The sequence below is a fragment of the Streptomyces maremycinicus genome (assembly GCF_001184025.1).
Taxonomy (GTDB): domain Bacteria; phylum Actinomycetota; class Actinomycetes; order Streptomycetales; family Streptomycetaceae; genus Streptomyces; species Streptomyces maremycinicus.
Map to the genome: position 1 here is coordinate 509,208 of NZ_BBYG01000014.1, position 56,825 is coordinate 566,032.

48 protein-coding genes and 2 pseudogenes (1 of these 50 only partly in view) are annotated in these 56,825 nt (G+C 72.4%); 19 read left to right on the forward strand and 31 right to left on the reverse strand.

The genetic code is table 11. The annotated features are described in order from the left end of the window. Positions 1-276 carry the 3' portion of a C-glycoside deglycosidase beta subunit domain-containing protein gene (locus AOQ37_RS20495; protein ID WP_062646011.1) on the forward strand. 1,026 nt of this gene lie to the left of the window's left edge, so 276 of the gene's 1,302 nt are visible here — the last part of the coding sequence; its start codon lies off the left edge, out of view; it ends in the stop codon at positions 274-276. A gap of 69 nt (positions 277-345) precedes the next feature. On the opposite strand, the gene AOQ37_RS41420 is transcribed toward AOQ37_RS20495, so the two are convergent. The 3 genes from AOQ37_RS41420 to AOQ37_RS20510 all read right to left on the reverse strand — a co-directional run bounded on the left by AOQ37_RS41420 (position 346) and on the right by AOQ37_RS20510 (position 2,920). Beyond that, complete coding sequence (locus AOQ37_RS41420) at positions 346-786, reverse strand: DUF2071 domain-containing protein (protein WP_062646012.1); 441 nt, start codon at positions 784-786, stop codon at positions 346-348. Between the two features lie 100 nt (positions 787-886). Then, positions 887-1,588, reverse strand: coding sequence for an SDR family NAD(P)-dependent oxidoreductase (locus AOQ37_RS20505; protein ID WP_062646013.1), 702 nt, complete (start codon positions 1,586-1,588; stop codon positions 887-889). Positions 1,589-1,975: 387 nt separating this feature from the next. Beyond that, positions 1,976-2,920, reverse strand: a complete 945-nt coding sequence (locus tag AOQ37_RS20510) for a LysR substrate-binding domain-containing protein (RefSeq protein WP_063781170.1) — start codon at positions 2,918-2,920, stop codon at positions 1,976-1,978. Positions 2,921-3,030: 110 nt separating this feature from the next. Here AOQ37_RS20510 and AOQ37_RS20515 point away from each other — a divergent pair, with 110 nt between their 5' ends. The 3 genes from AOQ37_RS20515 (at position 3,031) to AOQ37_RS38890 (ending at position 6,494) form a co-directional block, all read left to right on the forward strand. Then, complete coding sequence (locus AOQ37_RS20515; protein WP_062646015.1) at positions 3,031-3,837, forward strand: cyclase family protein; 807 nt, start codon at positions 3,031-3,033, stop codon at positions 3,835-3,837. Next, positions 3,834-5,897 (forward strand): thiamine pyrophosphate-binding protein, encoded by a 2,064-nt coding sequence (locus AOQ37_RS20520; RefSeq protein WP_063781171.1) that lies wholly within the window; start codon positions 3,834-3,836, stop codon positions 5,895-5,897. Before AOQ37_RS20515 ends, AOQ37_RS20520 begins: the two co-directional genes overlap by 4 nt. A gap of 369 nt (positions 5,898-6,266) precedes the next feature. Further along, complete coding sequence (locus tag AOQ37_RS38890) at positions 6,267-6,494, forward strand: hypothetical protein (RefSeq protein ID WP_078890281.1); 228 nt, start codon at positions 6,267-6,269, stop codon at positions 6,492-6,494. A gap of 544 nt (positions 6,495-7,038) precedes the next feature. Here the strand turns inward: AOQ37_RS38890 and AOQ37_RS20530 are convergent. Beyond that, positions 7,039-7,794, reverse strand: a complete 756-nt coding sequence (locus AOQ37_RS20530; protein WP_062646016.1) for a nucleotidyltransferase domain-containing protein — start codon at positions 7,792-7,794, stop codon at positions 7,039-7,041. Positions 7,795-8,593: 799 nt separating this feature from the next. On the opposite strand from AOQ37_RS20530, the pseudogene AOQ37_RS41425 reads away from it, so the two are divergent. After that, positions 8,594-8,910, forward strand: a pseudogene (locus AOQ37_RS41425) (IS5/IS1182 family transposase); the annotation flags it as partial. Positions 8,911-8,917: 7 nt separating this feature from the next. Here the strand turns inward: AOQ37_RS41425 and AOQ37_RS20535 are convergent. Both AOQ37_RS20535 and AOQ37_RS38895 read right to left on the reverse strand, forming a co-directional pair. Continuing rightward, positions 8,918-9,496 (reverse strand): SMI1/KNR4 family protein, encoded by a 579-nt coding sequence (locus AOQ37_RS20535; protein ID WP_062646092.1) that lies wholly within the window; start codon positions 9,494-9,496, stop codon positions 8,918-8,920. After that, positions 9,432-9,731 (reverse strand): hypothetical protein, encoded by a 300-nt coding sequence (locus tag AOQ37_RS38895; RefSeq protein WP_510185330.1) that lies wholly within the window; start codon positions 9,729-9,731, stop codon positions 9,432-9,434. The genes AOQ37_RS20535 and AOQ37_RS38895 overlap by 65 nt, the downstream gene beginning before the upstream one ends. On the opposite strand from AOQ37_RS38895, the gene AOQ37_RS41430 reads away from it, so the two are divergent. Then, positions 9,654-9,818, forward strand: a complete 165-nt coding sequence (locus AOQ37_RS41430; RefSeq protein WP_234436967.1) for a hypothetical protein — start codon at positions 9,654-9,656, stop codon at positions 9,816-9,818. The genes AOQ37_RS38895 and AOQ37_RS41430 overlap by 78 nt on opposite strands. An 82-nt stretch (positions 9,819-9,900) precedes the next feature. Beyond that, complete coding sequence (locus tag AOQ37_RS20540; protein WP_062646017.1) at positions 9,901-10,482, forward strand: GNAT family N-acetyltransferase; 582 nt, start codon at positions 9,901-9,903, stop codon at positions 10,480-10,482. 473 nt (positions 10,483-10,955) lie between these two features. On the opposite strand, the gene AOQ37_RS20545 is transcribed toward AOQ37_RS20540, so the two are convergent. After that, positions 10,956-11,732: a GNAT family N-acetyltransferase gene (locus AOQ37_RS20545; protein WP_062646018.1), complete on the reverse strand. Its 777-nt coding sequence runs from the start codon at positions 11,730-11,732 to the stop codon at positions 10,956-10,958. 40 nt (positions 11,733-11,772) lie between these two features. Continuing rightward, positions 11,773-12,171, reverse strand: a complete 399-nt coding sequence (locus AOQ37_RS20550) for a MerR family transcriptional regulator (protein ID WP_062646093.1) — start codon at positions 12,169-12,171, stop codon at positions 11,773-11,775. A 186-nt stretch (positions 12,172-12,357) separates the two neighbouring features. Here AOQ37_RS20550 and AOQ37_RS20555 point away from each other — a divergent pair, with 186 nt between their 5' ends. Beyond that, entirely contained in the window at positions 12,358-13,590 is a 1,233-nt protein-coding gene (locus AOQ37_RS20555) for an MFS transporter (protein WP_062646019.1), read from the forward strand. 546 nt (positions 13,591-14,136) lie between these two features. On the opposite strand, the gene AOQ37_RS41945 is transcribed toward AOQ37_RS20555, so the two are convergent. Next, complete coding sequence (locus tag AOQ37_RS41945) at positions 14,137-14,838, reverse strand: chaplin (RefSeq protein WP_234436959.1); 702 nt, start codon at positions 14,836-14,838, stop codon at positions 14,137-14,139. Between the two features lie 302 nt (positions 14,839-15,140). Here AOQ37_RS41945 and AOQ37_RS20565 point away from each other — a divergent pair, with 302 nt between their 5' ends. Then, positions 15,141-16,760 carry an alpha/beta hydrolase gene (locus AOQ37_RS20565; RefSeq protein ID WP_062646094.1) on the forward strand — a complete coding sequence of 540 codons (1,620 nt, stop codon included), beginning with the start codon at positions 15,141-15,143 and terminating at the stop codon, positions 16,758-16,760. Then, complete coding sequence (locus AOQ37_RS20570; protein ID WP_062646021.1) at positions 16,761-18,251, forward strand: FMN-binding glutamate synthase family protein; 1,491 nt, start codon at positions 16,761-16,763, stop codon at positions 18,249-18,251. Positions 18,252-18,276: 25 nt separating this feature from the next. Here AOQ37_RS20570 and AOQ37_RS20575 read toward each other — a convergent pair whose 3' ends face one another. From AOQ37_RS20575 to AOQ37_RS20585, 3 genes and pseudogenes are all read right to left on the reverse strand, one after another. Further along, complete coding sequence (locus AOQ37_RS20575) at positions 18,277-19,059, reverse strand: alpha/beta fold hydrolase (RefSeq protein ID WP_062646022.1); 783 nt, start codon at positions 19,057-19,059, stop codon at positions 18,277-18,279. 101 nt (positions 19,060-19,160) lie between these two features. After that, a pseudogene (locus AOQ37_RS20580) lies at positions 19,161-20,418 on the reverse strand (arginine deiminase). A gap of 26 nt (positions 20,419-20,444) precedes the next feature. Beyond that, positions 20,445-21,860, reverse strand: a complete 1,416-nt coding sequence (locus AOQ37_RS20585; RefSeq protein WP_062646023.1) for a basic amino acid/polyamine antiporter — start codon at positions 21,858-21,860, stop codon at positions 20,445-20,447. Between the two features lie 150 nt (positions 21,861-22,010). Here AOQ37_RS20585 and AOQ37_RS20590 point away from each other — a divergent pair, with 150 nt between their 5' ends. Continuing rightward, complete coding sequence (locus AOQ37_RS20590) at positions 22,011-23,105, forward strand: baeRF3 domain-containing protein (protein WP_062646024.1); 1,095 nt, start codon at positions 22,011-22,013, stop codon at positions 23,103-23,105. Positions 23,106-23,254: 149 nt separating this feature from the next. Beyond that, positions 23,255-24,280 carry a Gfo/Idh/MocA family protein gene (locus AOQ37_RS20595; RefSeq protein WP_078890283.1) on the forward strand — a complete coding sequence of 342 codons (1,026 nt, stop codon included), beginning with the start codon at positions 23,255-23,257 and terminating at the stop codon, positions 24,278-24,280. Between the two features lie 13 nt (positions 24,281-24,293). On the opposite strand, the gene AOQ37_RS20600 is transcribed toward AOQ37_RS20595, so the two are convergent. Continuing rightward, complete coding sequence (locus tag AOQ37_RS20600) at positions 24,294-24,707, reverse strand: SsgA family sporulation/cell division regulator (protein WP_062646025.1); 414 nt, start codon at positions 24,705-24,707, stop codon at positions 24,294-24,296. Between the two features lie 349 nt (positions 24,708-25,056). Here AOQ37_RS20600 and AOQ37_RS20605 point away from each other — a divergent pair, with 349 nt between their 5' ends. Next, complete coding sequence (locus tag AOQ37_RS20605) at positions 25,057-26,454, forward strand: PP2C family protein-serine/threonine phosphatase (RefSeq protein WP_062646026.1); 1,398 nt, start codon at positions 25,057-25,059, stop codon at positions 26,452-26,454. Positions 26,455-26,478: 24 nt separating this feature from the next. Here the strand turns inward: AOQ37_RS20605 and AOQ37_RS20610 are convergent, their stop codons facing one another. Next, positions 26,479-27,996 (reverse strand): DNA-binding protein NsdB, encoded by a 1,518-nt coding sequence (locus tag AOQ37_RS20610; protein ID WP_062646027.1) that lies wholly within the window; start codon positions 27,994-27,996, stop codon positions 26,479-26,481. Between the two features lie 232 nt (positions 27,997-28,228). Between AOQ37_RS20610 and AOQ37_RS20615 the strand changes: the two genes are divergently transcribed. Beyond that, on the forward strand, positions 28,229-29,365 hold the full coding sequence (locus AOQ37_RS20615) for an aminoglycoside phosphotransferase family protein (RefSeq protein ID WP_062646028.1): 1,137 nt from the start codon (positions 28,229-28,231) through the stop codon (positions 29,363-29,365). Positions 29,366-29,548: 183 nt separating this feature from the next. Then, complete coding sequence (locus AOQ37_RS20620; RefSeq protein WP_062646029.1) at positions 29,549-31,528, forward strand: N-acetylmuramoyl-L-alanine amidase; 1,980 nt, start codon at positions 29,549-29,551, stop codon at positions 31,526-31,528. A 7-nt stretch (positions 31,529-31,535) separates the two neighbouring features. On the opposite strand, the gene AOQ37_RS20625 is transcribed toward AOQ37_RS20620, so the two are convergent. From AOQ37_RS20625 to AOQ37_RS20650, 6 genes are all read right to left on the reverse strand, one after another. Continuing rightward, positions 31,536-32,033: a hypothetical protein gene (locus AOQ37_RS20625; RefSeq protein ID WP_062646030.1), complete on the reverse strand. Its 498-nt coding sequence runs from the start codon at positions 32,031-32,033 to the stop codon at positions 31,536-31,538. Between the two features lie 177 nt (positions 32,034-32,210). Beyond that, positions 32,211-32,453: a DUF397 domain-containing protein gene (locus tag AOQ37_RS20630; protein ID WP_020126126.1), complete on the reverse strand. Its 243-nt coding sequence runs from the start codon at positions 32,451-32,453 to the stop codon at positions 32,211-32,213. Between the two features lie 83 nt (positions 32,454-32,536). Then, on the reverse strand, positions 32,537-33,703 hold the full coding sequence (locus AOQ37_RS20635; RefSeq protein WP_062646031.1) for a thiolase family protein: 1,167 nt from the start codon (positions 33,701-33,703) through the stop codon (positions 32,537-32,539). Next, the gene (locus AOQ37_RS20640; protein ID WP_062646032.1) at positions 33,700-34,749 is read right to left on the reverse strand and encodes a thiolase family protein; all 1,050 of its coding nucleotides are present in this window, start codon (positions 34,747-34,749) and stop codon (positions 33,700-33,702) included. Before AOQ37_RS20640 ends, AOQ37_RS20635 begins: the two co-directional genes overlap by 4 nt. Continuing rightward, a complete protein-coding gene (locus tag AOQ37_RS20645) occupies positions 34,746-35,687 on the reverse strand; it encodes a Zn-ribbon domain-containing OB-fold protein (RefSeq protein WP_062646033.1) in 942 nt (313 codons plus the stop codon). Before AOQ37_RS20645 ends, AOQ37_RS20640 begins: the two co-directional genes overlap by 4 nt. Before the next feature lie 132 nt (positions 35,688-35,819). Further along, positions 35,820-36,620, reverse strand: coding sequence for a crotonase/enoyl-CoA hydratase family protein (locus tag AOQ37_RS20650; protein ID WP_062646034.1), 801 nt, complete (start codon positions 36,618-36,620; stop codon positions 35,820-35,822). A 174-nt stretch (positions 36,621-36,794) separates the two neighbouring features. Between AOQ37_RS20650 and AOQ37_RS20655 the strand changes: the two genes are divergently transcribed. Next, positions 36,795-38,399, forward strand: coding sequence for an acyl-CoA synthetase (locus AOQ37_RS20655; RefSeq protein ID WP_062646035.1), 1,605 nt, complete (start codon positions 36,795-36,797; stop codon positions 38,397-38,399). A gap of 12 nt (positions 38,400-38,411) precedes the next feature. On the opposite strand, the gene AOQ37_RS20660 is transcribed toward AOQ37_RS20655, so the two are convergent. After that, positions 38,412-39,281 (reverse strand): alpha/beta fold hydrolase, encoded by an 870-nt coding sequence (locus tag AOQ37_RS20660; protein WP_062646036.1) that lies wholly within the window; start codon positions 39,279-39,281, stop codon positions 38,412-38,414. A 202-nt stretch (positions 39,282-39,483) separates the two neighbouring features. On the opposite strand from AOQ37_RS20660, the gene paaK reads away from it, so the two are divergent. Next, positions 39,484-40,779, forward strand: a complete 1,296-nt coding sequence (gene paaK, locus AOQ37_RS20665; protein WP_062646037.1) for a phenylacetate--CoA ligase PaaK — start codon at positions 39,484-39,486, stop codon at positions 40,777-40,779. Here paaK and AOQ37_RS20670 read toward each other — a convergent pair. The 4 genes from AOQ37_RS20670 to AOQ37_RS20685 form a co-directional block, all read right to left on the reverse strand. After that, positions 40,774-42,270 (reverse strand): acyl-CoA synthetase, encoded by a 1,497-nt coding sequence (locus AOQ37_RS20670; RefSeq protein ID WP_062646038.1) that lies wholly within the window; start codon positions 42,268-42,270, stop codon positions 40,774-40,776. The two genes, paaK and AOQ37_RS20670, sit on opposite strands and share 6 nt — an antisense overlap. Positions 42,271-42,391: 121 nt before the next feature. After that, positions 42,392-43,945 carry an acyl-CoA synthetase gene (locus tag AOQ37_RS20675; RefSeq protein ID WP_062646039.1) on the reverse strand — a complete coding sequence of 518 codons (1,554 nt, stop codon included), beginning with the start codon at positions 43,943-43,945 and terminating at the stop codon, positions 42,392-42,394. Further along, complete coding sequence (locus AOQ37_RS20680) at positions 43,942-45,051, reverse strand: NAD(P)H-dependent flavin oxidoreductase (protein ID WP_062646040.1); 1,110 nt, start codon at positions 45,049-45,051, stop codon at positions 43,942-43,944. The genes AOQ37_RS20675 and AOQ37_RS20680 overlap by 4 nt, the downstream gene beginning before the upstream one ends. Before the next feature lie 68 nt (positions 45,052-45,119). Beyond that, on the reverse strand, positions 45,120-45,971 hold the full coding sequence (locus tag AOQ37_RS20685; RefSeq protein ID WP_062646041.1) for a helix-turn-helix transcriptional regulator: 852 nt from the start codon (positions 45,969-45,971) through the stop codon (positions 45,120-45,122). Positions 45,972-46,058: 87 nt separating this feature from the next. Between AOQ37_RS20685 and AOQ37_RS20690 the strand changes: the two genes are divergently transcribed. Then, entirely contained in the window at positions 46,059-46,868 is an 810-nt protein-coding gene (locus tag AOQ37_RS20690; RefSeq protein WP_234436960.1) for an SDR family NAD(P)-dependent oxidoreductase, read from the forward strand. Between the two features lie 12 nt (positions 46,869-46,880). On the opposite strand, the gene AOQ37_RS20695 is transcribed toward AOQ37_RS20690, so the two are convergent. The 5 genes from AOQ37_RS20695 to AOQ37_RS20715 form a co-directional block, all read right to left on the reverse strand. Further along, positions 46,881-48,497, reverse strand: coding sequence for a phytoene desaturase family protein (locus tag AOQ37_RS20695; protein ID WP_062646042.1), 1,617 nt, complete (start codon positions 48,495-48,497; stop codon positions 46,881-46,883). A 46-nt stretch (positions 48,498-48,543) separates the two neighbouring features. Next, the gene (locus tag AOQ37_RS20700) at positions 48,544-50,775 is read right to left on the reverse strand and encodes a serine/threonine-protein kinase (RefSeq protein ID WP_062646043.1); all 2,232 of its coding nucleotides are present in this window, start codon (positions 50,773-50,775) and stop codon (positions 48,544-48,546) included. 55 nt (positions 50,776-50,830) lie between these two features. Beyond that, on the reverse strand, positions 50,831-51,676 hold the full coding sequence (locus tag AOQ37_RS20705) for an oxygenase MpaB family protein (RefSeq protein ID WP_062646044.1): 846 nt from the start codon (positions 51,674-51,676) through the stop codon (positions 50,831-50,833). Between the two features lie 9 nt (positions 51,677-51,685). After that, positions 51,686-52,864, reverse strand: coding sequence for an acyl-CoA dehydrogenase family protein (locus tag AOQ37_RS20710; protein WP_062646045.1), 1,179 nt, complete (start codon positions 52,862-52,864; stop codon positions 51,686-51,688). Positions 52,865-52,987: 123 nt separating this feature from the next. Continuing rightward, positions 52,988-53,380: a four-helix bundle copper-binding protein gene (locus AOQ37_RS20715; protein WP_062646046.1), complete on the reverse strand. Its 393-nt coding sequence runs from the start codon at positions 53,378-53,380 to the stop codon at positions 52,988-52,990. Positions 53,381-53,526: 146 nt separating this feature from the next. On the opposite strand from AOQ37_RS20715, the gene AOQ37_RS20720 reads away from it, so the two are divergent. After that, positions 53,527-53,892 carry a DUF6479 family protein gene (locus tag AOQ37_RS20720; protein ID WP_062646047.1) on the forward strand — a complete coding sequence of 122 codons (366 nt, stop codon included), beginning with the start codon at positions 53,527-53,529 and terminating at the stop codon, positions 53,890-53,892. 141 nt (positions 53,893-54,033) lie between these two features. Here the strand turns inward: AOQ37_RS20720 and AOQ37_RS20725 are convergent, their stop codons facing one another. Continuing rightward, positions 54,034-56,418: an ATP-binding cassette domain-containing protein gene (locus AOQ37_RS20725; RefSeq protein WP_062646048.1), complete on the reverse strand. Its 2,385-nt coding sequence runs from the start codon at positions 56,416-56,418 to the stop codon at positions 54,034-54,036. Positions 56,419-56,825: the final 407 nt, after the last annotated feature.

A 56,825-nucleotide genomic window follows, 5' to 3' on the forward strand; every position in this document is an offset into this window, starting at 1 on the left:
GCGTTCCTGGAACCACTGGCCGTCCCCATGTCCGACCTCGCCGACGTGCTGCCGCACGTGCACTTCATCCAGGCCAAGTTCTTCGAGATCGACGACCGGCTCACCGACCTGCACATCCCCTGGCACGACATCCTCGCCACCCTGCGCACAGCCGGCTGGCAGGGCTGGCTCTCCAGCGAGTACGAGGGCCGCCGCGAGCCCGGTCGAGGGCGAGACCAGGTCCGCCGCCAGCACGCCCTGCTCCGTTCCCTGAACGGCCCCACCGACCTGGCGTGACATTCGGGAAAGGGCCGGACCAGGGCCGCCCGTGGCCGTGCCCGCCAGGTCGCCCGCCCGCGAACGCCGTCACAGGCGCATGCGCGAGATCACCGAGACCTTCCGCGACGCCATGGCGGGCATAGCCGTCCACAGCCTCATCATCGCCGGCCTCGCCGCCTTCGGCATGACCCTGACGTTCTTCGCGGTCGGCAACGTCCCCGCCGGACTCACCCTGTGCACCGTCACTGCGGCAGCCTGGGGCCTCGCCGGCGCTCTGCGCCGGTAATCCCCCAGCGGGCAGTCACGGCTGTACAGGCGGACGTCGACCTCGCCGAAGCTCCCCAGGTACGGCAGGGCCGGCGTCCGGCCGAGGGCGAGGTCGTCCATGCGGAAGAAGACCAGGCCGACGTACGCCCGGCCCTGGTGGAGGTCGGGAACGGTGCCGGCCGGCAGCAGCCGGGCCACCTCGAACGGGTCGGCGGGCCAGTGCAGGAACACCAGGTCCCGCCGGCGCTGCCGGAACAGCACGCGCCGCACCGTACGCGGAGCCAGCGGGGTCAACGCCTCTACGGGCCGGGCGCGGTGGGACGAAGGGCTGTACGTGAGACGGCTCCTCGGCATGTCCGCCCTACCGCACCACTTCGAGCGCCGCACCGCTGCCGGGACGCACGAGTCTCGCCCCCTCACAGAGCGCCCGCACGATCACGTCCACCGCCTCCGGAACGGGCAATCCCCGCGGCAGCGGCGGCGCTTGGCCGACGACGGCGCGCCCGGCGAAGCCGGTCTCCATGTGGGGCAGGTTGATCTCCAGCACGGTCACGCCCCGGCGTCGCTGCTCGCGGCGGACCGCCGTCAGCCAGGTGGCCAGCGCGGCCTTGGCGGCGGCGTAGTCCGCCATCCGGGCAGGTGCCGCCTCGGCGACGATCCCGGTGACGGCCGCGAGGACGCCGCCCTCCGGCAACCGGTCCCCGGCAGCCCGCAGGAACGCCATGGGGGCCAGCGCGTTCACCGCCATCAGGTGTTCGGACACCGCGTCCTCCACCTCCCCGGCGAGCCCGAAGGCGGCGACTCCGACGCATACGACGACGCCGTCCAGGCCGCCCAGTTCCGCCGCCGCCCAGTCGGCGGTCTTCGCACAGGAGTCGGTGTCCCAGGCGTCGAAGGTGCGTGCGGGAGCGTGCTCGCACGCCGCCGAGACACGGGTGAGTGCCTCACGGTCACGTCCGGCCAGTGCCGTGCGGGCACCGAGGGCGTGCAGCCGTACGGCGAGCGCCGCCCCGATCTCCCCGGTGGCACCCGGCACCAGGATCCGTGCACCTCGTAGATCCATGCCCCGCCTCGCGTTCCGTGCCGACGACCTGGCACTACATGTCTGGTTCGTTGGTCGGCCGTCGGCCGGATGCAGACGCGGGCACACCGGGAGCGGCACGTCGGCCTGTCGGCGGCTTACCAGGGAGGCCCGCCCCGTCTGCCGGCTCACCACGGCAGGCCATACGGCTGCCTATGGTCGTCCCCGACCGCCCGCGACCGACCCGCCCGCAGTCGCCCGCCACGGCAGGCCATACACCCACACCCCCGCGCGAGCGGGCCCGCAGCCGGGGCGAAACAGCGATCCGGCCAGGCGACAGACACATGATCGGCCGGACAGCTCCTGACTGCCGCCGGGGAGGACCGCCGAGAGCGCGGTGCGCTGTTCGCAGCGGAGGTACTCCCCTCGTCACCTCGGCTCCAGCAGCACGGGGTCGGCATCCCGGGCGACTGCCACGATTCCCTTGATCAGCAGGCGGGTGCTGGCGGACGGCGGCCGGTCGGCGAGTGTGGTGATACCGATCTCGCGGGGCACGGTATCCAGCGCCAAGGGCAGCATGTCGAGCAGCGGGTCCCGTGCCCCGATCAGCATGGGCAGTGGTGCGACTGCGTCTGTTTCCAGCAGAACCGTCCTCAGCGTGAGGATCGTCGAGCACTCGATGATGTTCGCGGGGAGGGGCAGGCCCCGGCGGTCGAACAGTTCGTCGATTTCCTGGCGCAGTTGGGTGTTGCGGCCCGGCAGGATCCACGGCAGGTCCATGAGGTCCTCGATGCCGCCGGCGAGTGTCCCGAGGCTGGGGTGCTCGCGCCGAACGACGAGGCGAACCGGTTCGTCGTAGAGCCGCACGTGTCGCAGCGTGGCGCGCAGGCTCGACGGCTGGAGTCGGCCGACCAGTACGTCCACTTCGCCTCGGGAGAGCTGGAGACCGAGTTCCTCGGGCATCGCCTCGACGACCGAGACGGTGAGGTGCGGGTGGGCCTTCTTGAGCCGGATCAGGGTCTGCGGCAGGAGGGAGTAGGCGCCGGCGAGGTTGGTTCCGACCCGTACGGGTTCCATGCCGAGACGCTGGAGCTCGTGGATCCGTTCGGCCGCGGCGCGCACGTTGCCGACGACGGCGCGGGCGTGCTCGATGAGGATCTCGCCGTACTGGGTCGGGCGGACGCCGCGCGGCCCCCTGGCGAAGAGTTCGACCCCCATGATCGTCTCGATCTCCTGGAGGCTCCTGGTCACGACCGGCTGGGTGACGTGCATCACCTTGGCGGCACCGACCAGGGTGCCCTCATCGGCCACGACCGTGACGAGAACGAGGTGGCGCAGTTTCAGCCGACCGTCCAAAAAGTGTTCCACGTTCACGTCTCGACACCTCTTCGTAACATGGCGCTGGGCTCAGGTATAGCCAAACACGAATAGCGGCGACCGGAGAAGCATTAGTCAAGGCCGAATCCCTGCCAAAGGATGAGGCCATGTCTTCGACACTCTCCGCAGACGGCCCGCTGGGCGGCCTGGTGTCCGCTCTGGCCTCCGGCGGCGTCGAGGTGGTCGACCTGACCGCCCTGCTGTCGCCGTCCACGCCCGTGCTCGACCTTCCGCCAGACATGGCGCCGATCCCTCACTTCGAGCTGGAGGAGCTTGCGCGCTACGACGAGCGGGGCCGCACGTCCTACCAGAACGGCATCCACACCGGTGAGCACGTGGGCACCCACTTCGACGCGCCGTGCCACTGGGTCACCGGCGCCGACAAGGGGGACGTCGCTCACGTACCGGTCCCGCGCCTGGTGGCTCCCGCCGTCGTGATCGACAAGACCGCCGAGTGCGCCGCCGATCCCGACTTCCTGCTGACCGTCGAGCACCTTGAGGAGTGGCAGCAGCACCACGGCCCGCTTCCGCAGGGCGGCTGGCTGCTCCACCGCACCGGCTGGGCCGCTCGCTCGCACGATCAGCAGCTGTTCCTCAACGCCGACGAGAACGGGCCGCACACACCCGGCCTCACGGCCGAGTGCGCCCGCTGGCTGGCGGAGGAGTCACCGATCGTCGGACTCGGAGTGGAGACGGTCGGGACCGACGCCGGGCAGGCGTTCACCTTCACCCCGCAGTTCCCGGCGCACCACTACCTGCTGGGCGCGGGCAAGTACGGGGTCACCCAGTTGCAGAACCTCGACCGGCTGCCCGTCACCGGCGCCGTCCTGATCGCCGCTCCGCTCCGCATCGTCGGAGGGTCCGGCAGTCCGGCGCGGATTCTGGCTCTCGTGGAGAACGGAGAAGACCGGTGACCGAGCTCGTTCACGAAGCCATCGGCAGGCAGCTCACCGATCTCGGAGTCCGGACGGTCTTCGGCGTGGTCGGCAGCGGCAACTTCCACTTCACCGACGCGATGGTGCGCGGCGGCGCACGGTTCGTCGCCGCTCGTCACGAGGGCGGCGCGGCCACCATGGCCGACGCGTACGCCCGTATGTCCGACGAGGTCGCCGTGCTCTCCCTGCACCAGGGCTGCGGCTACACGAACGCCCTCACCGGTATCACCGAGGCCGCGAAGAGCAGGACGCCGCTGCTGGTGCTGACCGCCGAGGCCGCCGATCCCACCTCGAACTTCGCGCTCGACCAGGCGGCGATCGCCACCGGGATCGGAGCGGTCGCGCTGCGCGTCCGGTCTCCCAGGACCGCACTCGACGATGTGGCACGCGCCTTCGCGATCTGCCACCACCAGCGGCGCACGGTCGTACTCAACGTTCCCATCGACGTTCAGGATGCGCCCCTGGACGCCCAGGCCCCGGTCCGTGAGTACCGCCAGGTCGCCGAACCGCGGCCCGACGACACAGAGACAGCCGCGTTCGCCCAGCTGCTGGAACGTGCCGAGCGACCGGTCTTCGTCGTCGGACGCGGCGGCCGCTCCCCCGGCTCCCGGGACGCCGTCCGCGAACTGGCCGCCGAGGCGGGCGCACTCCTGGCCACATCCGCCGTCTCCCGCGGGATGTTCAACGGCGACGACTGGAACATCGACGTCTCCGGCGGCTTCTCCTCGCCGCTGACGGCCGAACTCGTCTCCGGAGCCGACCTGGTGGTGGGATTCGGCTGCGCCCTGAACATGTGGACCATGCGCCACGGCAGGCTCATCGCGCCGGACGCGACCGTCGTCCAGGTCGACGTCGAACCGGGGGCCATCGGCGTACACCGTGACGTGGACCTCGGTCTGTGGGGCGGTGTCGCGGCAACAGCCCGGGCCACGGCCGCATGGCTGCGTGCGAACTCCCCCGGCGGGCGCACGGGTTACCGCACTCCGGAGGTGGCCGAGCGGATCCGCTCCGGCCTGCGCTGGAACCAGGTCGGCTTCGAGGACGCGTCGGCGGACGGACGGGTCGACCCGCGCAGCCTGAGCGTCGCGCTCAACGACATCCTGCCCACCGAGCGGATCGTCTCCGTGGACTCGGGCAACTTCCTCGGCTACCCGAGCATGTACCTCGACGTGCCCGACGAGTACGGGTTCTGCTTCACCCAGGCGTTCCAGTCCGTCGGCCTGGGCCTGGCGACCGCGATCGGTGCCGCGCTGGCGCAGCCCGACCGGCTGCCCGTGGCCGGCTGTGGTGACGGCGGATTCCTGATGGGCCTGTCGGAGCTGGAGACCGTCGTACGGCTGGGTCTGCCCATGCTGATCGTCGTCTACAACGACGCCATGTACGGCGCCGAGGTGCATCACTTCGGAGCCGGCACGAGCGGCCTCGACTCGGTGACCTTCCCCGACACGGACATCGCGGCGCTCGCCCGGGGACATGGGTGCGACGCGTTGACCGTCCGACGGCCCGAGGACACGCACGCCGTCAAGGAGTGGCTGTCGGCCGGTCCCGTCCGTCCCCTGGTGCTGGACGAAGTGGCGGCCCGCTTCCAGGACCGCGTGGCCAGTCTGCTGCTGTCGGCGACGTCGTTCGTCGACGACGAGAAGCGCCACGGCGCCCACGGCAACGTCGACCATGTCGACCCCGCGCCCGACGGCAGACACCTGCGGGAACTGTGGGACAAGCGGCGGGCCTTCTACAAGCCGGGCGAGGAGGCTGCCCTGGGCCGGTACGTCGTCGACGCGCTGACCGTCCTCGACCGTGTCGAGGAGGGCCACGAGGCGGTGCGCCGCTACGTGATGGAACCCCGCCTGCCGAAGATCACCGCGCGCACGCTCGCCGTCTGTGCCCCCGACGACAGGTTCTCCCGACCGTCCCTGGCGAAGTTCGCGGCGGCGCTCGGCTGTCCGACCAGGGTGCTCTCCGACGGACATGTGGCGGCGCCGGAGCAGGTGCCGCATGAGTTCTCCGACATCGTCGTGGAGTGGGCAGGCCGCGGCTGACCCAGGGGTACCCCGATCGCCGCCCGGGAACGCGGCCTCCGCTTCGACGCCGTGCATGTACGCGCCGACCGTATTCAGACCCGAACTGCCCCAACTCGCCTGTCCTGTAGTTCCCGCACCTGCGACCCTGCGCAGGCCTGTATAGGAACCGTGCACGCGTGCGTCTCCTCCACGGCTGTGCACTCACTTCCTGGTGTGACTTTTCTTCACCACCGTCGTTCCGTACGTGGACGCGTACCTCTCCCCCTGGGACGCGTGCGGCAGACGAGGGGCCCGAACTGTGCCCGGTCCGGGCCCCTCTGGGAGTCGTAGCGGGCATTACAGAACACCTCTGGGGTGTCACGCTCAGGTCTGGGGAGACCTTGCCGTGTGCCGACGCTCCCGGTCGCTGCGGACCGGGTCCGCAACCGACGAGAAATCGGCTCCCGCGACGGTCGGCCGCCGGAGTTCGACAAGACCGATCACAAGCAGCGGCACGCGGTCGCGTGCGGTATCAACCGGCTCAAGCGTCACCGCGCAGTTGCCACCCGATACGGCAGACTCGCCGTCCGCTACAAAGCGACCGTGCCGGTCGCAGTCCTCAATGAGCGGCTGTGACTGAGCACCGCAGTCAGGTTCATCAGCTCTCACGCTCAAGCGCCACGACACCTTCGGCGAACAGGGCTCGAAGATGCTCAGCCAGCAGATCGGGGGCGATCGTGGGAGCAACGGGCAGCCATGTCACGGCATCGAGCGCAGGGTCGCCCGCCGCGTCGAGGGAGGCGAAACCCCAGCCCCGACGTCCGCCTCTGCTCCCCCAGAACACCACGATTCCGTGCACCCAGGGCCCATGGCCGAGTGCCTGATCCCCCTCTGTCCAATAGAAGGCCGTCCCACCGGCCTCGTCCCAACGCTCTCCTGGCCGCAAACCCGCGTTCGCGAGAGCCTGAGCCGAGGCTGAGCAGTACTGCCGGATCTCGGCACAGCTGGTGGCAGCTGAGCCGCCATCCCGAGTAGTCACGGCTCCCCCTCCCCTATCGCCGCCGAAGCCTTCCACGGCCCTCATCGTTTCAGTCGAATGAGGAATCGCCCACTGACCTGCTCGGATGCCAACCGAACTCCTCAACCACAGCAGCCGCCAACAGCACTTCCGCAACAGGCCCTAGACGCCCAAGCGCGCCCGCACGACGAACGCATGCAGGTCGGCATGCGCACGCGGTTCGGGGGGCAGTTCCGTCCGGAGCCGCGCCTCCTCCAAAGTGCTGATAAGTACCTCCAGGTCCGCCGCCAGCACGTCCCGCGAGGGCCCGGCGGCTGGGCCGTGCTCCGCCGCTTCCTTGGCCTCGATCAGCTCGGTCAGGTACCCCGGGGACTCAGCGACCTCTCCGAGCAGAGTCGGCAGGTGCGCCTGCACCTCGCCGCAGCGCATCAGGTGAATTCCCGTCAGCACGGCACGGAACGCGTAGAGCAGCGGCTTCAGTTCGTCGGTCTTCTCGAACAATCGCCATTGCGTGGCCGTGAATCCCCGGTAGTGATGAGCATGGTGCAAGGTGAGCACTCCGGGAGCCAGGTCGCGCAGTTCCATGTGCTCAGGCGTCGTCTGCACCACGAGCGGGGAAAGCAACTGCTCCAGCACATAGCCGTTGCGCCGCAGCATGAGCCGCACAAACTTGCGCAGGTCGTGCGTGACAAGATCCAGCTCAACACCGTCGTGGTCCCATATTCGGCTGCGCGTCTCCTCCGGCTCGCGTAGGCCGAGGAGGTCTGCGGCCGGCAGCAGGTGCACGCCTCGCAGGTCCACGTCCGAGTCACGGGACGGGAATCCGTAGAGATGTGCCCCCGAGACGGTGGCGAACAGCAGGGGGTCGGGCTGTTCGGCAACGATGGGGGTGAGATCGAGGCTCAGGGCATCCAGCATGAACCCATGATCCCCGCAGGCCGAGATTTCCCAATGGCCGGCCCGTGTCCGGGCCGTCCGAGGCTGCTCGCCAGTGCCCGACGACGACCGATGACGGCCACTCGGCCGTTCATGAGCACCGCTCTGACCAGCGAAGAACCGGCTCACCAAGATCTCCGACAAGACCGAGGGCAAGAAGAGGGAGCCTTCGTGCCTCCGATGCTCCTCGTTCGGCCACGTACGTCACGTGCCTGATGAAGGTGTCGGGAGGCGGGTGATCATCGTCGCCGCCAAGGTCTCCGGCGCGGTTCTTGGACAGGAGCAAGTACCGCAGTTCGGGGGCAAGATGCCCTCTTCCAACTGCCCCAAGCCCCCCACGTGAACCAGGCGCTGGCGACCAGGCCGCGGATGACGCTCGGGGCGTCGTGTCCGTTCGCGGCGCTGAGCAAACCGCCGACGGCGGCGACGATCAGGAACACGGCAAGGAAGGACCAGATCACGATCTTCATGTCGGGGAACGGTATCCGGCCCGCGTCACCCCTCCGGGCGTAGGGGGCAACACCCCGCCTCGAAGACCGCCGGGCGGTTCGTGAGCCGTGTCTCGCCAGCCGATTCGCTGTTGCCGACGCTCGAACGAACCGGACTTCCGATCGCGTACCGCTCAGCGGAACCGAGTACAACCAGACGGAGTGGTCGGAAAGAGTGCTGCGATACAGCGGTCGAGTACAGCAACCACCGTGGCCGCAGCCGACCGCCAGCAGCCCTCTACGGCCGAGTGAGCGGCTTGCCGGACCGCAAGAGACCCCCTTGCCGCTCAAGTGACAGCCCCGGGTTCACGCCCCCCTTCCAGAACATCCCGCCCATCCCGCTCCCGACGCGGGCCGCCCCGAAGGCGCCCGGCCAAGCTCCGCACCGACAAGGGATACGGCCACGACCACCTGCGCCGATGGCTGAGCCTTCGGCTCGTCACCGCGTCGCCCGCAACCGCGTCGAGTCCTCCGCGCACCTGGGCCGCCACGGGGGGCCGAGCGGACCCCCTCCTGACTGGCCGGGTGCGGACGCCTGGACCGACGCTACGAACGCAAGGCCGAACACTGCCTCGGCCTGGTCGGCATAGCCGCGGCCCTGATGGGCTAACGCCGACTCAGCGCTTGACCCAGCTCACTTCAGCACGCACGCTCGGCAACCCCCACGGCTCCAGCGCGCCACTGACCAGATCAGCCACGAACTGGACCGCCCCGCCCTTGTAGTGCCACCACCCGCCGTTGCGGGAGGCGACAGTTACCGTCCACTCCAGGGGAGCGGTCGGGCCCGTCTCCCAGAGAAAGATGTCGCCCGCATTGGAAGCAGCCCAAGGCAGCAGACCACCTGCGGCTGGATATGGCTGGAGCGGGACGGCCGAGTCGGCATCAGCGCACCACTCCGCAACGATCTCCAACTCCTCGCGAGTGCCCTGCACCCACGCCGCCTCCGTGCCGGGCTGAGGTCCACCGAGAAGCAGGAAGTCTCCCAGCGCGAACGCCGGGAACAACTCGCAAAGCAGCTTGTAGTCGTCCGGCAGCCCTACGCCGAGATCTGCTTCGGCCATCGCCCAGTCGATGTCGACGGAGACTGAGCGACGGTGACCCGCCAGCCGTGGCACCGCACGCTCCAGTTCCTCAACAGCAGCAACTGACTCGTACAGGCGGCGGTGTGGTGCCTGGGTGCCAATGAGATCGTCCACGAGAACCGCCTTCCAGACCAACATGCCACTCTGTCGAACCGGTCGATCCACCGTTCCCGCATCTCGTGGAGCGGGACCGGATCGAGGTAGGGGAGCTTCTCTCTCCTCTCCCCCCGCCGCACCGTGGGATGCGCTGGGCGGCCTCCAGGACGGACAGGTGCTGGGTCACCGACTGGCGCGCCATGTCGATGTGCGCGCACAGCTCGCCCAGGGTCTGGCCGTCGCGCTCGTGCAGCCGGTCGAGCAGCCGCCGGCGTGTGTCTTCGGCCAGCGCCGTGCATGCCTGGTCCATGCCCGGGGCGGCCCCGTGGTCGTCTCCTGATCGCACAATCCACTCAGGCAGGCACCACTCAGGCAGGCATTCGACTGCATGCCACTCGGTCCGCCGCTGCCAGGATCGGTGTATGGAGACCAAGGGGAGTTTCGTCGTGCCGCCCGCCCCACTGCGGCTCGAAGGGCCGGGGATCGTGCTGCGCGAATGGACCGACGACGACCTCGACGCCCTGGTGGAGGTGTACGACGACCCCGAGATCGCCCGGTGGACGCCGGTCGCCTCGCCGTTCGACGCCCGGGCTGCCCGCACCTACCTCGACAAGGCGCGGACGGGCCGGGCCGGGGGCGGCGTGGCACAGCTCGCGATCACCACGGACGGCGGGCGCCCACGGGGCGAGGTGTTGCTGTTCCGCAGCGCGGCGGACGAGCGGGACGCCGAACTGGCCTACGGTGTCGGCGCCGAGCACCGCGGGCAGGGCCTCGCCCGCCGTGCGGTGCGTCTCGTCGTGGAGTTCGCGCTGCGCGCAGCAAGCCCCCGGCGGCTGGTGCTGTGCATCGAGGCCGGGAACACCGCGAGTGAGGCGGTCGCGCGGGCCTGCGGATTCGCCCTCGCGGCGGACGCGCCCGTGTCCCGGCGGGCCAAGGGCCACGAGGTCGTCCTGCGCACCTGGTCACTCCGGCCGAAGGACCTGCCCTCCGACCGGAGGCACTGACCCCCGGCCTCAGGCTTTGCCCCTACCGGAGGGACTGACTCCTGCCCAGAGGGACTGGCACACAGCCTGAGGCATTGCCCCCTGGCCGGAGGACCTGCCCTCCGACCGGAGGAACACCCCCGGCCCGAGGGCCAGCTGAGCGGCCGGCGAGACGGCGACCCTGCCGGGGGGCTGTGCGTCCGTCAGCTGAGTCCGTCGGCGGCCGTAGGCCGAGAAAGGGCGTCCGCCCAGGTGCCGGGGCTGCTCCGGGCGGCTGGTGAACGGCCACCGATCGGGCCGGGGGGGGCTCCCGCGGGCGCCGGGCGGGCGGCCTAGCCAGGCACCGGGCCGGTCGCCCAGCCGGGCGCCGGGCCGGGCTGCCTATCGGGCGGCCTACCCGTGCGCCGGGCCGGGCGGCCTAGCCGGGCCCCGGGCCGGGCGGCCTACCCGGGCCCCGGGCCCGGCGGTCACCGTAGTCCGCCGGGCCCGGCGGACTACCCGGTGTAGACGTACGGCGTCGTCGTGCTCAGGGGTGCGAAGCCCAGGCGTTCGAGGATGGGGCGGCTCTGGTCGGAGGCGTCGACCTGGAGGTAGCGGTAGCCGCGGTCCGCGGCGATGCGGGCGCGGTGGGCGATCAGGGCGCGGTAGACACCTCGGCCGCGCCAGCCCTCGACGGTGCCGCCACCCCACAGGCCCGCGAACCGCGCCCCCGGTATCAGCTCCATCCGCGCCGAGCTCACCGGCACGTCCCCGGCCATCGCCAGGACGGCCACGATCGCGTCGGGGTCGGCGGCGAGCCTGGCGAGCAGGAGGTCCCGCAGCCAGGAGCCGTCGTGGCCGAAGGCCTTCTCGTTCGCCTCGACCATGAGCTCGACACCCGCCCGGTCCGTGACGGGGACGATGCGGACGCCCTCGGGCGGTTCGGCGTCCACCAGCTGGTCGGAGGTCTCACCGATCATCAGGGTCTCCTCCGGCTCGGCGGTGAAACCGGCCGCGGTGAGACGTTCCCCGAGGTCCGCCGGACGGTCGTGCCCGTGCAGCTTCCACTCGAACTCGTGGCCGAGCCCGGTGAAGTAGGCGACCTGCTCCGCGATCACCGCGTCGGCGTCGGCGGAGTCCAGGTCCGACCAGAGCACGCCGCTCCAGCCGCCCTCCCCACCGACATGGCGGACCACGCCCCCGGCCCGTTCGACGCGTGCGTCGGAGCTCTCGGGGCGCGCGCCTTCGCGCATGTCCCGGTCGTACAGGGCGAGTACCGCGGCGTGATCCATGCCCCCACTTCAACACCCGCGCCCGGCCAGGACAACGCAATTACCCGGGGCGGGACGCGCGCGGCGCCGCCCCGCCGCCGGGACGCACCGCCGCCAGGTACGCGCTCAGCCGGTCGCGGTTGCGGGCCAGGCAGTCGATGCGGGCCTGGATGCGGTCGATGTGCCCCTCGAGGAGCGCGGCGGTCTCCGGGGTGAGGTGCTCGGCGGGCAGGACGATCTCGTCGGGACCGGAGAGGTACGGCAGGATGGCGCGGATCATCTCGGTGGTGAGGCCGGAGTCGAGCAGCCCGCGGATCTGCTGGACGTCCCGGACGGCCGCCTCCCCGTAGGAGCGGTAGCCGTTCTCACCGCGGTCGGGGTGGAGCAGGTCCTGCTCCTCGTAGTAGCGCAGCAGCCGGGTGGGGACCCCGGTCCGGGCGGACAGGTCACCGATCTTCATGCGGTCACCGATCTTCATGCGGGTCACCGATCTTCATGCGGCGCTGCCCTCGTCGCCGCCCTTCGGTGAAGGCGGACGGCGCCAGGGGCGGGCGGCGCCCGTGGTCGCCCCTGGCCGTGTCGCCGCGCGAGGGCGCCCAGGGTCACGCTTGCCTTCACACTGATGTGAATGTTCGACCATGGTCGCATGTCCACCACCTCCATGGTCAAGGGCGCCGCCGTGCCCGCCGCCCTGCCCTGGCCGGGGCTGCTCGCCCTGTCCACGGCCGCCTTCACCGCCGTGGTCACCGAGTTGCTGCCCGCCGGGCTGCTGCCGCGCATCGCACCCGACCTCGGTGTCCCGCAGGCCCGGGTGGGGTTCCTGGTCACCGGGTACGCGGTGGCGTCGTTCGTGGCGGCGATCCCGGTGACCGCGCTGCTGCGCGGCCTGCCGCGCCGCCCGGTCCTCGTCGGCACCCTGCTCGGCTTCGCGCTGAGCAACGCGGTGGTCGCGCTGTCGTCGTCGTACGGCCTCACCTTCGCCGCCCGCCTGGTCGCGGGGGTCATGGGCGGCACGCTGTGGGCGATGCTCGCCGGGTACGCGGCGCGGATGGTGCCGGCCGAGCGGCGCGGCCGGGCGATCGCGGTCGTGCTCGCCGGCATCACGCTGGCGCTGTCGCTGGGCGTGCCCGCGGGGACGGCGCTGGCCGAGGTGGTGGGCTGGCGCGCGGCGTTCGGGCTGCTGTCCGGGCTCGCGGTGCTGCTCGTGGGCTGGGTGCGGTGGCGGGTCCCGTCCTTCCCGGGCGAGGCACGGGCCGAGCGGGTGGCGCTGGGCCGCGTCGCACTGTTGCCGGGGCTCCCGGTGATCCTTTCCGTCACCCTGTTCCTGCTGCTGGGCCATCAGGTGCTGTACACGTACATCGCGCCCTTCACCGAGCACGCGGGGTTCGGCCGTACGGACGTGGTGCTGCTGGTGTTCGGGGCCTCGACGGTCGCCGGGATCTGGGCCACCGGGCTGCTGGTGGACCGGCGTCCCCGAGCCACCCTGCTCGGCGCGCTCACCCTCTGCGCGGCGGTCATGCTGGTCCTGGGCCGGTACGCCGGCGCGCCCGTCGTGCTGCTGGTCTCCGTCGCCCTGTGGGGAATGGCCTTCGGCGGGGCGCCGACCCTCATCCAGACGGCTCTGGTGGACGCCTCGGGACCCGCCGCCTCGGACGTGGCGACCTCGCTCCAGACCACGGTGTACAACGCGGGCATCGCGGGCGGTTCGCTGACCGGAGGGGTGATGCTGGAGTCGCTGGGCGCGGGAGCACTGCCCTGGACGGCTCTGCCGCTGATCGCACTGGCCCTCACGGCGGTCGCGCTGGGCCGTCGGCACGCGTTCCCGGTCGTGCGGAGCCGCGACCCGGCTGGGCCCGGTCTGGCCGCGAGGCCGGGCTGAACCGCCGGACCCGTCCACGAGCTGCCCGAAGAGGTACGCGCCCCGCACCACCGGTTCCACACCACCTGAACGGCAGGCCCCGGCCCCCGGCCGACGCGCGGAACACCCCGTCGCGGAGACGAGGGCGGCCCCGCATGCGTCCGGGCCAGGTAGGCAGCTCCAGACCACCCCCGGCCGACGCGGAACACCCCGTCACGGAGACCAGGGCGGCCCCAGCAGGTCCGAGGCCCGGGCGCGAACCGCCGTGCCCCCGCCCTGCGCGGAACCCCCAGCCGCCGTGCCCCCGCCCTGCGCGGAACCCCCAGCCGCGGAGCCCCCGTCCGGCGCGGAACCCCAGGCGGCACAGGCCCTCGGGCGGCAGTCGCCAAGCCCCCGCCCCGCGCGGAACCCCCAGCCGCCAAGCCCCCGCCCCGCGCGGAACCCCCAGCCGCCGAGCCCCCGCCCCGCGCGGAACCCCCACGCGCCACAGGCCCCCGTCCGCCTGTGCGGTGCCGTCGGGGGCCTGTACGCGGTGGGCTGCCGGCGGGGCCGATGCCCGGACGGGCTCTAGCGCTCCGGGTGCGGGCGGAAGCGTCGCTGGAGGGCGATGCCGCCGAGCAGCAGGGCCGCGCTGCCCGCGAGGGCGGGCAGGGTGGCGTCGGCTCCCGTGTGGGCGAGCGAGGACACGGCCTCGGGCACGCCGCTCTGGGGTGCGAGGGCCGGCGTCTCCGGGTCGGCCCGGGGGCCCGGGTGCTGGGGCTGCGAGGGCGGGTTGTGCCGGACCGGCGGCCGCGGCGCCGGCTCGCCGGGCGGCGCGGGCTCCTCACCGGAGACGTTGACGGACTCGTTGCCGAACGCCGGGTTCGCGATGCCGACCACGTTCACGCTGTTGCCGCTGACGTTCACCGGGAGGTGGACCGGCAACTGGAGGCCGTTGCCGGAGACGACACCCGGCGAGTCCTGGGTGGCGCCGTGCGCGGTGGCGCCTCCGTCGGACGACGCGCCGTGCGGTCCGGGGGCGGCCGCCTCGCCCTTGTTGGCGCAGGTGTTGCCGGCCGCCGGGTTCAGCACGCCCACCACGTCCACCGTGTTCCCGCACAGGTTCACCGGGAGGTGCACCGGCAGCTGGACGCCGTTACCGGAGATCAGTCCGGGCGAGCCTGCCGCGGAGCCGTCCGCCGCCGAGTCGGCGTGTGCGGGCAGTGTCACAGCCATCGCGCCGGACACCGCGGCGACGGCCATCACACCGGTTCGGGTAACCCGTCTCATGGGTCCCTGCCTTCCAGACATGAATCGCGGGCACTCGCCCGCACCCGGTAGAACGCCGGCGCATCATCCGGGTTATGCCTGAACACCTTTTCACCCTGTCGGCCCCCCTGCCCGATCCCCTTTCGACCCCCTCGTCGAACTGGTGTCGGCCCCGCCGTACGGACCCGGCGTGGCACACCTGGCGCGGCCGCTGAAGTGGCCCGGGGCGGGCCCCGCCCGCCCGGAGGCGGGTCGCCGGAAGGCCGCTTATCGTGAGCGAGGGCGCCGTTCCCGGACCGCTGCGGGCGTCCCTGGAGGCACTGATGCTGGCCAAGCTGCCGACGCGGCCCGGACTGCGGCGCTGCGCGCTCGCCGCCACCGCCGCACTGACCCTGCTGGGCGCCGGCCTGCCGACGGCGACCGCGCACCGCGACGGCGGCGGGGACGACCGTTCCGGCCTCACCCGGTTCTACGGCCAGAAGGTCACGTGGTCGGCGTGCGAGGGCGACGGTATGCCCGACGACCTCCAGTGCGCCGACCTGATCGTCCCCCTCGACTACGACCGCCCCCGGTCCGGCACCCTCCACCTCGCGCTCGCCCGCTACCGGGCGACCGGCGACAAGCGCGGCTCGGTGGTGCTCAACTTCGGTGGCCCCGGTGGCCCCGGCGTCCCTGAACTCGCTTACAGCGGCGAGGAGTTCATGGGTCTCACGGACGGCTACGACGTGGTCACCCTCGATCCCCGGGGAGTCGGCCGCTCCTCCCCCGTCAGCTGCGGGGACGGTGTCGACAGCGGGCTGGCCTCCCTGGACGACGAGTCGGCCGTCACCGATCCCCAGGCGCTCCTCGACCGGCTGAAGCGGGTCGCCACCGACTGCGCCGAGCACTCCGGACCGGTGCTGCCGCACATAGGCACCGTCGAGGCGGCACAGGACCTGGACGTGCTGCGCGCGGCGCTCGACGACAAGAAGCTCAACTACCTGGGCTTCTCGTACGGCACCCGGCTCGGCGCGGTCTACGCGGCCAGGTTCCCCGACAAGGTGGGCCGACTCGTCCTCGACGGCGTCGACACCCTGACCGAACCGCTCACCGAGCAGGGCGTCGCGGGCGCCCGGGGACAGCAGGTGGCGCTGGACGACTTCGTCGGCTGGTGCACGAAGGACATCGCCTGCCCGTTCGGGCGGGACCCGCGGGTGGCCCGCGAGGAGGTCGTCCGGCTCGTGCGCTCGCTGGACGAGGACCCGGTGCCGACCGACTTCGGCGAGGACTTCTCCGGCCAGGACCTCGTGGGCGCGCTCGGGCAGGGGCTGTACAGCAAGGAGCTGTGGCCGCTGCTGGAACGGGCGCTGGCGCAGCTCATCGAGAACGGCGACGCCAGCGGCGTGCTGAGCTTCGCGACCGGCGGCCTCGCCCTTCCGCTGCCGTTCCCGCTGCGGGCCGCGGGGGGCGGCGAGCCCTCCCCCGGGGCGCTCGTCGACGAGGAGGACATCCCCCTCGACAACCTGCCAGCGGCGCTGATGGCGATCAACTGCGCGGACGATCCCGACCGGCCCCCGGCCGCGCGGATCACCGCGGACCTCCAGCGGCTGCGGGCCGCGTACGACAAGGCCTCGCCGGTCTTCGGGCAGTACCGTCTCAACGAGGTGCTGATGTGCTACGGCCGCCCCAAGGGCACCGACTTCATCCGCGACGAGGTGAAGGACCTGGGCACCCCGAAGATGCTGCTGGTCGGCACGCGCGGCGACCCGGCGACGCCGTACCGGTGGACCGTGGAGACGGCGAAGCGTCTCGGTCCGGCGGCCGTGGTGCTCGACAACAAGGGCGACGGCCACACCGGATACGGCTCGTCCAAGTGCGTGCACCGCAAGGTCGACGACTTCCTGCTGTACGGCTCGCTCCCGCCCAGCGGCAGCTCCTGCGGGCCCGACGAGGACGACGGCTGAGTGCGCCGCTACCTGCCGCTGCTGCTCGTCTGCCTCCTCGCGGCCGGGACGGCGGCCGCCGCGTCCGTCCGGTCCGCCTGGTGGTGGCTCGCGGCCGGACCGCTGCTGGCGTCCGCCGTGCTGGGCTGCCGGGACCTGCTCCAGCGCGGCCGCCCCGTACTGCGCAACCACCCGCTGGTCGGGCGGCTGCGGTACCCGGCGGAGCGGGAAGGCGCGCGTCCCGGGGGCGGCACGGCACGGGAGCCGTTCGACGGCGGCCGGGAGACGTACGAGTATCTGGTGCCCTCGCTCCGGCCGGTCGAGCCGGCCGGGGAGCCGCCGGTGGTGCGGGTGGGCGGGCCCACCTGCTCCCAGCCCTACGACATGGCGCTGCTGAACGTGTCCGCGATGAGCTTCGGGGCGCTGTCGTCGCGTGCGGTGCTCGCCCTCAACAGGGGTGCGGCGCTGGGGCGGTTCGCGCAGGACACCGGGGAGGGCGGACTGTCGGAGCACCATCTGCGCGGCGGCGGTGACCTGGTCTGGGAGATCGGGACGGGCTATTTCGGCTGCCGGGGCGAGGACGGCGGATTCGACGCCCGGGAGTTCGCGGACAAGGCGGCGCTGCCCGAGGTGAAGTGCGTGTCGTTGAAGCTGTCCCAGGGGGCGGCGCCGGGCAGCGGGGCGGTGCTGCCCGGGGTGAAGGTGAGCGCCGAGATCGCGCGGGAGCGGAAGGTCGCGGTGGGCGAGACGGTGGTGTCGCCGGCCCTGCACCGGATGTTCTCGACGCCGCGTGAACTGGTGTTGTTCGTGGCCCGGCTGCGCGAACTGGCGGGCGGCAAACCGACCGGGTTCAAGCTGTGCGTGGGTTCACGACAGGAGTTCCTCGCGGTGTGCGCGGCGATGGTGGCGGAGGGGGTGACGCCCGACTTCGTGGTGGTGGACGGATCGGAGGGCGGCACCGGCGCCGGGCCCGCGGCGTCGGCCGGGCGCCTCGGCATGCCCCTCACCGAGGGTCTGATCACCGTGCACAACGCCCTGGTCGGGGTCGGGCTCCGGGACCGGGTCCGGATCGGGGCGAGCGGTGGGGTGGCCACCGGCCGGGACATCGTCACCCGGCTCGCGCAGGGCGCCGACTACACCAACGCGGCCCGGGCGATGATGCGTGCCGTCGGCTGCGTCGGCGCCCTGCGGTGCCACACCGGGGCCTGTCCGGCCGGCGTCGCGACCCAGGATCCGCTGCGGGCTCGCGCCCTGCACGTGGCCGACAGCGCCCGGCGGGTGCTGCGCTACCAGCGGGAGACGGTTCGCGACGCCGTCGCGATCATGGCGGCGATGGGTGTCCGCGAGCCGGCCGGACTCACCCCCGGTCTGCTGGTCCGGCGGACGCGGTCCGGCGCGGTCCGCTCGTACGCGGAGCTGTACGAGTGGCTGGCGCCGGGAGAACTGCTCGCCGGACCCCCGCAGTCCTGGCAGGCGGACTGGAAGGCCGCGGACCCCGACAGCTTCGGCTGAGGGCCGGCCCGTCGGCGGACCCGGCCTACGACGGCTTGACGGTCACGAAGGCGTCGATCGCCGCCGTCAGCTCGGCCGGCTTCTCGACGGGGAGTTCATGGCCCGCGTCGAGGACGCGGACGGTGGCGTCAGGGTAGGCCTTGGCCATGCGCAGCATCTGCCCCACCGGGAGCTGGATGTCGTGGTAGCCGTGGATCATCAGGGTCGGGGCCTGGATCTCGCCGACCCGGTCCAGCACGTCGAAGGCCCGCATGGCGCCGTACAGCGTCATGACCACCTCGCGCGGGGTGTCCGCCGAGGACTTGATGTACGCGCGGATCTCGTCGCGGGGGTAGCCGGGGGCGAAGGCCCGCTGGATGTTGGCGGCGACGAACAGCTTGAAGGGGACGAGGGTGGAGGCGCCCATCAGCAGGCCCCTGCCCCGGCTGTAGGTCATCCGGCCGATGGAGTTCACCAGCACCATGCGTTCGACGCGGTCGGGGTGGGACAGGGCGACGGTCTGCGAGATCATCCCGCCCATCGAGTGGCCGACCAGCACGAACCGCTCGATGTCCAGGTGGTCGAGCAGGGCGAGGAGGTCCTTCGCCAGCTCGGCAACCGTCTTCACGCCGGCGCCGCTGCTGTCGCCGTGCCCGCGCAGGTCGAGCCGGATCACCCGGCGCCGCTGGGCGAAGTGCGCCGTCTGGTGGTCCCAGCGGTGCCGGTTCGCCGTCCAGCCGTGCACGAACACCAGGGGCACCCCGTCGCCGTCGCGCGGGCCCTCGTCGTCGTACGTCAGTGCTGCGCCGTCGACTTCGAGCTGTGGCATGGGTGCCTCCTGCGGTGCGGTCCGGACCGGTCCCGGTTACTGACGCGTACGGTAACCGGCGCGGCGGGCCGCCGTCACCGTCGGACGCCTGCCGGATCCGCTCAGAACTCCACGGGATCGCGCACCAGGGGGCAGGTCGAGCAGTGTCCGCCGCCGCGTCCGCGTCCGAGTTCGGCGCCCACGATGGTGATGACCTCGATGCCCGCCTTGCGCAGCAGGGTGTTGGTCCAGGTGTTGCGGTCGTAGGTGAAGACCACCCCGGGCTCCACGGCGACCGCGTTGTTGCCGCTGTCCCACTGCTGGCGCTCGGAGGCGTAGACGTCGCCGCCCGTCTCGACGATCCGCAGCGCGGGCAGGCCCAGCGCCTTGGCGACGACGTCGGTGAAGGGGGTGGTGCCCTCGTCGGTGATGTCGAAGCCCGGTGCCCGGTCGCTGGGGCGCAGCGATAAGGTGCGGACGCCGTCCATGATGGCCGGGTAGAGCGTCACCAGGTCGCGGTCGGCGAAGGTGAAGACGGTGTCGAGGTGCGTCGCGGAGCGCAGCCTCGGCATCCCGGCCACGATCACGCGTTCGGCGGCGCCCTGGTCGAACAGGGCCTTGGTGACCTGGGTGATGGCCTGCCGGGAGGTGCGCTCGCTCACGCCCATCAGGACGACGCCGTTGCCGACGGGCATGATGTCCCCGCCCTCGAAGGTCGCCTGGCCCCAGTCGAGTTCGGGGTCGCCCCACCACACGGCGGAGCCCGCGTAGTCGGGGTGGAAGGTGTAGACCGCCTTCATCAGCAGGGTCTCGTCGTGCCGGGCCGGCCAGTACAGCGGGTTGAGGGTGAGGCCGCCGTAGAGCCAGCAGGTGGTGTCCCGCGTGCAGAGCGTGTTGGGCAGCGGCGGCATGAGGTACTCGCGGACGCCGGTCGACTCACGGGCCAGCGCGAGGTGGCCGGTGCGGTACTCGTCCGGCAGGTCGGCGGTGGCGAGGCCGCCGATCAGGAACCTGGCCAGCAGCTCCGGTTGAAGGCTCTCCGGACAGGCGCGGGGTGGTGTCGATGAGCCCGAGGCCCACCTCGCCCGCGACGATCTTCCGGTCCAGCAGCCAGTCCCTGGCCCCGGGGATCGCCGTGGTCCGCGCGAGCAGGTCGTGCAACTCCACGACCTCCACGTCGCGTTCGCGCAGCTTGTTGACGAAGTCGGCGTGTTCGCGCTGGGCTTTCTCGACCCACATCACGTCGTCGAAGAGCAGGTCGTCGGAGTTGGTGGGGGTGAGTCTGCGGTGGGCGAGCCCTGGGGCGCAGACCAGGACCTTGCGCAGTCGGCCGACCTCGGAGTGGACGCCGTACGCGGGACGGGTGTCTTGACTGGTCACGGGGTGCCTTTCCACGAGCGGCGGACTCAGAGGCTGATCCAGGCCAGGGCCGGGGCGACCACGCCGACGACCGCGCCGGCCACCGAGACCGCGAGGACGAGGAGTTCGCGCGGGGCGAGGAGGCGCCGCCCCTGCTCCTTGCGGGCCTTGACGAACAGGGCGGTGGCGGGGGCGTAGACGATGAACGAGACGAGGAGGTACTTCAGCCCGGCCGCGTAGAGGAGGAACGCGGTGTAGACGGTGGCCAGGAGCGCGACGGCCAGTTCCCGGCGGGGCGCGGCCCGTGCGATCCGCACGGCAAAGACGGCCGCCGGCAGGAACGGGACGAGGGTCAGCGCGCTGGTCAGGTTGAGGGCGAGGTCGAAGGCGTCGTCCGAGAACATGGTGACGACCAGGACGATCTGGCTGAGCAGGGTGGTGAGCGCCAGCGCGGGGACCGGTACGTCGTCGGCCGTCGAGCGTTTCAGGAACCGGGGCATGTCGTCGTCCTGGGCGGCGACGAACAGCACCTCGGCGGCCATCAACGTCCAGACGAGACAGGCGCCGAGCACGGAGACGATCAGCCCGACGCTGACGAAGACCTGCCCCCAGGTGCCGACCGCGTGCTCCAGCACCCCCGCCATCGACGGCTGGCGCAGTGCGGCGATCTCGGCCATCGGCATGATGCCGTACGACACGATGGTGACCGACGCGAAGATCGCGAACACGCTGAGGAAGCCCAGCACGGTGGCCCGGCCGACGTCCTCGCGGCGGCGTGCGTGCCGGGAGTGGACGCTGGCGCCCTCGACTCCGGGGAACACGAAGACGGTGGCCAGCATGGTGCCCTTGACCTGGGAGAACAGCGAGCCCGCGTAGTCGGCTCCGGCGAGGTTGTCGGCGAAGACGGAGGGCTGGAGGCAGAAGAGCGCGAGCACGACGAAGACGAGGATCGGCACGATCTTGGCCACCGTCACGATCCGGTTGATCGCCGCGGCCTCCTTCACCCCCCGGCTGACGAGCAGGAGGAACAGCCACAGCCCGACGGAGGACGGGACGACCGCGAGCACGGTGTCGCCGTCCCCGAGGGCGGGGGCGATCGCGCCGATGGTCGACATGATCAGCACCCAGTACGTCACGTTGCCCACGCAGGCGCTGGCCCGGTAGCCGAACGCCGCGAAGAAGCCGAGGTATTCGCCGAATCCGGCCTTGGCGTAGGCGTAGACACCGGCGTCGAGTTCGGGGCGGCGGACGGCGAGGGTCTGGAAGACGAAGGCGAGCATCAACATCCCGGTGCCCGCGACGGCCCAGACGATCAGCGCGCCGGCGACCCCCGTCTCCTGGGCGAACCGGCTCGGCAGGGAGAAGACACCGGCCCCGACCATCGAGCCGACGACCATGGTGGTGAGCGTCGGCAGGCTCAGTTCCGCGGTGGCCGGCCGGGATCCGGTCTCGGTCTGCGTCATGGCTGCCCTACGACGGAGGGACGGAGGAGGCGCGTCGGCGGCCGCAGCGGGCCCGCCGGTCACCGCTGCGCACGTGACCACACACGCGCCCGAACATGTACGGGTATTGCTCCAAATGCCTGAAAGGCGTCGGGGACCTATCGTGCTGATATGGAGCACGCACTGAGCCCAGCGACCCTCTCCGCACTGCGCCGCCCGCGCCCCTATCCCGCGGTGTCCGTGCTGACGCCGACGCACCGGCGGGAACCCGGGAACGCCCAGGACCGGGTCCGGCTGCGCAATGTCGTGGCCGAGGCGAAGAAACAGCTGGAGACCGACCCTGCGGTCAGCCGCGAGCGGCGCGTCGACGTCGCCGACCAGCTGGACCGGGCGCTGGCCGAGGTCGACCTGGCGCACACCGAGGACGGCCTGGTCATCTATGCCGCCCCGGGCGAGCACCAGGTGTGGTCCCTGGCCCGTGCCGTCCCCGAACGCGTCGTGCTCTCCGACACCTTCCTGACCCGCAACCTCGTCTCGGCGCGGGCCGCCGAGCGGCCCTTCTGGGTCATGTCGGTCTCGGCCGACCGTGTCACGTTGTGGAACGGCGGCACCGACCGTGTCACGGAGGAACACGTCGGCGGTTTCCCGATGGTCAGGAGTCAGCCGAACTTCGACGCCGAGCGCATGGAGCGGATCGGCGACCTGCCCAGCACCTTCCGCGACGAGGACACGCGGCACTTCCTGCGCGAGGCCGACACCGCCCTGGGCAGGCTGCTGCGGGACAACCCGCGGCCGCTGTACGTGACCGGTGTGCAGGCGGCGCTGTCGCTCCTCGACGAACTGGGCGGGGCCGCCCGGGACGCGGTGCACCTCGCGCACGGCGGGCTCTCGCACGGGACCCCGGAGGCGGTGTGGCAGGCGGTGCGCCCGCTGCACGAGGCGGAGGCCCGCCGTGACACCGCGGCCGTCGCCCGGGAGCTCGACTCGGCGCGCGGGCACAAGACGTTCGCGGCCGGCGTCGACGAGCTCTGGCAGAGCGCGCGGGACGGCCGGATCCGGCTGCTGGCCGTCGAGGAGAACTACCGCGTGACGGTCCGCGACGGCGGCGACCACCTCGTGCCCGCCGTGAGCGGCGATCTCGACGCCCGCGAGGACATCGTGGACGAGATCGTCGAGCAGTGCCTGGAGACGGGAGCCGAGGTGCGCTTCGTCCCGGACGGCACCCTGGGCGACGTCGACGGGATGGCGGGCGTCCTGCGCTACTGACCGGCTCACCGGCGGGCGACCCGGCGACCCGCCCGACCGAGACCCGCCCGGCCGCGGTCCGCCCGATCGCCCCGGCCGGAGGCCCGGCAGGCCTCTCTCACCGGCGGCGTACGCTACGGCGTGATCGTCGACCGGGAGGGTGAGTACGCGTGGGTGACCTGCTGGGCGTGGCCGTTTTGGGTGCCGGACACATGGGGGCCGACCATATACGTCGCCTCGATCGCGTAGTGAGCGGTGCCCGGGTCGCCGCCGTGGCCGATCCCGACGCCGCACGCGCGAAGGAGGCCGTGGCCGGGATCGAGGAAGTGACGGTCCACACGGAGGTGGAGGCCGCGCTGGACGCCCGCGGCGTCGAGGCCGTGCTGATCGCCTCGCCCGGTCCGGCGCACCAGGAGGCGCTGCTCGCGGCCTTCGCCCGCGGGCTCCCGGTGCTGTGCGAGAAGCCCATGGTGCCGGACTCGGCCGGGGCGCTGCGGGTGCTGGAGGCGGAGGCGCGGCTGGGGCGGCGGCTGACGCAGATCGGGTTCATGCGCCGCTATGACGCCGGGTACACCAGGCTCAAGGCGCTGCTGGACGACGGGCGGCTCGGGCGGCCGCTGATGCTGCACTGCGTGCACCGCAACGTGTCCTCACCGCCCGGCTTCACCAGCGCGATGCTGATCGACAGCTCGGTGTCGCACGAGATCGACGCGGCCCGCTGGCTGCTCGGCCAGGAGCTGACCGCGGTCACCGTGCGGCGCCCGCGCCCCTCCGCCGGCGCCCCGCAGGGCCTGCTCGACCCGCAGTTCGTGCTGTTCGAGACCGACGGGGGCGCCCTGGTCGACGTGGAGATCTTCGTCAACTGCGGTTTCGGGTACCAGGTGCGCTGCGAGGCGGTGTGCGAGGCGGGCAGCGCGCGCATCGGCGACGACCAGGGCATGCTCGTCACCGCGCAGGGCTCGGCAGGCGCGCAGGTGCCCCAGGACTACCTCGTGCGGTTCGTGGACGCCTACGACCGCGAGGTGCAGGCGTGGGTGGACGCCACCCGGCGCGGTCGGGTCACCGGCCCGACCGTCTGGGACGGCTACGCGGCCTCCGTCGTCGCCGAGGCCGGGATCCGGGCCCTGGAGAGCGACACGCGCGTCGCGGTCGAACTGGCCCCCCGGCCCGGTCTGTACTCCCCGGCCGGCCGCTGACGCCGGGCGGGTCTCAGACATTGCCGAGGAGGACCTCGAGTCCCTGGTCGACGGCGGCGCCGACGTCCTCCCGGCCCGCCGCGACCACGGCGTAGCTGCGCAGCAGGAACCGGCTCAGGGCGCCCGTCTCGAACTGGAGCAGGGCCAGGCCGAGCGGGGAGTGGAACTCCACCACCGTGCGGACCGGCCCGCAGGGCCAGATGTGCACGTCCCCGCTCCCTGCCGGGCCGCTCACGCCCTGCTCCAGCAGCGCCCGTCCGAAGGTCCAGGTGACGGCCTCGCCCGCGAGGGAGACCTCCGGCGGGAAGTCGATGTGCACGGCGAACGGGTCGGCGGAGTCGTAGCGGAGCGTGGCGGGCACGGGCAGCTCCTGGTCCTCCGCGGTGATCAGGCGGGCGCGGACGGGCTGTTCAAGAGTGATGTCCATGCATGTACGACCTCGCCGGGCCCTTTTGCATTACGCGAAAGCGGTGTCCAATTCATGTGACCTGCGTCACACTGGCCGCCGCCTGGAACATCAGCCCGGCGAACAGGCGAGCGATGGTCACCTCGACCCCCTCAGGAGTCCCCCAAGTCACGTACGTCACCTACGACTTGACCCCCTCCCGGGGCACCCGGGCCGCCTCCCGGCACCCCGCCCCGAAGACAGTGGCATATGCCAGAAGCACCACTGAATCGTGTGTTGCCAAAGCCCTTACACGCCCTCGCGGGCTGTGCAACAGTCGTAACGGCCCTTGTGTCAGCCTTCGCCGTACCGTCCCGCATCGGAGTGCGTCATGCCGCCCCCTGTCTCCGCGGACCACCCAGCCGCCCAGCCGCCGGGGCGCGGCTCGGTCGACGCGCTGATCACGCAGACACGGCGGCTCAAGGGCGACATGGACGCCGTACGGCAGGACACCCGCGGCGACACGGCGGACCCGCAGGACCGCTGGCAGCGCGCGCTCTGCGACCTGGCACTGCATCAACTCGACGACCTCGACACGCATCTGGCCCAGCTGCGGGACGGACCGCCGCCCGTGCCGGCCGCCGAGCGTCCGCCCGCCGCACCGGCCGCGCCCCGGCGCGAGTCGCTGCTCAGCCGGGTCGGCAGCGCGGAGTGGAACCTGCTGACGGACGAGGCCGTCTGGTCCGAGGAGCTCTACGGCATCCTCGGCCGCGACCCCGCCGCTCCCCCGCTCACCCTCGACGAACTGCCCGCGCTCGTCCTGGACGAGGACCGGCCGAAGCTGACGTCCATGGTCACCGACTGCCTCGTCGACGCCCGGCCCATCGACGGCGAGTTCCGTGTCGTGCGCCCGGACGGCGAGCACCGCACCGTGCACATGATGGGCGAGCCGGTGCTCGACGCCGAGGGCGGCACCACCTCGATGTGGGCCGTGCTGCGGGACGTCAGCACCCTGCGCCGCAGCCAGCGGGCGGTGCGCGAGAGCGGTGACTCGCTCCAGCGGCAGCGGCACCTCGCCCAGACCGAACACCGGCTGGCGGTCGAGTTCCAGGAGGCGGTGCTGCCACCGTGGCGCGGCTCACCGCGCCTGCGGCAGCAGGGCCCCCGCTCCCTCGACCTCGCCGCCCACTACCTGCCCGCCGCGACCACCTCGCAGATCGGCGGCGACTGGTACGACGCGCTCGAACTCGCCGACGGGCAGACGCTGCTCGGCGTCGGTGATCTCACCGGCCACGGCCCCGCCGTCACCTCGACCACGGCGATGCTCCTCGGCGCCCTGCGCGGCATGGCCATGGCGGGCACCCGGCCGGCCCAACTGATGTCCTGGCTCAACGAGTTACTGGACGCCACGGACCGACCGGCCCTCGGCAGCGCGGTCTGCTGCCGCTATCTGCCGGAGACCCGCACCCTGATGTGGGCACAGGCAGGACACCCCGTCCCGCTGCTCTTCCGCGACGGGACGGGGCGCCGGCTGGACGCACCGGAGGGCGTGCTCCTCGGAGCCACCGCCCGCGCCGCCTACGGGCAGGCCGAGGAGACCCTCGAAGAAGGCGACCTGCTGTTGTTGCACACCGACGGACTGGCCCCGGCCGACCGCCTGCTCGGCCTGGCACCTCGTCTGGACCGGGCGCGCACCGCACAGGACTGTGTACGGACGGTCGTGCAGGAGTGCGGCGGGAGCGAACGCGCCGACGACGCCTGTGTGCTCGTCGCCCGGGTGACCCGGTGACCGGACCCGGCCGGCGGGACCCGCTCACACCGGAGCGCCGTCGCCCCCCTTGTTCCCCCTGCCGCCCTTCTGCTTCTGCTTCGGCAGCGCGAGCATGATCTCCTCCCTCAGTTCGCTGATCCTCGGGTAGTTGGCGTACTCCGCGGTAAGCCGGTACATCTGGCTCAGCCGGTCCCAGGTGCGCCGGGAGGAGTTCGACCCCATCGACATCAGGGCCAGGCGCGCGAACCGGTCCGCCTGCTCGGGGTCGTCGGCGATGAAACAGGCGGACGCCATGGACAGATGGTCGAAGATCTTCGACCGCTCCCGCCCGTCGACGCGCAGCGCCAGCGCCTTCTCCGCGTAGTACTGGGCGTGCACGGCCGCCTGCGGCTCGAACTCGGCCAGCGTGCGGTACGCCAGCGCCTGCATCCCGTACAGATCCTCGTCCTTGAAGGTCTGCATCCAGGACGGCGGTGTGACGTCCCCCTTGTCGGAGACGAAGAGGTCTTCCGCCCGGCCGAGGGTGCGGCGCATCGCCTGGCCCTTGCCCATCGACGCCTGCGCCCAGGCCTCGATGGTGTGGAACATCGCGCGGGTGCGCGGCGTCACGTCGTCGCCCGATCCGGACTGGGCGAGTTTCATCAGGTCGAGGGCCTCGTCGGGCCGCCCGAGGTGGACCATCTGACGGGCCGCCCGGGAGAGCGCCTCCCCGGCTCGCGGCCGGTCACCGCCCTCTCTGGCGGCATGGGCGGCGATGACGAAGTACTTCTGGGCCGTGGGCTCCAGGCCGACGTCGTGCGACATCCAGCCCGCGAGAACGGCGAGGTTGGCCGCGACGCCCCACAGGCGCCGCTGGAGATGGGAGGGGTGGTGGTAGGCGAGGATGCCGCCCACCTCGTTGAGCTGTCCCACGACGGCCTTGCGCTGAAGTCCGCCGCCGCGGGCCGCGTCCCAGGCCCGGAACACCTCCACCGAGCGCTCGAGTTCGTCCACCTCCTCCGTCCCGATCGGGGCGGCCTCGTAGCGGTCGAATCCGGCGGGGTCGGCCTGGTGCAGGAGGGGATGGTCGATGACTGGAGCGTCGGAGGAGAGGGTGGGGTCGGTGTGCAGCCACTCGTACATGGCACTGCTGAGAGCTGAGCCCGCGGCGAGCGCGGCACCCGCGCCCACCAAGCCGCGTCGGTTGAGCATGAGGTCCATTCCCGTGAATTCGGTGAGGACCGCAGCAGTCCGTTCGGGCGCCCACGGCACATCGTCGGGATGTTCCACATTCCCGCCGGCGGGCCGTTTCCCTGTACGCCCGTGCCGGACCAGACCGAGGTCCTCGATGGTCACGACACGGCCGAGACGCTCGGTGAACAGAGCCGCCAGCACCCGTGGCACCGGATCGCGCGGGATCTCTCCCGTGTCGATCCACCGCCGTACCCGCGAGGTGTCGGTCGACAGCTGGGGGTGGCCCATGGCCGCCGCCTGCCGGTTGACCAGCCTCGCGAGTTCCCCCTTGGACCAGCCGGCCAGGCCGAACAGGTCCGAGAGGCGGGTGTTGGGTTGTCCACTCACGTCAAGCCCCCAGGTTCTCGGCTGAGTTGACAGTAGCCCGGTGAAAGTTGCCGGGCGACTATTCGCCAGGGTTCGCCAGGGTTCGCCAGATGGTGTGCCAGTGGGCGATGGGTGTCAGGTAGGAAAGCGCCACCCCGACCCGGTCGCCGAGGGACATTCCCCAGGGTGCACCCGAAAGGGCCGGTCGGGGCAGCGTTCTGACGTCCGGCACACGAAGGGATCTGTTTCTCCCATGTACGCAGCATCGTCCTCCGTGTCCGCCCCGCCCCGGTCGCTGCACACCCGCCCGGGCGGCGGCGGCCCCTACCTCGACCCCGCCGCGCGGTCGGCGGCTCCCCTGCTCGGCGCCGCCACGGCCCGGCGACCCGCGGGGCTCGGCCCACAACCGCTCAGCGGGAGACTCGACCTGTCCGGCCCCCAGGGCGCCCAGCTGCGCACGGCGATCGCGTCCGTGCACCGGATCTGCCCGGAGTTCGCCCCGGTCCAGGTCCTGCGCCGCAGCGGACGTTCGGTGCTGCTGGTCGGCACGACCGGCCGCAGCACGGCCGTCGCCAAGTGTTTACTCGACCACTCCCCCGTGTGGGCCGAACAGATCCGGCACGAAATAGCCGCGTACCGCACGTTCGTCCGGCACCGCCCCCCGGTGCGGGCGCCGAGACTGATCGCGGCGGACCCGGACAACTGCACACTGGTGATCGAGCGGATGCCGGGCCGGGCCGCGGCACTCCAGCGGCACCCCACCGAGGCCCCGCCGCGGGCGGACGTCCGGGCGGCGCTCGGCGCGATCTGCCGGCTCAACGCCTGGCGGCCCCCGGCGGGCACGTTCGACGCCCCGCTCGACTACGCCACCCGTATCTCCCGCTACCACGAGCTGGGTCTGCTCACCGACCGGGACCTGGGCGACCTCCAGAAGCTGCTGCACGGCATCGCGGCCACCGCGGGCCGGCAGGGCATGGGCCAGTTCTGTCACGGCGACGCCCTCCTGTCGAACATCCTTCTGTCACCGGCCGGTCCAGTGCTGGTGGACTGGGAGCACGCGGGGTGGTATCTGCCGGGCTACGACCTGGCGACGCTGTGGTCGGCGCTGGGGGACGCGCCGGTGGCGCGCCGTCAGATCAGCCAGATCGCCCAGTCGGCGGGCCCGGCATCGCGTGACGCCTTCCTGGTGAACCTGATGCTGGTCCTGACCCGCGAGATCCGTACCTACGAGACGGCCGTACAGCGCTCGATGGACGGTGGCCCGACGGCCCCGGGTGCCCAGCCGACCGGTTCGTCGTCCGGCGAGGAACAGCGCCTGCTGCTGCGACGCCTGCACGACGACTGCCAGCTGGCCCGCCGGGCCGTGCGGGCGGCGGTCGGCACCCGCTGAGGGGACGGAGGTCCGCGGTTGCGCCTGAACGGCGGCGCGCCGCGGACCTCCGGGGTGCGTCCGCGGTGTCTTGGCGGAGGAAATCTCCCGTCTGTGGGCATGATTGACGGGCTGTCGGCAAGCCGGTGACAGTCGGCTCATGTCCGGCCCCGCACCCCCGCCCGCTCGTTCCAGGAGGCCGCGTTGCGAAAACCCGTCACCCACCCCGGATCAGGCAGACACACCCGTAGAGCCGCAGGCGCCCTGGCGTCGGCGGCTCTGCTGTTCCCGCTGCTCGGCACGGCCTCCCCCGCGCGCGCCACGGGCCCCTCGGTCGCCCCGGTGTCCGAGGCGGCCGGGCTCCAGCGGGCCTTCGCCGTCGCGGCGGCCGAGTACCACGTACCGCGGAGCCTGCTGCTGGGCGTCTCCTACCTCCAGTCCCGCTGGGACACGCACCCCGGCGCGCCGAGCGTGACCGGCGGCTACGGCCCGATGCACCTCACCGACGCGCGTGCGGCGCTCGCCGCGGCCCCGCACCACGGCCGGGGCGCGGAGGACGCCCGCGGGGACTCCGCCCGCCCGGCCCGTGCCCCTCGGACGCGGCTCCCGGCCGCCGACGAGATCCCGGCCCGGCTGCGCACCCTGCCCCGGGCGGCGGAGCTGACCGGCCTGAGCGCCGAGGAACTGCGCACGGACCCCGCGGCCAACATCGCGGGCGGCGCGGCGCTCCTCGCCGCCGCGCAGCGGAGCCTGGGCGAGCCGCTGAGCGGCGACCCGGCCGACTGGTACGGCGCGGTGGCGCGCTTCTCCGGCGCGGACGACAGCGCGACGGCCGCCGCCTACGCCGACGACGTCTACGACGTGCTGCGCACCGGGGCGGAGCGCCTCACGGACGCCGGTGGGCCGGTCGCCCTGGCCGCCCAGCCGGGCGTGGCACCGCGGACCGCCCAGCTGCGGGAGGCCGGACTGCGCACGGCCTCCAGGGACGGCACCGAGTGTCCGACGACGGTGTCCTGCGAGTGGATCCCGGCGCCGTACGAGCAGTTCGGCGACAACGACTACGGCAATCACGACCTCGGCGACCGGCCGGCCGCGCCGGGCATCAAGTACATCGTCGTGCACGACACCGAGGGCGGGTGGGAGGGGGTGCTGAACATGGTCCAGGACCCCACCTATGTGTCCTGGAACTACACCCTGCGCTCCACCGACGGTCACGTCGCCCAGCATGTGAAGGCCAAGGACGTGGCCTGGCACGCGGGCAACTGGTACGTCAACGCCAAGTCGATCGGTCTGGAGCACGAGGGCTTCCTCGCCCAGCCGGACTCCTGGTACACGGAGGCGATGTACCGGTCGTCGGCGCGTCTGGTGAAGTACCTGGCGGCGCGGTACGGCGTCCCGCTGGACCGGCAGCACATCCTGGGCCACGACAACGTACCCGGGCCGACGACCGCGACCGTCTCCGGGATGCACACCGACCCGGGCCCCTACTGGGACTGGCGGCACTACTTCGAACTGCTGGACCGGCCCTTCGCGGCGACGGCCCGCAGGAGCGGCGGTCTGGTGACGATCCGGCCGGACTACCTCGCCAACCAGCCGGTGTACACGGACTGTGTCACCAAGGGCGCGCCGTGCGCGGCGCACGGTTCGAGCGCGGTGCGGCTGTACTCCGACCACGACGAGAAGTCGGCCCTGATCAAGGACATCGGCCAGGGCTCGGCCCCGACCACCGGCGTGAACGACACCTCCTCGCGGGTGTCGACCGGCCAGCAGTACGCGGTCGCCGACCAGTGGGGTGACTGGACGGCGATCTGGTACCTGGGTCAGAAGGCGTGGTTCCGCAACCCGAAGGACCGGCCGACGGCGGTGCCCGCGGCGGGCCAGGTGGTCACCCCGAAGGACGGCCGCGACAGCGTCGCGGTCTACGGCCGCGCCTATCCGGAGGCGTCGGCCTATCCGGCGGGCGTCCCGGCCCAGGCGGTCTCCCCGCTCCCGTACACCCTGCCGAAGGGCCAGAAGTACGTGGTCGGGGACAAGGTGCCGGGTGAGTACTACTACGCGGTCACCTTCGCGACCGGCTCGCACCGGGTGGTGACCGGCGAGGACCAGTACTACGAGATCCAGTACGGGCACCGGGTGGCGTTCGTGCGGGCCGCGGACGTGAGGCTGATGTCGTCGATGTCGTAGCCGTGCCTCAGCCCTGCTGGAAGAGCTCCGCCGGGAGCGGTTTCAGCAGGGCGTAGAGGTCGTCGGTGATGGGGCGGTCCCAGGCGGCGATGGTCACCAGGACGTTGTCGCTGCGGTCGAACTGCACGCAGGAGATCCGGCCCTCGGAGAGCTTGAGGCGACGCACGATCAGCAGGTTGTCGCCCTGCATCACCGGCATGTCCTCGGTGCCGACGACGGTCACCTCCTCGTCGTTCTCCAGCGCGAGCAGCAGCTGGGCGACCTCGAAGGGGACCTCGCCCTCCTCCACCTCACGGGCCGGGGAGCCCTCGGGAAGATTGCCGATGATCATCGCGGGGCCGCGGCCGCCGAAGAGGTCGTAGCGCAGGAAGACGCCCTGGCAGCTGCCGTCGGGGGCGGGCAGCAGACCGGCACCGAGGTTGCCGGGCCAGTCGCCCGGATCCATGGCCAGGACGTCGAAGTCGGGCCCGGCGGGGGTGGCGCTGCGGCGGCGGAGGAACGACATGCCGCCATGGTACGTGGACAGAGCCGTCCGGCGACCTCCGGGAGGGACGCGGTTCGTCGTCCCGGGGCGCCGTCGCTCCCCCGGTGGCGGCGGCCGAGGACACGTGTCCGCCCGGGCCCCGCCCGGTCTCCCCGTGCGGGCGGGCTCCGGGGGCCGGCCGTGCGGCCGGCGCCGCTCTCAGGTCAGGTCGAACTCCCCCTCCCGCGCCCCCGACACGAACGCGCCCCACTCGGCGGGCGTGAAGATCAGGGAAGGGCTCTGGGGGCTGCCGCTGTTGCGCATCGCGATGAATCCTTCGACGAAGGCGATCTGGACATCCCCCCGCCCCCGGCTGCTGGACTGCCACTCGGCGTTGCTGAGGTCCAGCTCCGGCTTGTCCCAGCCCGTGAGCGGCTGCTGCTGGATGGTGCTCTCGGCCACGTCCGTGCTCCTCCCGGTTCGTCGTCCGCGAGTCAGCCTAGCGACCGGTTCCTGAGGCCGACAGAGCACGTGAGGGGGACCTTTCAGGACTCCGGTGGCCGCGCTCCCACGAGCCACATGGAGAAGAACTGCGAGCCGCCGCCGTAGGCGTGCCCGAGGACCTTCCGGGCGCGCTCCACCTGGTGTTCCCCGGCCAGGCCGCGCACCTGGAGGGCCGCCTCCGCGAAGCGGATCATCCCGGAGGCGCCGATGGGGTTGGTCGACAGGACGCCGCCCGACATGTTGACGGGCAGGTCGCCGTCGAGCTCCGTCACCCCGGCCTCGGTGAGCTTCCAGCCCTCTCCCTCGTCGGCGAAGCCGAGGTTCTCCAGCCACATGGGCTCGTACCAGGAGAACGGCACGTACATCTCGACGGCGTCGATGTCCCGGCGCGGGTCGGTGACGCCGGCCTGCCGGTAGACGTCGGCGGCGCAGTCCCGGCCGGCCCGCGGGGACACGGCGTCCTTGCCGGCGAACAGGGTGGGTTCGCTGCGCATGGCGCCGCCGAGCAGCCAGGCGGGCGGCCGGGGGGCGCGGGCGGCTCCGGCCCGGTCGGTGAGGACCATCGCGCAGGCGCCGTCGGAGGAGGGGCAGGTCTCCGAGTAGCGGATCGGGTCCCAGAGCATGGGCGAGGCCTGGACCTTCTCCAGCGTGATGTCGTGCTCGTGGAGGTGGGCCCAGGGGTTCTTCAGCGCGTTGCGCCGGTCCTTGTACGCCACCAGCGAGCCGACGGTGTCGGGGGCGCCGCTGCGGCGCATGTACGCCCGCACGTGGGGCGCGAAGAATCCGCCCGCCCCGGCGAGCAGCGGCTGCTGGAAGGGGATCGGCAGGGACAGTCCCCACATGGCGTTGGACTCGGACTGTTTCTCGAAGGCGAGGGTCAGCACGGTCCCGTGGACACGGGCCGCGACGAGCTGGGCGGCGACCAGGGCGGTGGATCCGCCGACGGATCCGGCCGTGTGCACCCGCAGCATCGGTTTGCCGACGGCGCCGAGCGCGTCGGCGAGGTAGAGCTCGGGCATCATGACGCCCTCGAAGAAGTCGGGGGCCTTGCCGATGACGACGGCGTCGATGTCGGCCCACGTCAGCTCGGCGTCGTCGAGCGCGCGTCGGGCGGCCTCGCGGACCAGCCCCGCGATCGACACGTCCCGGCGGGCCGCGACGTGTTTGGTCTGGCCGATCCCGACGACGGCCACGGGCTCCTTGCTCATCGCGGTTCCCCTTCGAGTACGGCGACCAGGTTCTGCTGGAGGCAGGGTCCTGAGGTGGCGTGGGCGAGGGCGCGGTCGGACTCGCCCCGGTGGACGCGGGCGGCGGCCTCGCCGACGCGGATGAGGCCGGCGGCCATCATCGGGTTGGCGGCGATGGCGCCGCCGGACAGGTTCACCCGCACGCTGTCGTCGAGCCGCAGCGCCTTGCGCAGGACGACCTCCTGGGCGCTGAACGGGGCGTGCAGTTCGGCGGTGTCGACGGGCCGTTCGAAGGCGCCGGCGCGTTCGGCGGCCAGACGGGTGGAGGGCGAGTCGGTCAGGTCGCGTACGCCGAGCGAGTGGGCCTCGATCCGGTGGTCGATGCCCCGGATCCAGGCGGGCCGGGAGCACAGTTCGCGGGCCCGCTCCCCGGCGGCGAGGATCACGGCCGCGGCGCCGTCCCCGACCGGCGGGCAGTCGCCGGTGCGCAGCGGCCGTACGACGTAGTCCCCCTGGGGTACCGGGCCACGGATCTGGGCGTGGGAGTTGAGGGTGGCGACGCGGCGGCTGCGGGTGCCGATCGCGGCGAGTGCGCTCTCGTCGGTGTCGCCCGCGTCGATCAGGGCCTGTGCCTGGAGGGCGGCGAGGGCGACGGAGTCGGGCCACAGCGGGGCGACGTAGTACGGGTCGAGCTGACGGGTGAGCACGTCGCGCAGGGAGCCGGGCGAGGACTTGCCGTAGGAGTAGACGAGCGCGGTGTCGGCGTCGCCGGTGAGCAGCTTGGTCCAGGCCTCGTACAGGGCCCAGGCGCCGTCCGTCTCGACATGGGACTCGGAGATGGGCGGCCAGGCGCCTACGCCGTCGAGGGCGAGGGTGAAGGAGAAGGCCCGGCCCGCGAGGTAGTCGCTGGAGCCGGAGCAGGTGAAGCCGATGTCGGCGGTCTTCAGGCCGGTGCGGTCCAGGACGCTGTGCAGCACCGGCATGAGCATCTCGACCTCGGAGAGCTCGTCGGTGGTGCGCCGGACGTCGGTCTGCGCGAAGGCCACCACCGCGATGTCCCGGGTCATAGCAGCTCCTTGTAGGCGTCGTAGTCCGCGTCGGGTTCGCCGGTGGGCCGGTAGTGGTCGGGGTAGCGGGCGCCGTCCGTCCATACGGGTTCGACGCGCAGGCCCATGCGTACCTGGTCGTAGGGAATGCCGCCGATGCGGGCGTGCAGCGCGAGATCGGCGCCGTCGAGGGCGATGTGGGCGTAGACGTAGGGCACTTCGATGTCGAGGTTCTTCGCCTTGATGTTGACGATGCAGAAGGTGGTGACGGTCCCGCGCGGTCCGACCTCGACCTGCTCGGTGGTCGGGAGGCCGCAGGTGGGACAGGCCCCGCGCGGCGGCACGTACACCTTGCGGCAGGACGGGCAGCGCTCGCCGACGGTCCTGCGGTCGGCGAGGGAGTTGATGTAGGCGGTCTGGGCGCGGCCGGGCGAGTAGGTGTAGTCGAGCCGGGCGGCGGCGACGATGCCGCCGACCGGGTCCGCGAACTCGCCCGTGCTGCCCGTGAGCCGGGCCGGTTCACCGTCGTGGGGTTCGAAGCAGGCGATGTCGGTGATGGCGCCGGTGCGTTCCCCGGCCCAGCGGATCCGGACGCGCAGGCCGGTGTGGACGGCGTCGGGGCCGGGGGCGTCGAGGGCGTGCAGGAGGGCGGTGTCGGAGCCGTCGAGGCGTACCAGTACCCAGGCGAAGGGCGTGGTGAGGGGCTGTCCGCGGCGGGGGGCGTGGTTCCAGGCCCAGGTGGTGACGGTGCCGGTGGGGGCGACCTCGACGAGGTCGCGCAGCTCGTCGGCGGTTGTGGGGTCGTACTCGACGGGCGGGACGAGGATCCGGCCGTCGGAGGCCCTCACCCCGAGGACGACCCGCTCGCGCAGCCCGGTGAGAAAGGCACTCTGGACCGGCCCGAGGGACCGGGTGAACGGAAACTCGACGACAAGCGGCGCTTTGAGTACTTCGGACATCAGGGCTGCCTCCTCGGGAAGCCGGCGTCGGCGGGAGCGCCCCCCGGAAGGGGCGCGGGGAACTGCGCGACCAGCCACGACGGACCCGCAGTACGGCGAACAGCGGTGAGCGCCCACACTCCCCGCACGGCGTCACGCACGCCGGTAGACCGGCGCCCGCTTCTCCGCGAAGGCGCGGGCGCCTTCCTTCGCGTCATCGGTGTCGAACACCGGCCATCCTCGGGTGAGTTCGGCGGCGAGTCCGTCGGCCTCGGCCATCTCGGCGGCCTCGTAGACGGACGCCTTGACGGCCTCCACGGCGAGCGGCGCGCAGGCGTTGACGCGTTCGGCGATCTCCAGGGCCTTGTCCAGGGCGCTGCCGTCGGGGACGACATGGCCGATCAGGCCGATGCCGGCGGCCTCGCGGGCGGTGTAGGCCCGACCGGTGAGCAGCATCTCCAGGGCGTGCGTGCGCGGGATCTGGCGGGGCAGCCGGACGGTCGAGCCGCCGATCGGGAAGAGGCCGCGTCGCACCTCGAAGAGGCCGAAGACGGCGGACTCGCCCGCGACCCGGATGTCGGTGCCCTGGAGCATCTCGGTGCCGCCCGCCACGCAGTGGCCCTCGACGGCGGCGATCACCGGTTTACGGGGGCGGTGGTGGCGGAGCATCGCCTTCCAGTGCAGGTCGGGGTCGGCCTTGAGCCGGTCGCGGTGGCCCTCGCCCGCCATCCCCTGGCCGGCCAGTGCCTTGAGGTCCATGCCGGCGCAGAAGGAGCCGCCCGCGCCGGTGAGGACGACGGAGCGGACCGAGTCGTCCGCGTCGGCCTCGAGCCAGCCGTCGTACAGACCGACGAGCATGGCGATCGAGAGCGCGTTCCTGGCCTCCGGCCGGTCGAGCGTGAGCACGAGTGTGGCGCCTTCGCGGCGCACGGTGAGGTGTTCGGTGCCGCTCATCGCAGGTCTCCCCTCGGAAAGAACGAGAACAGGTTGCAGGAGGCGTGATGGCAGTTCAAGGGTTTTCTGACACTCAGTCAGATTTATTGACGCGAGCCCTTCCCACTTGCCGCCCGCTTTGCTCAGATGACCGACGAACCGTCGAAGCACCAGGCCCCCCGGTCAGGAGGAGCGGTGGAGTACAACCTTGCCGACCTGTTCGAGTCGGTCGTCGACGTGGCGGCGGACCGTGAGGCGCTCGTGTACGTCGACCATCCCGGCACGGGTGCGGAACGCCGTCTGACGTACGCCGAGCTGGACGCGGCGGCCAACCGCATCGGTCATCACCTCCTCGACAGCGGGATCCGCCCCGGCGAACACCTCGGCCTGCATCTGTACAACGGGGTCGAGTACCTCCAGACGGTGCTGGGCTGCCTCAAGGCGCGGATCGTGCCGGTGAACGTGAACTACCGTTACGTGGAAGATGAGTTGATCTACCTCTACCGGGACGCGGATCTGGTAGCGCTCGTCTTCGACGCGGAGTTCACGGACCGGGTGGCGGCCGCGCTGCCGCAGACGCCGGCGCTGCGGCACCTGATCCGGGTGGGTCCGCCGGACGGAGGCGTCACCTCCTTCGCGGACGCGGAGGCGAGCGGCTCTCCCGGGCGCGGGTTCCCGGACCGCTCGGGCGACGACCAGTTCATCATCTACACCGGCGGCACGACCGGCCTGCCCAAGGGGGTGATGTGGCGTCAGGAGGACCTGTTCTTCTCGGGGCTGGGCGGCGGCTCCCCCACCGGTGAGGCGGTGAAGAAGCCGGAGGAGCTCGCCGAGCGGGTCGCGGCCGGCGGTGGCGGGATCACCTTCTTCCCCACCCCGCCGCTGATGCACGGCACCTCCACCCTCACCGCCTTCATCGGCTTCAACTTCGGGCAACGTGTCGTGCTGCACCGCAAGTTCGTCCCCGAGGAAGTGCTCAGGACGATCGAGAAGGAGAAGGTCACCAGCATCTCCCTGGTGGGCGACGCGATGCTGCGGCCGCTGATCGACGCGCTCGACGGCCCGCTGCGGGGCACGGACTGCTCGTCGGTGTTCAGCGTGTCCTCGTCCGGCGCGATCATGTCGGACACGGTCCGCCGCCAGTTCCGGGAGCTGATGCCGAACGCGATGCTGCTGAACAACTTCGGTTCCTCGGAGTCCGGGTTCAACGGCACGGCGACGGAGGACTCGGGGCCCGAGCGGGGCTTTCGGGTCCGCGTCAACTCCCGTACCCGGGTGGTCGATCCGGCCACCCACGAGCCGGTCGCCCCGGGCGAGGTCGGCCGGGTCGCCCAGCGCGGCCATGTGCCGCTCGGCTACTACAACGACCCGGTGAAGACGGCCGAGACCTTCTTCCGCAAGGACGGCGAACGCTGGGTGCTGCTCGGCGACATGGCGACCGTCGACGAGGAGGGCGTGGTCGTGGTCCTCGGACGCGGCTCGCAGTGCATCAACACCGGGGGCGAGAAGGTGTACCCCGAGGAGGTCGAACAGGCCCTGAAGTCCCATCCGGACGTGTACGACGCCCTGGTGGCGGGAGTGCCGGACCGGACGTGGGGCAACCATGTGGCGGCCGTCGTGCAGGTCCGCGACGGTGCCGCGCGCCCCTCTCTGGAGGACATCCAGCGGCACTGCCGCTCCCGGCTGGCCGGCTACAAGATCCCGCGCCAGCTGGTGGTCACGGAGTCGATCCGGCGCTCGCCGAGCGGGAAGGCGGACTACCGGTGGGCGCGGGAGGTGGCCGTCGCCGACGACCGGTGAACCGGCCCGGCGTCAGTCCCAGGGCGTGACCGCCGCGACCGGTGCGCCGTCGAGGAAGGCGCCGGTGCGGGCGGCGAACCACTCCGGGTCGTCCAGCCACGGGTAGTGGCCGGCGCCCGGCTGTACGGCGAACTCGGCGTCGGGGAACGCGTCGCGGAGGTGGCGGGCGAGTGCGGGCCGGGGCCCGCCGTCCTTCTCGCCGGCGAGCACCAGCACCGGGGCGGCCAGGTCCGCGAGGGCGGCCCGCAGCGCGGGCGGGTCGAAGGCCTCCGGATCCAGGAACGCCTGCTCGGCGGCCGAGTTGGTCTGTTCCTCCGCGGCGGCGTCGTGGGCGCGGGCGGCCTCGTCCCACCGGCCGTGGAAGAAGGCGCCGACGACCCCCCGGTCGGGCTCGTCCCCGCCCGTGAGCCATGCCTCGAACGCCGGGTAGGCCGCCGCGAACCAGGGTTCACCCGTGCGCAGCCGGGCGGCCGTCAGCCGGTCCTCGGCCGTGGCCGGCCGGCCGAGGGCCCATGGCGTGACGGTGATCAGCGCGAGCCGCGACACCCGGTGCGGGTAGCGGGCCGCGTACAGCAGCGCGAGGCTGCCGCCCGCGGAGTGGGCGAGCAGGTCGATCCGTTCGTGTCCGAGACGGACGCGCAGCGCCTCGACGTCGTCGACCTGCCGGTCGCAGCGGTACGTCGCCGGGTCCGCCGGGACGGCGGAGTCGCCGGTGCCGCGCAGGTCGAGCAGGACCAGCCGGCGCCGGGCGGCGAGCCCGCCGAGGTCGCCGAGGTAGGCGGAGGCGCGCATGGGGCCGCCGGGCAGGACGACGAGCGGCTCGCCCGTACCCCGGACGTGGTAGGCGAGCCGGGTCCCGTCCGGCGCGGTGAAGTTCGGCATGCCCCGATCCTCGACGCGGGCCGGACCGCTCCGCAACGGGGTTCTCCCGGCGAAAGTCACGGCCGCCCTCTTGCCCGCGGCGGGCCGGCCTGGATTACTGATCCCCAGGAGGATCGACCGAATGATCGGTCGTCCGTATTGCCATGGTTCGATGACCGGGCCGGCACGCAGCGGCCCGGCGAGGTGACGAGGGAGAAGTCCCATGACGGATGCGGGGAACCTGCCGGACGAGGGCGAGCGCCTCGACGAGGGCGCCCTGCGCGTCCTCCAGCGGGAGCGGCTGCGGGCCTCGCTGCGCCACGCGTACGCCCACGTGCCCTTCTACCGCGAGTCCTTCGACAAGGCGGGCGTCCATCCCGACGACTGCCGCGACCTCGGCGACCTGTCCCGCTTCCCGTTCACCACCAAGGCCGACCTGCGGGCGAACTACCCGTACGGGATGTTCGCCGTGCCCCGGGACCGTATCCGCCGCATCCACGCCTCCAGCGGCACCACCGGCCGCCCCACGATCGTCGGGTACACCGACGACGACCTGTCCCTGTGGGCCGACCTGGTGGCCCGTTCGCTCCGCGCCGCGGGCGGCCGGCCCGGTGACACGGTCCATGTGGCGTACGGCTACGGCCTGTTCACCGGCGGCCTCGGCGCGCACTACGGCGCGGAACGCCTCGGCTGCACGGTGATCCCCGCGTCCGGCGGCATGACGTCCCGTCAGGTGCGGCTGATCCAGGACCTCGAACCCCGGATCATCATGGTGACCCCCTCCTACATGCTCACCCTGCTCGACGAGTTCGAACGCCAGGGGGTGGACCCGCGCTCCACCTCGCTGCGCGTGGGGGTGTTCGGCGCCGAGCCGTGGACGGAGCGGATGCGCCAGGAGATCGAGGAACGGTTCGCGATCGACGCCGTCGACATATACGGCCTGTCGGAGGTGATCGGCCCCGGCGTCGCGCAGGAGTGCGTGGAGACGAAGGACGGCCTGCACATCTGGGAGGACCACTTCTATCCCGAGATCGTCGACCCGGTCACCGGCGAGGTCCTCCCGGAGGGCGAGGAGGGCGAGCTGGTCTTCACCTCGCTCACCAAGGAGGCGATGCCGGTGATCCGCTACCGCACCCGCGACCTGACCCGGCTGCTGCCGGGCACGGCTCGCGTCTTCCGGCGGATGCGGAAGGTGACGGGGCGCAGCGACGACATGGTCATCCTGCGCGGGGTGAACCTCTTCCCCACCCAGATCGAGGAGATCGTGCTGCGCACCCCGGGCGTCGCGCCCCACTTCCAGCTCCGGCTGACCCGGGAGGGCCGCCTCGACGCCCTCACCGTCCGCGCGGAGGCCCGCCCCGACGCGACCCCCGAGGACCGGGCCGCGGCAGCGCGCGCCGTCGCGGCGGCCGTGAAGGACGGCATCGGTGTGTCGGTCGCCGTCGAGATCGTCGATCCGGAGTCGCTGGAGCGGTCGGTGGGCAAGATCAGGCGGATCGTGGACCTGCGGGAGTCATGAGGCGAAGCGGTCGCGCAGCTCCCGCTTGAGGATCTTGCCGCTGGCGTTGCGCGGCAGCTCCTCGACGAACAGCACCCGCTTCGGCGCCTTGAAGTGGGGGAGGTTCTCGCGGGCGTGGGCGATGAGCTCCTCCTCGGTCACCTCGCCGCGCGGGACGACCACGGCCGTGATCGCCTCGATCCACCGCTCGTCCGGCAGCCCGATCACGGCGGCCTCGGCGACGGCGTCATGGGTGTACAGCGCGTCCTCGACCTGGCGGGAGGCGACCAGTACGCCACCGGAGTTGATGACGTCCTTGACCCGGTCGACGATCGTGAAGTAGCCGTGGGCGTCGCGCACGGCGAGGTCCCCGGAGTGGAACCAGCCGTCGCGGAAGGCGGCGGCGGTCTCCTCGGGCTTGTCCCAGTAGCCCTCGCACAGCTGAGGGGACCGGTAGACGATCTCGCCCGCCGTGCCGTCGGGGACGTCCTCGCCGTTCTCGTCGACCACCCGGGCGTCCACGAACAGGACCGTGCGCCCGCAGGAGTCCAGCCGCCCCTTGTGCTCGTCGGGGGCGAGGACGGTGGCGAGCGGGCCGATCTCGCTCTGTCCGAAGCAGTTGAAGAAGCCCAGTTCGGGCAGGCGTTCCCGGAGCCGCTCGAGGACGGGCACCGGCATGATCGACGCCCCGTAGTACGCCTTGCGCAGCCCGCTCAGGTCACGGGTGGCGAAGTCGGGGCGGTTGGCCAGGCCGATCCACACGGTCGGCGGGGCGAAGAGGCTGTCCACGCGGCCCTCCTCGATCAGGTCGAAGAGCCGGTCCCCGTCGGGCGCGTCCAGGATGATGTTCGTGGCGCCGACCGCGAGGTACGGCAGCAGGAACACGTGCAGCTGCGCCGAGTGGTACAGCGGCAGGGAGTGCGCGGGGCGGTCGCCGGCGCTCAGGTCGAGGGCGGTGATCGCGCTCAGGTACTCGTGCACCAGGGCGCGGTGGGTCATCATCGCGCCCTTGGGCAGCGCCGTCGTGCCCGAGGTGTAGAGCAGCTGCACCAGGTCCTCGGAGCGCGGCTCGGGACCCTCGTGGGCGGCGGTCGCGGGCAGCCGGGCGAGGAGCGAGTCCTCCGCGTCGCGCAGCGCGAGCGTCCGGGTGCCCGCGGGGAGCCGGCCCGCCAGGTCCGGGTCGGCGAGTACCAGCGCGCTGCCCGACTGGCGGACGATGTACGCGAGGTCCTCGCCGGTCAGGTTCTGGTTGACGGGGACGTGCACCAGGCCCGCGCGGGCGCAGGCGAGGAACGCGATCAGGTAGGCGTCGGAGTTGTGGCCGTAGGCGCCGACCCGGTCACCGGGCGCGAGACCCTCGGCGAGCAGGACGCCCGCCGCGCGCGAGACGGCCTCGTCGAGTTCCTCGTAGGTCCAGGTGCGGTCGCGGTACTCCACCGCGGCGCGTGCCGGGGTGCGGCGGGCGCTGCGCCGCAGCACCCCGTCGACCGTGCTGCCATGTCCGGGCGTCATGACTCATGATCCTCGGGCGGCGGCCGGGGCGGGTCAAGTCGCGGGCGGACCGGGATGCCGACCCCCCGCCGTGGCGGCGCCCCGCCACGGCGGGGGGCCGGACCGGTCTTCCGGGTCCCGGTCACACGGGACGCGTCCGCCCCTCCCAGTACGGCTCCCGCAGCCGGCGTTTGTAGAGCTTGCCGTTGGGGTCGCGGGGCATCTCGGTGATGAAGTCGATGCTCCGGGGGCGCTTGTAGCCGGCCAGCCGTTCGGCGCAGTGGTCGAGGAGGGCGGCGGCGAGGTCGGGTCCCGGCGTGTGACCGGGGGCCGGTTCGACGACGGCCTTCACCTCCTCGCCCCAGTCGTCGTGCGGGATGCCGAAGGCGGCGGCGTCGGCGACGGCGGGGTGGGCGAGCAGCGCGGACTCGATCTCGGCGGGGTAGATGTTGACGCCGCCCGAGATGATCAGGTCGATCTTGCGGTCGCGCAGGAAGAGGTAGCCGTCCTCGTCGAGCACGCCCAGGTCGCCGACGGTGAAGAAGTCGCCGATGCGGTTCTTCCTCGTCTTGTCGTCGTCCTTGTGGTAGCTGAAGCCACCGGTGGTCATCTTCATGTAGACCGTGCCGAGTTCGCCGGGCGGCAGTCGGTTGCCGTCGTCGTCGAAGACCGCCAGTTCGCTGATGGGCCAGGCCTTGCCGACCGTGCCGGGCCGCTTCAGCCAGTCCTCGGCCGTGGCGAAGGCGCCGCCGCCCTCGCTGGCCGCGTAGTACTCCTCGACACAGGTGCCCCACCAGTCGATCATCGCCCGCTTCACATGGTCGGGACAGGGCGCGGCACCGTGGATGGCGTGCCGCATGGAGGACACGTCGTGGCGTGCCCGGACCTCCGCCGGGAGGGCCAGCAGCCGGTGGAACTGGGTCGGGACCATATGGGTGTGGGTGCACCGGTGGGTGTCGATGAGACGGAGCATCTCCTGTGGCGTCCACTTGTCCATCAGCACCAGCGGGTGGCCGATGTGCAGGGACGCGGCCGCGAACTGGAGCACCGCCGTGTGGTAGAGCGGCGAGCAGACGAGATGCACGTTGTCGTCGAAGGGCCGGACGCCGAAGATGCCGAGGAAGCCGCCGAGGTAGGCCTCCTCGGGCAGCTTGCCGGGCAGCGGACGCCGGATGCCGCGCGGGCGGCCCGTCGTTCCCGAGGTGTAGTTCATGACCCAGCCGAGGGTGCGGTCGGCGGGCGGCGACCCGGGCTGTCCGGCGAGGAGTTCGGCGTACGGCCGGAAGCCCTCCACCTCGCCGACGGCGTACCGGTGGGTGGCGGGCAGACCGGCCTCCTCGGCGGCCCGGTGCGCCTGCTCGGCGAACCGCTCGTGGGCGAGGAGGACCTTGGCGCCGGAGTCGGAGACGATCCAGGCGATCTCGGGGCCCACCAGGTGGTGGTTGACGGGGACGAGGTAGAAGCCGGCCTGGGTGGCGGCGAGATGGGCGGTGAAGAACTCGGCGGAGTTGGGCAGGACGACGGCGAAGGCGTCGCCGCGCTCCAGGCCGGCCGCGCGCAGTCCGTGCACGAGCCGGTTGGCGGCGGCGTGCAGGCGTCCGGCGCTCCACTCCTCGCCGTCCGGCGCGATCAGGACCGTGCGGTCGGGGTCCTCGGTGGCCTGGGCCCAGAAGCCCGCGGGGGGTGTGCTGGTCACGTTCCGCTCCTTCCGGCGATGCGGTTGACGCGGTCCACGGCCCGCTCGAAGCCGCGGGTGAGGTCGTCGAAGACGGCCTGGACGCCGCGGACGTCGTTCATCCGGCCGACGATCTGGCCGACGGGCGTGCCGAGCAGGGGGTCGATCTCGTACTTCTGGATGCGCGAGACGGCCTCGGCGACCAGGAGCCCCTGGAGCGGCATGGGGAGGGTGCCGGGTCCGTCGGCGGCGTCCCAGGCGTCGGTCCATTCGGTACGCAGCTGGCGTGCGGGTTTCCCGGTGAGGGCGCGGGAGCGGACCGTGTCGCCGGAGCCGGCCGCGAGGAGTTTGCGGGTGAGGGCGGACGAACGCAGGTCGGCCTCGGCGGTGGTCAGCCAGACCGATCCGAGCCATACGCCCTGGGCGCCCAGCGCGAGGGCGGCGGCGATCTGCTGTCCGCTGCCGATGCCGCCGGCGGCGAGGACCGGCAGGGGGTCCACTGCCTCGACGACCTCGGGGGTGAGCACCATGGAGGCGATCTCGCCGGTGTGGCCGCCCGCCTCGTAGCCCTGGGCGACGACGATGTCGATGCCGCCGTCCCGGTGCTTGCGGGCGTGCCGGGCGCTCCCGGCGAGGGCGGCGACGAGCACGCCCCGTTCGTGGGCTCGGGCGACGATGTCGGCGGGCGGGGAGCCGAGGGCGTTGGCCAGCAGCCGGATCGGGTAGTCGAAGGCGACGTCGAGCTGGCGGCGGGCGACCTGTTCCATCCAGCCGGTGATCCGCCATCCGGACACCTCGCCCTCGGCCAGTTCGGGCACCCCGTACTTGGCGAGGGTCTCCCGCACGAACTCCCGGTGGGCCGCCGGGATCATCGCTTCGACGTCGGCCTCCGTGACGCCTTCGACCTTCTTCGCGGGCATGACGACGTCGAGGCCGTAGGGCTTGCCGTCGACGTGCGCCTCGATCCAGTCGAGGTCGCGCTCGAGGTCGCCGGGCGCGGTGTAGCGGACCGCGCCGAGCACGCCGAAGCCGCCGGCACGGCTGATGGCCGCGGCGACGGCGGGGAACGGCGTGAAGCCGAAGACGGCGTGCTCGACTCCCAGTTGCTTGCTCAGCTCCGTCTGCATGGGCGCAGGATGCCGCAGCCGGTGCGACGACGGAAGCCTCTTTCTGATACTCCGTCAGATTTGCTGGCTCAGCCGGGGACGTGCATCCGCTGGGTGCCCACGACCGACAGCAGCCGCAGCGCCTCCTCGGAGGGCGAGCCGGGGGTGGCCGTGTAGATGACCACCCGCTGGTCCCGGTCGCTGATGTCCAGGACATCGCAGTTGACGGAGACGGGACCGACGAGGGGGTGGTCGAAGGTCTTGCACAGGGTGGGCCGCGCGGTCACCTCGTGGGCCGCCCACAGCTCGGCGAACTCCTGGCTGCCGGTGAGGAGTTCGTCGATCAGCGCGGTCAGTTCGGGGTCGCCGGGGTAGCGGGCGGCGGCGCCGCGCAGATGCTGGGCCGCGGTCCGGGCGAACTCCTCGGCGTCGGACACGCTGTACAGCCTCGTACCGCCGCGCCAGGGTTCGAGGAAGGCCCGCCGGACGAGGTTGCGGTCACGCCGCGGGAGCGCGGAGAAGTCCTCCAGGAGGGCGGCGGCCAGCGCGTTCCAGGCGATGACCTCGTAGGTCGCGGACAGCACGATCGCCGCGGCACGCGGCAGCCGGTCCAGCAGGTCGACGATGCTCTGCCGCACCTCGCGCGAGGGGCCGGGCGGAGGTCCCGGCGGTGTGCCCGCGAGGTGGTGGAGATGGTCGCGCTCGGCGTCCGACAGCCGCAGGGCGCGGGCGATCTGGGCCAGCACCTCGCGGGACGGGTGCGGGGCACGGGCCTGCTCCAGCCGGGTGTAGTACTCGGTCGAGATGAACGCCAGCTGGGCCACCTCCTCGCGGCGCAGCCCGGGGGTGCGCCGGCGCGCTCCGGCGGGCAGTCCCACGTCGGTGGGGGTGATGCGTTCGCGTCGGCCGCGCAGGAAAGCGGCCAGTTCTCGTCGGTCCACGCCTCCAGTGTGCGCGGACCGCCGAACGCCGAGCCAGGTACCGGCGGTGCCTGGATGGGCGGCGCGGCCGGGCGCAGGCTCGTCGGCATGAACCACACGACGACCACATCCCCCTCCCCCGCTGCTTCCCACCCGGCGTCGGGCCTGCTCGCCGGCAAGGTCGCCTTCGTCAGCGGCGCCGGTCGGGGCATCGGCGCCGCCGCGGCCCGGCTGTTCGCCCGGGAAGGCGCCCGGGTGCTCCTCACCGCCCGTACGCGGAGCCAGCTCGAGGCGGTGACCGAGGAGATCCGGGCCGCCGGCGGCACCGCGGAGTACGTGCGCTGCGACCTGGCCGATCCGGCGAGCGTGCGAGCAGCCGTGGACCGGACCGTGGAGCTGTACGGCAGGCTCGACGTCGCCTTCAACAACGCGGCCACCATCCAGCCGCCCGGCCCGCTGGACGGGCTGGCGGAGAGCGACTTCGACCACGTCCTCGCGGTCAACCTCAAGGGGCCCTGGCTGGCGATGAAGGCGCAGATCGCCGCGATCCGCGCCACCTCCGGGACCGGCGCCGTCGTCAACACCTCCAGCGTCGGCAGCCTGATGGCCAACCCGGCGCTCCCGGTGTACGGCGCGGCGAAGCGGGCGCTGAACAGCCTGACCGCGTCGGCCGCCGCCACCTACGGCCCCGAGGGCATCCGCGTCAACGCCATCGCACCCGGTACGACGCTGACGGAGATGATCGACGCCTGGGAGACGAGCACCCCGGGCATCGTCGACGGGCTCAACGCGCTCACCCCGCTGGGCCGCGCCGCCGATCCGGACGAGATCGCCCAGGCCGCGGCCTGGCTGCTGAGCGACCGGGCGTCCTACGTCACGGGCACGGTCCTGCGGGTCGACGGGGGCATGCGGGCCTGATCCCGGGGCGGCTCAGCCGGTGGCCGGCTCCTCCAGCACCGCCATCGCCGCGTTGTGTCCCGGCACCCCGCTCACCCCTCCACCGCGCACCGCGCCCGCGCCGCACAGCAGCACGTTGGCGTGCCGGGTCTCCACACCCCAGCGGCCGGCGCCCTCCCGCGCGTAGGGCCAGGTCAGATCGCGGTGGAAGATGTTGCCGCCGGGCAGCCCGAGGTCGCGTTCCAGGTCCAGCGGGGTCCGCGCCTCGATGCAGGGGCGGCCGTCGGCGTCGGTGGCCAGACAGTCGGCGAGGGGCTCGTCGAGCCGGGCGTCGAGCTGGGCGAGGGTCGTCCTGAGCAGTTCCTCGCGCACGGCGTCGTTGTCCCGTGCGAAGAGCCGGGCGGGGGTGTGCAGGCCGAACAGTGTCAGCGTCTGGTATCCCCGTTCGACGAGGTCCGGCCCGAGGATCGTGGGGTCGGTCAGGGAGTGGCAGTAGATCTCGGAGGGCGGGACGGCGGGCAGTTCGCCGGCGGCCGCCTGGGCGTGCGCGACGGCGAGCTGCTCGTAGCCCTCGGCGATGTGGAAGGTCCCGGCGAACGCCTCGCGCGGGTCGACGGAGCGGTCCCGCAGCCTGGGCAGGCGCGTGAGCAGCATGTTCACCTTGAGCTGGGCGCCCTCGGCAGGGACGGGCGGCTCGTCGCCGGTGAGGGCCGCGAGCGTCTGCGGGGAGGCGTTCACCAGGACGTGCCGGGCGGTGGCGACGCCCTCGCCGTCGGCGGTGCGGTAGGTGACCTCCGCCGTACGTCCGTCCGTGTCGACGCGGACGGCCTCGTGCCCCGTGGCCAGGACGGCGCCCGCCTCCCGGGCGGCGGTGGCGAGGGCGTCGGTCAGGGCGCCCATCCCGCCCACGGGTACGTCCCAGGCGCCGGTGCCGCCGCCGATCACGTGGTAGAGGAAGCAGCGGTTCTGCTTCAGGGACGGGTCGTGGGCGTCGGCGAAGGTACCGATGAGGGCGTCGGTGAGGACCACACCCCGCACCAGGTCGTCCGCGAAGCGCTCCTCGACGGCGACACCCACGGGCTCCTCGAACAGGGTCCGCCAGGCCTCCTCGTCGTCGACGCGGCGGCGCAGCTCCTCCCGGGTGGGGAGCGGTTCGGTGAGGGTGGGGAAGACCCGCTGGGCCAGGCGGCCGGTCATGCCGTAGAAACGCTGCCAGGCCGCGTACTCGCGCTCGCCGCCGGTCAGCCGTGCGAAGGCCTCCCGGGTGCGTTCCTCCCCGCCGCCGACGAGCAGTCCGGTGGGCCGCCCGCCGCGTTCCACGGGGGTGTAGGAGGAGATGGTGCGGCCCTGGACGCGGAAGTCCAGCCCCAGGTCCCGCACGATCTTCCGCGGCAGCAGGCTCACCAGGTACGAGTAGCGTGACAGACGGGCGTCCACGCCGGTGAACGGGCGGGTCGAGACGGCGGCGCCGCCGGTGTGGCCGAGCCGCTCCAGCACCAGCACGGACCGGCCGGCCCGGGCCAGATAGGCGGCGGCGACCAGCCCGTTGTGCCCGCCGCCGACGATCACGACGTCGTAGGAGCGGTGTCCCCGCAGATCCCGGTGTCCCGGGTCTGCCTGGTGTCCCTGGTGTCCCTCGTGTTCAGGCATGGTTCTTCGTAACACGAGCCGATCAAGGTCGGCCAGGGGTGCGGGCTCACGCTCCGCCGGCCGCACGGTGCCGCTGGAGCACCGCGACCCTCCGGTACAGCTCGGCCGCTTCCTGGCCCCGGCCGAGGCGTTCCAGGCAGTGGGCCTCGTCGCTGCGGGCGGCGAGGGTGTCGGGGTGGTCGGCGCCCAGGAGGTGCTCGCGGGCGGCGGCCACCCGCCGGTACTCGGTCAGCGCGTCGGCCCAGCGGCCGAGCCAGCCCAGGCCGACGGCGACCTCGCGGCGGCTGACCAGCGTGTCGGGGTGGTCGGCGCCGAGCACGCGCTCGCGGATGGCGCGGACGTCCCGGGACTCGGCGAGGGCCTCCTCCCAGCGGCCCAGCCGGCCGAGGTTGACGCCGAGACCGTGGCGGGCCCGCAGGGTCTCGGGGTGCGCCGGGCCGTGGATGCGGGTGCGGTCGTCCACGAGGTCGCGGTAGAGCTGGAGCGCCTCCGTGCTGCGGCCGAGGCGGCCGAGGCTGATGCCGGTCTCGTAGCGGGCGGCGAGGGTGTCGGGGTGGTCGGGGCCGAGGGCCCGCGCGCGGGCCGCCGCGACCTCCCGGTAGGTCCGGAGGGCTTCCGGCCAGCGGCCCAACTGGCCCAGGGCGTAGGCGACCTCGTAACGGGTGACCAGGGTGTCCGGATGGTCGGGGCCCAGGACGCGGGCGCGGGCGGCGGCCACCTCGCCCGCCATCCGGTAGGACTCCTCGAGACGGCCGAGTCTGCTGAGGTTGAAGGCGAGGTTGTGACGGCAGCGCAGCGTGTCGGGGTGGTCGGCTCCGGCCGTGCGCACCCGGGCGGCGAGGACGGAGACGTACTCCTGGTGCGCGTCGTAGTGGCGGCCCAGCCGGCCGAGCACGTAGGCCATCTCCTGCCGGGTGGCGAGGGTGTCGGCGTGGTCGGCGCCGAGCACCCGGGTGCGGGCGGCGGCCACGTGCCGGTACTCGCGCAGCGCGTCGGCGGCGCGGCCGGTGCGGCTGAGGGTGAAGGCGACCTCGTACCGGCTGGCGAGCGTCTCGGGGTGGTCCGCGCCGAGCAGGTGCGCGCGTTCGGCGGCGACGGCGCGGTGCACCTCCCCGGCCTCCGCCCAGCGGCCGAGCCGCCCCAGGCCGAGGCCCGCGCCGTGCCGGCCGGCGAGCGCGGTGAGCGCCCGCGCGGACGGCGCCGTCGGGGCCCGCGGTACGGGGACCGCGCCGAGCGCCGGCCGGGGTGTCCACTCGCCGGTCAGGGCCGCGCCCGCGTCCGGCGGCACGGCCCGCGGTCCGGCGCCGGTGGCCTTGTGACCGGTGGTCATGCCCCGCGTCCAGGGCGGCAGCCGCGGCTCGCGCCCGGCGGGTCCGGGCGACCGCGGCTCGGGGCGGGGTGTCACCAGCGTCGGCACGTACCCCGGTGCGGTGCGGCCCGCGGCGATGCGCCGGACGATCTCCCGGGCGTCCTGGGGGCGCTCGTCGGGCTGTTTCGCCAGCAGGTCCAGGATGATCCTGCCGAGGTGGTCGGGCAGTTCGGGGCGGTGTTCGCGCGGTGGCCTGGGCGGGGTGTCCCGGTGGCCGACGAGGATCGCCCAGGGGTCGTCCAGGTCGAACGGCGGGGCGCCGGTGGCGATCTCGTACAGCACGCAGCCCAGCGAGTAGAGGTCGCTGCGCTGGTCGACCTCCTCGCCGCCGATCTGCTCCGGAGACATGTAGTGCGGGGTGCCCATGGCGATGCCGGTGCCGGTGAGCCGGGAGGTGAAGCCGATGTCGTGGCCGAGGCGGGCGATGCCGAAGTCGCAGATCTTCACCGTGCCGTCGGCGAGCCGCACGATGTTCGCGGGCTTCAGGTCGCGGTGCACGACGCCCTGCCGGTGGGTGTAGGCGAGGGCCGCGGCGACCTGGTCGGCAATCTCCACGACGTCGTGGACGGGCAGCGGACGGCGCTCGTTGTCGTCCAGCAGCCGGCACAGGTCGCTGCCGTCGAGCAGCTCCATGACCAGGAAGAGGACGCCGTCGCTGTCGCCGAAGTCATGGACGACCGTCACCCCGCGGTGCTGGAGCGCGGCCGCGACGCGGCCCTCGCGCCGGAACCGTTCCCGCAGGACGCGCCCGGAGGACGGGTCGTGGTGCGGGGCGATCGGTTTGAGGCACTTGACGGCCACCTGCCGGCCGAGGGACTCGTCACGGGCCCGCCACACCTCGCCCATGCCACCGCGCCCGATCCGGTCCAGCAGCCGGTACCGGCCCTGGATGAGCCTGCTCTCCGCCATAGTGCGCCGCCCCCGTCGCCTTCCGGCCCTCCCCTGGCCCGCCCAGTATGGCGGTCTATCGCCCGACTTTGAACGGGGCAGGGCGGGCTTCGGGGCCGAGCCTCGCCATGGCCCGCAGGACGTGCCGGGGCGGGAGCTGCCACCGCAGACGTGCGGGGACGCGGCGCAGCAGGGTGCCCATGGCCCGCAACTCCCGGGTGACGGTGGCGGGTTCCGGGGCCCGTCTGCCGTACAGCCGGTGGGCGTACGGCGGCAGGGAGGCGTACGCCAGGTGTGCCACCCGCCGCCACAGCAGGGCGCGCGCCGGGACGAGCAGGGGGTGGACCGGCGGCCGCCGCAGGAAGTCGTCCACCTCGCGCGCCTCCGGCCCGGCGGCGAGTTCGGGGAGCGTCTTGTCGAAGTACGCGTCCATGCCGGTGCGGTCGGCGGGCACCGCCTCCGGGTCGAGACCCACCAGCCGTGCGCCGACGCGGTGTTCGGCCAGGTAGCGGTCGGCCGCGGCGTCGGTGAGGGGGTAGCCGGAGCGGCGCAGGACGTGCAGGTAGGAGTCGATCTCGGCGCAGTGCACCCACAGCAGCAGCCCGGGTTCGTCGACGCCGTACCGCTCCCCGGTGGCCGGATCGGTAGCGGAGAGCAGGCGATGGATCTTGCGGACGCGGGCGCCCGCCTTCTCGGCGGCCTCGGTGGTGCCGTAGGTCGTGGTCCCGACGAAGTCGGCGGTGCGCATCAGCCGTCCCCAGGCGTCCTGGCGGAAGTCGGAGTTCTGGACGACCCCGCGCACCGCCCGCGGGTGGAGCGCCTGGAGGTACAGCGCGCGCACCCCGGCGACCCACATCATCGGGTCGCTGTGAACCTGCCAGGTCACGCTGGTGGGGCCGAACAGCCCGGGGTCGGCCTTCATACCGGCAGGCTATCGCCGGACCCGCGGCATCCCCAGGCCGATCCACGAGATGATCTCCCGCTGGATCTCGTTGTTGCCGCCGCCGAAGGTGAAGATCACGGCGGAACGGTAGCCGCGTTCGAGTTCACCGTGCAGCACGGCGCCGGCCGAGCCCTCCTGGAGGGCGCCGGGGGCGGCGACGACCTCCAGCAGCCAGGCGTAGGCGTCCCGGCGGGCCTCCGAGCCGTAGACCTTGACGGCGGAGGCGTCCTGCGGGGTGAGGGTGCCGTTCTGGAGGGCGGCGACCATCTGCCAGTTGAGGAGCTTGAGCGCGTCGAGCCTGACATGGGTGAGGGCGAGCCGCCGGCGCACCCAGGGCAGGTCGATCACCCGGCGGCCGTCGGCGAGCTTGGTCTCCGTCGCCCAGCGCTGTACGTCGTGCAGGGCGCGGATCGCCATCGTGCCGTGCGCGGCCAGGGTCACCCGCTCGTGGTTGAGCTGGTTGGTGATGAGCCGCCAGCCCTGGTTCTCCGCGCCGACGCGCCGGGAGACGGGCACCCGCACGTTCTCGTAGTAGCTGGCGGTGGTGTCGTGGGAGGCGAGGGTGCGGATGACCGTGCAGGAGTAGCCGGGGTCGGTGGTCGGCACGAGGAGCATGGAGATGCCCTTGTGCGGCGGCGCCTCGGGGTCGGTGCGCACGGCGAGCCACACCCAGTCGGCGGTGTCGCCGTTGGTCGTCCAGATCTTCTGCCCGCTGACGACGTAGGTGTCGCCCTCGCGCACCGCGCGGGTCCTGAGCGCGGCGAGGTCGGTGCCCGCGTCGGGTTCGCTGTAGCCGATCGCGAAGTCGATCTCACCGGCGAGGATCTTCGGCAGGAAGTACGCCTTCTGCTCGTCGGTGCCGTACCGCATGATCGTCGGTCCGACCGTGTTGAGTGCCATCAGCGGCAGCGGGACGCCCGCCTGGGCGGCCTCGTCGAAGAAGACGAACTGCTCGACCGGGGTGAGGCCGCGGCCCCCGTACTCCTTCGGCCAGCCGACGCCGAGCCAGCCGTCCGCGCCGAGGCGGCGGATCGTGGCGCGGTAGAAGCGTTTCGCGGCGACCGGGTCGACGTGCCGGGCGTAGGCGTTGTGCGGCACCAGTTCGGCGAAGTAGGCGCGCAGTTCGGCGCGCAGCCGCAGTTGCTCGGGCGGGTGGTCGAGGTGCACGGCGCCTCCTGGCTCCCCAAGGCCGGTCCTGACGGCGCACACGGTAGAACGTGTTCCAGAAATTGGGAATGGCCGGGGCTCCCTTCCCTCGCCCCGGATTCCCGGCCCGGGGTCGGCCGGACCTCAGACCAGCGTCCCGATGAACTCCGTGCAGGCCTGGGCGCAGGCCCGGCAGGCGTCGGCGCTCTCCTCGGCTCCCGGATGCTTGTCGAAGACGTGGGCGGTCTCCAGGCAGACGGTCCGGCACCACTCCAGCTGGGCGCGGATACCGGCCTCGTCCAGCCGGTTGTCCTCGGAGAGCACGCGGCAGGTCGCGTCGCACACCTCCGCGCACATGATGCCCTTGCGGCGCAGCAGCGCCTGGTCGTCGGCGCCGTCCGGATCCACGAGGCTCGCGCGCAGCGCGCTGGCCCGCGCACACTCGGTGCAGGCCTGGGCGCACGCGAAGCGGTCCTCCAGGAAGCGGAACAGCTCCTGTTGCGATGTCTGGTACGTGTGAGATGTCGTCGGAGTCACCCCTGACGGGTGACCGGGCGGTGCGGCGCGAAACCCGCGGACCGGCCCGGAGGGGCCGCGGGTCGCCGACAGTGAAGGAGAGTGGACGGAAAGTCACGCGTCCGGGATGGCGGGTTCATGCCCGATTTGTTGGGTATTCGCCTCATATGACTACCGCAAGCGTTCAACTGGCCGCCGCGAGCGGCCTGCTCAGCCTGGTGATGTTCGTGGTCGGCCTGGCCCTCCTGGCCGTTCTGGGCGGCAGCTTCTGGCTGGGCACGCGGGTGAAGTCGCGCGAGCCGGCCCGGCCGCGCCCCGAGGAACAGCCGCATCTGCCGCCGGACGGCGCGGTGCGCGAGATACGCGAGAACCGGGAGCCCGACGAGGTGCCCCGGATGGCGAAGGGCGGCCGCCCCCTGACGCCGTACGAACTGACCAACATGCAGACCCGGTCGAGCGCGGACAAGAAGCGGCCGCGCTGGAGCCGGGGCAGCAGCGGCTCGTTCGGCGGGGGCGGTCTGGGCTCTCACTGACCGCCGACCGCCCGCGGGCCGCACCGAAGGGCCACCGGAGCCCGTCGGCACCGGGCGGCGCCGGGCCACACGGGAGGAGTCGAGCGGGGTGGGCCGTCACGGTGGTGACGGCCCACCCCGCTGCCTCCGGCCGTGCGCCGGTCAGGCGCCGACGTAGTCCGCGAGGTGCTCCCCGGTGAGGGTGGTGCGTGCGGCGACGAGATCGGCGGGGGTGCCCTCGAAGACGATCCGGCCGCCGTCGTGACCCGCTCCGGGACCGAGGTCGATGATCCAGTCGGCGTGCGCCATCACCGCCGGGTGGTGCTCGACGACGATGACCGACTTGCCGGCGTCGACGAGCCGGTCGAGCAGGCCGAGCAGTTGCTCGACGTCGGCGAGGTGCAGGCCGGTGGTCGGCTCGTCGAGCACGTAGACACCGCCCTTGTCGGCCATGTGGGTGGCCAGCTTCAGCCGCTGCCGCTCGCCGCCGGACAGCGTGCTGAGCGGCTGGCCGAGGCTCAGATAACCGAGCCCGACGTCGGCCAGGCGGCCCAGCACGCGGTGCGCGGCCGGCGTGCTCGCCTCACCGGCGCCGAAGAACTCCTCGGCCTCGCGCACCGACATCGCGAGCACCTCGCTGATGTCGCGGCCGCCGAGGTGGTATTCCAGGACCGCCGCCTGGTACCGCTTCCCCTCGCACTCCTCGCAGGTGGTGGCCACGCTCGCCATCATCGCCAGATCGGTGAAGACGACGCCGACGCCGTTGCACGTCGGGCAGGCGCCCTCGGAGTTGGCGCTGAACAGGGCCGGCTTCACGCCGTTGGCCTTCGCGAACGCCTTGCGGATCGGGTCGAGCAGCCCGGTGTACGTCGCCGGGTTGCTGCGCCGGGAGCCGCGGATCGCGCCCTGGTCGACCGACACGACGCCCTCGCCCGCCGGGATCGACCCGTGCACGAGCGAGCTCTTGCCGGAGCCCGCCACGCCGGTGACGACGCAGAGCACCCCGAGCGGGATGCCGACGTCGACGTTGCGCAGGTTGTGCGCCGACGCGCCGCGGATCTCCAGCGTGCCGGTGGGCTTGCGCACGGTCTCCTTGACCGCGGCCCGGTCGTCGAGATGGCGGCCGGTGACGGTGCCGCCGGACCGCAGCCCCTCGACGGTGCCCTCGAAGCAGACGGTGCCGCCCGCCGCCCCGGCCCCCGGGCCGAGATCGACCACATGGTCGGCGATCGCGATGGTCTGCGGCTTGTGCTCCACGACGAGCACCGTGTTGCCCTTGTCCCGCAGCCGCAGCAGCAGGTCGTTCATCCGGCTGATGTCGTGCGGGTGCAGCCCCGTGGTGGGCTCGTCGAAGACGTAGGTGACATCGGTGAGCGAGGAGCCGAGGTGGCGGATCATCTTGACGCGCTGCGCCTCGCCGCCGGACAGCGTGCCCGACGGCCGGTCGAGCGAGAGATAGCCCAGACCGATCTCCACGAACGACTCGAGGGTGTGCCGGAGCGCGGTGAGCAGCGGCGCCACCGACGGCTCGTCGAGGCCGCGGACCCAGGCGGCCAGGTCGCTGATCTGCATCGCGCAGGCGTCGGCGATGCTGACCTCGCCGATCTTCGACAAGCGGGCGCCCTCGCTGAGCCGGGTGCCGTCGCACTCGGGGCAGACGGCGAAGGTCATCGCCCGCTCCACGAACGCCCTGATGTGCGGCTGGAGCGCCTCGATATCCTTGGCCAGCATCGACTTCTGGATCTTCGGGATCAGCCCTTCGTACGTCAGGTTGATGCCGTCGACCTTGATCTTCGTCGGCTCCTTGTACAGGAGGTCGTGCAGCTCCCTCTTGGTGAACCCGCGGATCGGTTTGTCCGGGTCGAAGAAGCCGCAGCCGCTGAAGATCCGGCCGTACCAGCCGTCCATGCTGTAGCCGGGGATGGTGAGCGCGCCCTCGTTGAGCGACTTGCTGTCGTCGTAGAGCTGGGTGAGGTCGATGTCGGAGACCGTGCCGCGGCCCTCGCAGCGCACACACATGCCGCCGGTGCGCTGGTAGGTCGCCTTCACCGTCTTCTTGGTGCCGCGCTCGACGGTGATCCCGCCGCTCGCCCGGACCGAGGCGGTGTTGAAGGAGTAGGCGGTGGGCGGGCCGATGTGCGGCTGTCCGAGCCTGCTGAACAGGATGCGCAGCATGGCGTTGGCGTCGGTGGCGGTACCGACGGTGGAGCGGGGGTCGGAACCCATCCGCTGCTGGTCGACGATGATCGCGGTGGTCAGCCCTTCGAGGACGTCGACCTCGGGCCGCGCCAGCGTCGGCATGAAACCCTGGACGAAGGCGCTGTAGGTCTCGTTGATCAGCCGCTGCGACTCCGCGGCGATCGTGTCGAACACCAGGGAGCTCTTGCCCGAGCCGGAGACGCCGGTGAACACCGTCAGCCGGCGCTTCGGGATCTCGATGCTGACGTCCTTGAGGTTGTTCTCGCCGGCGCCGTGCACGCGGATCAGACCATGGCTGTCGGCGATGTGCTGCGCGGGCGGCGGGTCCGTCTTCCTGGCCATGCTCATCGTCTCTCCGTCTTCCCTCTGCCGCTCGTGACCGCCTTCGCGGGCCTGGGCGTCGCCTGGCTCGTTCTGACCGACGCCACGCTAGCCGGGACCCGATGACCGGCGCTTCTCGAATACTGATCGGTTCGGTCGCGCTCAGGTTCGGACAGGCGGCGGACAGTAAGCGACAACGCCCGGCGCGGGCGGGCCGGAAGCGCTGAGATGGCCTGATTCGTCGTGCGGGATGAGGTGGAAGATGGCCGACGTGATGCGGGCGGAACCAGCGCGGCGCGCGGGCACGGGGGCGGGCGCGGGAGCGGGTACCGCGCAACGCGGCGTGCAGCAGAAGACTCAGCAGACGGCTCAGCAGACGGCTCAGCAGAAACGGTGCGGCTGCGGAGCGCAGTCCTCGCAGGGGGCGGTCGGCG

Bases quoted from the DNA above. Each gene is read 5' to 3' on its own strand.
- AOQ37_RS20670 (WP_062646038.1), bottom strand. From the start codon at position 42,270: ATGACGCCCGGACATGGCAGCACGGTCGACGGGGTGCTGCGGCGCAGC.
- AOQ37_RS20600 (WP_062646025.1), bottom strand. From the start codon at position 24,707: ATGGACATCACTCTTGAACAGCCCGTCCGCGCCCGCCTGATCACCGCG.
- AOQ37_RS20720 (WP_062646047.1), top strand. From the start codon at position 53,527: ATGACTACCGCAAGCGTTCAACTGGCCGCCGCGAGCGGCCTGCTCAGC.
- AOQ37_RS20575 (WP_062646022.1), bottom strand. From the start codon at position 19,059: ATGCCACAGCTCGAAGTCGACGGCGCAGCACTGACGTACGACGACGAG.
- AOQ37_RS20625 (WP_062646030.1), bottom strand. From the start codon at position 32,033: ATGTCGTTCCTCCGCCGCCGCAGCGCCACCCCCGCCGGGCCCGACTTC.
- AOQ37_RS20530 (WP_062646016.1), bottom strand. From the start codon at position 7,794: ATGCTGGATGCCCTGAGCCTCGATCTCACCCCCATCGTTGCCGAACAG.
- AOQ37_RS20605 (WP_062646026.1), top strand. From the start codon at position 25,057: ATGCCGCCCCCTGTCTCCGCGGACCACCCAGCCGCCCAGCCGCCGGGG.
- paaK (WP_062646037.1), top strand. From the start codon at position 39,484: ATGACGGATGCGGGGAACCTGCCGGACGAGGGCGAGCGCCTCGACGAG.
- AOQ37_RS20550 (WP_062646093.1), bottom strand. From the start codon at position 12,171: ATGAAGATCGGTGACCTGTCCGCCCGGACCGGGGTCCCCACCCGGCTG.
- AOQ37_RS20650 (WP_062646034.1), bottom strand. From the start codon at position 36,620: ATGAGCGGCACCGAACACCTCACCGTGCGCCGCGAAGGCGCCACACTC.
- AOQ37_RS20635 (WP_062646031.1), bottom strand. From the start codon at position 33,703: ATGAGCAAGGAGCCCGTGGCCGTCGTCGGGATCGGCCAGACCAAACAC.
- AOQ37_RS20615 (WP_062646028.1), top strand. From the start codon at position 28,229: ATGTACGCAGCATCGTCCTCCGTGTCCGCCCCGCCCCGGTCGCTGCAC.
- AOQ37_RS20705 (WP_062646044.1), bottom strand. From the start codon at position 51,676: ATGAAGGCCGACCCCGGGCTGTTCGGCCCCACCAGCGTGACCTGGCAG.
- AOQ37_RS20680 (WP_062646040.1), bottom strand. From the start codon at position 45,051: ATGCAGACGGAGCTGAGCAAGCAACTGGGAGTCGAGCACGCCGTCTTC.
- AOQ37_RS20540 (WP_062646017.1), top strand. From the start codon at position 9,901: ATGGAGACCAAGGGGAGTTTCGTCGTGCCGCCCGCCCCACTGCGGCTC.
- AOQ37_RS20545 (WP_062646018.1), bottom strand. From the start codon at position 11,732: ATGGATCACGCCGCGGTACTCGCCCTGTACGACCGGGACATGCGCGAA.
- AOQ37_RS20690 (WP_234436960.1), top strand. From the start codon at position 46,059: ATGAACCACACGACGACCACATCCCCCTCCCCCGCTGCTTCCCACCCG.
- AOQ37_RS20700 (WP_062646043.1), bottom strand. From the start codon at position 50,775: ATGGCGGAGAGCAGGCTCATCCAGGGCCGGTACCGGCTGCTGGACCGG.
- AOQ37_RS20515 (WP_062646015.1), top strand. From the start codon at position 3,031: ATGTCTTCGACACTCTCCGCAGACGGCCCGCTGGGCGGCCTGGTGTCC.
- AOQ37_RS20565 (WP_062646094.1), top strand. From the start codon at position 15,141: ATGCTGGCCAAGCTGCCGACGCGGCCCGGACTGCGGCGCTGCGCGCTC.
- AOQ37_RS20585 (WP_062646023.1), bottom strand. From the start codon at position 21,860: ATGACGCAGACCGAGACCGGATCCCGGCCGGCCACCGCGGAACTGAGC.
- AOQ37_RS20640 (WP_062646032.1), bottom strand. From the start codon at position 34,749: ATGACCCGGGACATCGCGGTGGTGGCCTTCGCGCAGACCGACGTCCGG.
- AOQ37_RS20725 (WP_062646048.1), bottom strand. From the start codon at position 56,418: ATGAGCATGGCCAGGAAGACGGACCCGCCGCCCGCGCAGCACATCGCC.
- AOQ37_RS20660 (WP_062646036.1), bottom strand. From the start codon at position 39,281: ATGCCGAACTTCACCGCGCCGGACGGGACCCGGCTCGCCTACCACGTC.
- AOQ37_RS20505 (WP_062646013.1), bottom strand. From the start codon at position 1,588: ATGGATCTACGAGGTGCACGGATCCTGGTGCCGGGTGCCACCGGGGAG.
- AOQ37_RS41945 (WP_234436959.1), bottom strand. From the start codon at position 14,838: ATGAGACGGGTTACCCGAACCGGTGTGATGGCCGTCGCCGCGGTGTCC.
- AOQ37_RS20590 (WP_062646024.1), top strand. From the start codon at position 22,011: ATGGAGCACGCACTGAGCCCAGCGACCCTCTCCGCACTGCGCCGCCCG.
- AOQ37_RS20695 (WP_062646042.1), bottom strand. From the start codon at position 48,497: ATGCCTGAACACGAGGGACACCAGGGACACCAGGCAGACCCGGGACAC.
- AOQ37_RS20645 (WP_062646033.1), bottom strand. From the start codon at position 35,687: ATGTCCGAAGTACTCAAAGCGCCGCTTGTCGTCGAGTTTCCGTTCACC.
- AOQ37_RS20555 (WP_062646019.1), top strand. From the start codon at position 12,358: ATGTCCACCACCTCCATGGTCAAGGGCGCCGCCGTGCCCGCCGCCCTG.